This window comes from Kitasatospora xanthocidica (genome assembly GCF_014656195.1).
GTDB classification, from domain to species: Bacteria; Actinomycetota; Actinomycetes; order Streptomycetales; family Streptomycetaceae; genus Kitasatospora; species Kitasatospora xanthocidica.
This window is the reverse complement of sequence record NZ_BNBY01000009.1, coordinates 1-57671: the sequence shown is the minus strand read 5'-3', so window position 1 is coordinate 57671 and position 57671 is coordinate 1. Positions and strand designations below refer to the sequence as shown.

At 74.3% G+C, this 57671-nt stretch carries 48 protein-coding genes, 1 pseudogene and 3 riboswitches (1 of these 52 running past the window's edge); of the genes and pseudogenes, 25 read left to right on the top strand and 24 right to left on the bottom strand.

Annotated elements, in window-relative coordinates; genetic code table 11:
• Both IE332_RS18195 and IE332_RS18190 read left to right on the top strand, forming a co-directional pair.
• Positions 1-245 (top strand): annotated as a pseudogene (locus IE332_RS18195) (DMT family transporter) (its annotated part extends 595 nt beyond the left edge of the window); the annotation flags it as partial.
• A 199-nt stretch (positions 246-444) separates the two neighbouring features.
• Positions 445-1107, top strand: coding sequence for a DUF6629 family protein (locus IE332_RS18190; protein WP_189917427.1), 663 nt, complete (start codon positions 445-447; stop codon positions 1105-1107).
• 19 nt (positions 1108-1126) lie between these two features.
• On the opposite strand, the gene IE332_RS18185 is transcribed toward IE332_RS18190, so the two are convergent.
• On the bottom strand, positions 1127-2500 hold the full coding sequence (locus IE332_RS18185) for an MFS transporter (protein ID WP_189917425.1): 1374 nt from the start codon (positions 2498-2500) through the stop codon (positions 1127-1129).
• Positions 2497-3198, bottom strand: coding sequence for an ArsR/SmtB family transcription factor (locus tag IE332_RS18180; protein WP_189917423.1), 702 nt, complete (start codon positions 3196-3198; stop codon positions 2497-2499). Before IE332_RS18180 ends, IE332_RS18185 begins: the two co-directional genes overlap by 4 nt.
• A 273-nt stretch (positions 3199-3471) precedes the next feature.
• Between IE332_RS18180 and IE332_RS18175 the strand changes: the two genes are divergently transcribed.
• Both IE332_RS18175 and polX read left to right on the top strand, forming a co-directional pair.
• Positions 3472-4233: a histidine kinase gene (locus tag IE332_RS18175; RefSeq protein ID WP_189917421.1), complete on the top strand. Its 762-nt coding sequence runs from the start codon at positions 3472-3474 to the stop codon at positions 4231-4233.
• 113 nt (positions 4234-4346) lie between these two features.
• Positions 4347-6074 carry a DNA polymerase/3'-5' exonuclease PolX gene (gene polX, locus IE332_RS18170; protein WP_189917419.1) on the top strand — a complete coding sequence of 576 codons (1728 nt, stop codon included), beginning with the start codon at positions 4347-4349 and terminating at the stop codon, positions 6072-6074.
• 28 nt (positions 6075-6102) lie between these two features.
• On the opposite strand, the gene IE332_RS18165 is transcribed toward polX, so the two are convergent.
• Both IE332_RS18165 and IE332_RS18160 read right to left on the bottom strand, forming a co-directional pair.
• On the bottom strand, positions 6103-7050 hold the full coding sequence (locus IE332_RS18165) for a carbohydrate kinase family protein (protein WP_189917417.1): 948 nt from the start codon (positions 7048-7050) through the stop codon (positions 6103-6105).
• A 3-nt stretch (positions 7051-7053) separates the two neighbouring features.
• Positions 7054-8097 carry a pseudouridine-5'-phosphate glycosidase gene (locus IE332_RS18160; protein ID WP_189917415.1) on the bottom strand — a complete coding sequence of 348 codons (1044 nt, stop codon included), beginning with the start codon at positions 8095-8097 and terminating at the stop codon, positions 7054-7056.
• A gap of 159 nt (positions 8098-8256) precedes the next feature.
• Between IE332_RS18160 and IE332_RS18155 the strand changes: the two genes are divergently transcribed.
• Positions 8257-9159, top strand: a complete 903-nt coding sequence (locus tag IE332_RS18155; RefSeq protein ID WP_189917412.1) for a LysR family transcriptional regulator — start codon at positions 8257-8259, stop codon at positions 9157-9159.
• A gap of 191 nt (positions 9160-9350) precedes the next feature.
• The gene (locus tag IE332_RS18150) at positions 9351-11015 is read left to right on the top strand and encodes a peptide-N4-asparagine amidase (RefSeq protein WP_189917410.1); all 1665 of its coding nucleotides are present in this window, start codon (positions 9351-9353) and stop codon (positions 11013-11015) included.
• A gap of 333 nt (positions 11016-11348) precedes the next feature.
• Here IE332_RS18150 and IE332_RS18145 read toward each other — a convergent pair whose 3' ends face one another.
• On the bottom strand, positions 11349-12038 hold the full coding sequence (locus IE332_RS18145) for a response regulator (protein ID WP_308437577.1): 690 nt from the start codon (positions 12036-12038) through the stop codon (positions 11349-11351).
• Between the two features lie 157 nt (positions 12039-12195).
• Between IE332_RS18145 and IE332_RS18140 the strand changes: the two genes are divergently transcribed.
• On the top strand, positions 12196-13800 hold the full coding sequence (locus IE332_RS18140) for a purple acid phosphatase family protein (RefSeq protein WP_189917408.1): 1605 nt from the start codon (positions 12196-12198) through the stop codon (positions 13798-13800).
• A gap of 90 nt (positions 13801-13890) precedes the next feature.
• Here IE332_RS18140 and IE332_RS18135 read toward each other — a convergent pair whose 3' ends face one another.
• Positions 13891-15174 carry a histidine kinase gene (locus IE332_RS18135; RefSeq protein WP_229928700.1) on the bottom strand — a complete coding sequence of 428 codons (1284 nt, stop codon included), beginning with the start codon at positions 15172-15174 and terminating at the stop codon, positions 13891-13893.
• Positions 15175-15362: 188 nt separating this feature from the next.
• On the opposite strand from IE332_RS18135, the gene IE332_RS18130 reads away from it, so the two are divergent.
• Positions 15363-15926 carry a hypothetical protein gene (locus tag IE332_RS18130; protein WP_189917406.1) on the top strand — a complete coding sequence of 188 codons (564 nt, stop codon included), beginning with the start codon at positions 15363-15365 and terminating at the stop codon, positions 15924-15926.
• Between the two features lie 176 nt (positions 15927-16102).
• Positions 16103-16879 (top strand): (2Fe-2S)-binding protein, encoded by a 777-nt coding sequence (locus IE332_RS18125; protein WP_189917404.1) that lies wholly within the window; start codon positions 16103-16105, stop codon positions 16877-16879.
• Positions 16880-16973: 94 nt separating this feature from the next.
• On the opposite strand, the gene IE332_RS18120 is transcribed toward IE332_RS18125, so the two are convergent.
• The 6 genes from IE332_RS18120 to IE332_RS18095 all read right to left on the bottom strand — a co-directional run bounded on the left by IE332_RS18120 (position 16974) and on the right by IE332_RS18095 (position 24692).
• A complete protein-coding gene (locus IE332_RS18120) occupies positions 16974-17729 on the bottom strand; it encodes a FadR/GntR family transcriptional regulator (RefSeq protein ID WP_229928699.1) in 756 nt (251 codons plus the stop codon).
• A 315-nt stretch (positions 17730-18044) separates the two neighbouring features.
• Positions 18045-19115, bottom strand: a complete 1071-nt coding sequence (locus IE332_RS18115; protein WP_189917403.1) for a hypothetical protein — start codon at positions 19113-19115, stop codon at positions 18045-18047.
• Between the two features lie 159 nt (positions 19116-19274).
• Positions 19275-20885 carry an alpha-amylase family glycosyl hydrolase gene (locus IE332_RS18110; protein ID WP_189917401.1) on the bottom strand — a complete coding sequence of 537 codons (1611 nt, stop codon included), beginning with the start codon at positions 20883-20885 and terminating at the stop codon, positions 19275-19277.
• A gap of 164 nt (positions 20886-21049) precedes the next feature.
• Entirely contained in the window at positions 21050-21676 is a 627-nt protein-coding gene (locus IE332_RS18105; protein WP_189917399.1) for a bifunctional 4-hydroxy-2-oxoglutarate aldolase/2-dehydro-3-deoxy-phosphogluconate aldolase, read from the bottom strand.
• Positions 21673-23361, bottom strand: a complete 1689-nt coding sequence (locus IE332_RS18100; protein ID WP_189917397.1) for an N-acyl-D-amino-acid deacylase family protein — start codon at positions 23359-23361, stop codon at positions 21673-21675. Before IE332_RS18100 ends, IE332_RS18105 begins: the two co-directional genes overlap by 4 nt.
• On the bottom strand, positions 23361-24692 hold the full coding sequence (locus IE332_RS18095) for an alanine racemase (RefSeq protein ID WP_229928698.1): 1332 nt from the start codon (positions 24690-24692) through the stop codon (positions 23361-23363). The genes IE332_RS18100 and IE332_RS18095 overlap by 1 nt, the downstream gene beginning before the upstream one ends.
• A gap of 271 nt (positions 24693-24963) precedes the next feature.
• Here IE332_RS18095 and IE332_RS18090 point away from each other — a divergent pair, with 271 nt between their 5' ends.
• From IE332_RS18090 to IE332_RS42235, 4 genes are all read left to right on the top strand, one after another.
• Positions 24964-26139 carry a sugar kinase gene (locus IE332_RS18090; RefSeq protein WP_189917393.1) on the top strand — a complete coding sequence of 392 codons (1176 nt, stop codon included), beginning with the start codon at positions 24964-24966 and terminating at the stop codon, positions 26137-26139.
• Positions 26136-26885, top strand: a complete 750-nt coding sequence (locus IE332_RS18085; protein ID WP_189917390.1) for an IclR family transcriptional regulator — start codon at positions 26136-26138, stop codon at positions 26883-26885. Before IE332_RS18090 ends, IE332_RS18085 begins: the two co-directional genes overlap by 4 nt.
• 29 nt (positions 26886-26914) lie before the next feature.
• Positions 26915-27343, top strand: a complete 429-nt coding sequence (locus tag IE332_RS18080) for a RidA family protein (RefSeq protein WP_189917388.1) — start codon at positions 26915-26917, stop codon at positions 27341-27343.
• 158 nt (positions 27344-27501) lie between these two features.
• The gene (locus IE332_RS42235) at positions 27502-28221 is read left to right on the top strand and encodes a DUF2470 domain-containing protein (protein ID WP_189917386.1); all 720 of its coding nucleotides are present in this window, start codon (positions 27502-27504) and stop codon (positions 28219-28221) included.
• A 261-nt stretch (positions 28222-28482) separates the two neighbouring features.
• Here IE332_RS42235 and IE332_RS18070 read toward each other — a convergent pair whose 3' ends face one another.
• On the bottom strand, positions 28483-29451 hold the full coding sequence (locus tag IE332_RS18070) for a M23 family metallopeptidase (RefSeq protein ID WP_189917384.1): 969 nt from the start codon (positions 29449-29451) through the stop codon (positions 28483-28485).
• Between the two features lie 2 nt (positions 29452-29453).
• Positions 29454-29634, bottom strand: a riboswitch (cyclic di-AMP (ydaO/yuaA leader).
• A gap of 311 nt (positions 29635-29945) precedes the next feature.
• Here IE332_RS18070 and IE332_RS18065 point away from each other — a divergent pair.
• The gene (locus IE332_RS18065; protein WP_229928697.1) at positions 29946-31478 is read left to right on the top strand and encodes an MFS transporter; all 1533 of its coding nucleotides are present in this window, start codon (positions 29946-29948) and stop codon (positions 31476-31478) included.
• Between the two features lie 25 nt (positions 31479-31503).
• Here the strand turns inward: IE332_RS18065 and purB are convergent, their stop codons facing one another.
• The 4 genes from purB to IE332_RS18045 form a co-directional block, all read right to left on the bottom strand.
• Positions 31504-32943 carry an adenylosuccinate lyase gene (purB, locus tag IE332_RS18060; RefSeq protein WP_229928696.1) on the bottom strand — a complete coding sequence of 480 codons (1440 nt, stop codon included), beginning with the start codon at positions 32941-32943 and terminating at the stop codon, positions 31504-31506.
• Positions 32944-33006: 63 nt separating this feature from the next.
• Complete coding sequence (locus tag IE332_RS18055; protein ID WP_189917380.1) at positions 33007-33462, bottom strand: MarR family winged helix-turn-helix transcriptional regulator; 456 nt, start codon at positions 33460-33462, stop codon at positions 33007-33009.
• Positions 33463-33566: 104 nt separating this feature from the next.
• Positions 33567-33980, bottom strand: coding sequence for a DUF3037 domain-containing protein (locus IE332_RS18050; RefSeq protein ID WP_189917379.1), 414 nt, complete (start codon positions 33978-33980; stop codon positions 33567-33569).
• The gene (locus IE332_RS18045) at positions 33977-34732 is read right to left on the bottom strand and encodes a HipA family kinase (RefSeq protein ID WP_189917377.1); all 756 of its coding nucleotides are present in this window, start codon (positions 34730-34732) and stop codon (positions 33977-33979) included. Before IE332_RS18045 ends, IE332_RS18050 begins: the two co-directional genes overlap by 4 nt.
• Before the next feature lie 153 nt (positions 34733-34885).
• Here IE332_RS18045 and IE332_RS18040 point away from each other — a divergent pair, with 153 nt between their 5' ends.
• A complete protein-coding gene (locus IE332_RS18040; RefSeq protein WP_189917375.1) occupies positions 34886-36244 on the top strand; it encodes an NAD(P)/FAD-dependent oxidoreductase in 1359 nt (452 codons plus the stop codon).
• Between the two features lie 65 nt (positions 36245-36309).
• Here the strand turns inward: IE332_RS18040 and IE332_RS18035 are convergent, their stop codons facing one another.
• Positions 36310-37512: a GDSL-type esterase/lipase family protein gene (locus IE332_RS18035; RefSeq protein ID WP_229928695.1), complete on the bottom strand. Its 1203-nt coding sequence runs from the start codon at positions 37510-37512 to the stop codon at positions 36310-36312.
• A 235-nt stretch (positions 37513-37747) separates the two neighbouring features.
• Complete coding sequence (locus tag IE332_RS18030) at positions 37748-39085, bottom strand: aminotransferase class I/II-fold pyridoxal phosphate-dependent enzyme (protein ID WP_189917373.1); 1338 nt, start codon at positions 39083-39085, stop codon at positions 37748-37750.
• A gap of 34 nt (positions 39086-39119) precedes the next feature.
• Between IE332_RS18030 and IE332_RS18025 the strand changes: the two genes are divergently transcribed.
• The 6 genes from IE332_RS18025 (at position 39120) to IE332_RS18000 (ending at position 44814) form a co-directional block, all read left to right on the top strand.
• Positions 39120-39791 (top strand): pyridoxamine 5'-phosphate oxidase family protein, encoded by a 672-nt coding sequence (locus tag IE332_RS18025; protein WP_189917371.1) that lies wholly within the window; start codon positions 39120-39122, stop codon positions 39789-39791.
• A gap of 15 nt (positions 39792-39806) precedes the next feature.
• Positions 39807-40511, top strand: a complete 705-nt coding sequence (locus IE332_RS18020; protein ID WP_189917369.1) for an FMN-binding negative transcriptional regulator — start codon at positions 39807-39809, stop codon at positions 40509-40511.
• A gap of 117 nt (positions 40512-40628) precedes the next feature.
• Positions 40629-42041 carry a sugar porter family MFS transporter gene (locus IE332_RS18015; protein ID WP_229928694.1) on the top strand — a complete coding sequence of 471 codons (1413 nt, stop codon included), beginning with the start codon at positions 40629-40631 and terminating at the stop codon, positions 42039-42041.
• Between the two features lie 87 nt (positions 42042-42128).
• Entirely contained in the window at positions 42129-42830 is a 702-nt protein-coding gene (locus IE332_RS18010) for a dienelactone hydrolase family protein (RefSeq protein ID WP_189917367.1), read from the top strand.
• Between the two features lie 64 nt (positions 42831-42894).
• Positions 42895-44178: an MFS transporter gene (locus IE332_RS18005; protein ID WP_229928693.1), complete on the top strand. Its 1284-nt coding sequence runs from the start codon at positions 42895-42897 to the stop codon at positions 44176-44178.
• A gap of 99 nt (positions 44179-44277) precedes the next feature.
• Entirely contained in the window at positions 44278-44814 is a 537-nt protein-coding gene (locus tag IE332_RS18000) for an HAD domain-containing protein (protein WP_189917365.1), read from the top strand.
• On the opposite strand, the gene IE332_RS17995 is transcribed toward IE332_RS18000, so the two are convergent.
• The gene (locus tag IE332_RS17995; protein WP_229928692.1) at positions 44792-45580 is read right to left on the bottom strand and encodes a CPBP family intramembrane glutamic endopeptidase; all 789 of its coding nucleotides are present in this window, start codon (positions 45578-45580) and stop codon (positions 44792-44794) included. The two genes, IE332_RS18000 and IE332_RS17995, sit on opposite strands and share 23 nt — an antisense overlap.
• Positions 45581-45685: 105 nt before the next feature.
• Positions 45686-47191: a glutamate-cysteine ligase family protein gene (locus IE332_RS17990; protein ID WP_189917361.1), complete on the bottom strand. Its 1506-nt coding sequence runs from the start codon at positions 47189-47191 to the stop codon at positions 45686-45688.
• Positions 47192-47573: 382 nt separating this feature from the next.
• On the opposite strand from IE332_RS17990, the gene IE332_RS17985 reads away from it, so the two are divergent.
• Together IE332_RS17985 and IE332_RS17980 are read left to right on the top strand one after the other, a co-directional pair.
• Positions 47574-48149 (top strand): hypothetical protein, encoded by a 576-nt coding sequence (locus tag IE332_RS17985; protein ID WP_189917359.1) that lies wholly within the window; start codon positions 47574-47576, stop codon positions 48147-48149.
• A 475-nt stretch (positions 48150-48624) separates the two neighbouring features.
• Complete coding sequence (locus IE332_RS17980) at positions 48625-48816, top strand: DUF5999 family protein (protein WP_030256473.1); 192 nt, start codon at positions 48625-48627, stop codon at positions 48814-48816.
• A 178-nt stretch (positions 48817-48994) separates the two neighbouring features.
• Here IE332_RS17980 and gcvP read toward each other — a convergent pair whose 3' ends face one another.
• Entirely contained in the window at positions 48995-51895 is a 2901-nt protein-coding gene (gcvP, locus tag IE332_RS17975) for an aminomethyl-transferring glycine dehydrogenase (RefSeq protein WP_189917357.1), read from the bottom strand.
• Positions 51896-51999: 104 nt separating this feature from the next.
• Positions 52000-52132: riboswitch (glycine riboswitch) on the bottom strand.
• 1 nt (position 52133) lies between these two features.
• Positions 52134-52237: riboswitch (glycine riboswitch) on the bottom strand.
• 223 nt (positions 52238-52460) lie between these two features.
• Between gcvP and IE332_RS17970 the strand changes: the two genes are divergently transcribed.
• On the top strand, positions 52461-53555 hold the full coding sequence (locus IE332_RS17970) for a PRC and DUF2382 domain-containing protein (RefSeq protein ID WP_189917344.1): 1095 nt from the start codon (positions 52461-52463) through the stop codon (positions 53553-53555).
• Between the two features lie 204 nt (positions 53556-53759).
• Entirely contained in the window at positions 53760-55256 is a 1497-nt protein-coding gene (locus IE332_RS17965) for an MFS transporter (RefSeq protein WP_189917342.1), read from the top strand.
• A 147-nt stretch (positions 55257-55403) separates the two neighbouring features.
• Here the strand turns inward: IE332_RS17965 and IE332_RS17960 are convergent, their stop codons facing one another.
• Both IE332_RS17960 and IE332_RS17955 read right to left on the bottom strand, forming a co-directional pair.
• A complete protein-coding gene (locus tag IE332_RS17960) occupies positions 55404-56813 on the bottom strand; it encodes a DNA polymerase IV (protein ID WP_189917340.1) in 1410 nt (469 codons plus the stop codon).
• Positions 56814-56889: 76 nt separating this feature from the next.
• Positions 56890-57561, bottom strand: a complete 672-nt coding sequence (locus IE332_RS17955) for a SanA/YdcF family protein (protein ID WP_189917890.1) — start codon at positions 57559-57561, stop codon at positions 56890-56892.
• Positions 57562-57671: the final 110 nt, after the last annotated feature.

Below are 57671 nucleotides of genomic sequence, written 5' to 3'. Positions count from 1 at the left end.
CGTACGCGGTGATCGTGGCGGGGGTGGTCGGACTGCTGCTGGTGCAGAGCGCCTTCGAGGCCGCGCCGCTGCGGATGTCGCTGCCGGCGCTGACCGCCGCCCAGCCGCTGGCCGGGATCGCCTGCGCGGTCGGCTTCCTCGGCGACCGGCTGCGGGTGACCCCGGGCGCGCTGGCCTGGCAGTCGGCCGGGCTGCTGGCCATCGTGATCGGGGTGATCGTGATCGGCCGCCACCCCGCCATGCCCGGCACCGTCCGCGACACCCTGGAGAGCATCGGGGCAGCGCCGGAGGACGGGTCCGGGGAAGGGGTCGGGGTCGGGGCTGGGGAAGGGGTCGGGGACGGGTCCGGCACCGAGAACGAGGACGGCCCTGAGGACGGCCCTGAGGACGGCCCGCCCGACGGCGACCCCGACGGCGGCCGGCAGCGGCCCGGCTAGCGCCCCGATGTGCTGGAGCGCACAGGCGGACGCCGTGGCCGGCGGGGTGGTCGCGGCCGTCGGTGTGGCCTGCCTGGTCCGCGCCCACCGGGCTGGCCGGCCGGAGCGCTTGCCGCTGGCCGCGCTCCCCCTGGTCCTGGGGCTGCACCAGCTGATCGAGGCGCTGGTCTGGCTCGGTACGGACGGTGGGCTGCCCGACGCCCTCGCCGACGCGGCCCGCACCGCCTGGGCGGTGATCGCCCTTCCGCTGCTGCCCGTGCTCGTCCCGGCCTCGGTGTGGTGCGCGACCGCCGGGCCGCGTCGGCGTGTGCTCGCCGGGCTCGCCCTGCTCGGCGCGGCCGTCGCCGTCCCGCTGGCCGTGGCCGTCGCCGCGCGTCCGGTGACGGCCACTGAGCGGGGCCACACCCTGGGCTACGCCATCGGCGTCCCGCACCCGGCCCTTCTCCTGAGCGGCTACCTCCTGGCCACCATCGGCTCCCTCCTCGTGAGCGGCGACCGTCTGCTCCGGCACCTGGGGCTCGTCACCGCCGTGGGCGCCCTCGTCTGCGCCCTGGTCTGGCGCCTCGCCTTCGTCTCCACCTGGTGCGCCCTCGCCGCCGTGGCCAGTCTCCTGCTGCTCCGGTGGGCGGGCCGCCCAGCCGTCTCCGGGGCCGCCGAACCGCTGAGATGAACGGCCCGGCCGACGGTTGCTACCCGCGCGCCGCAGCCGGCTCCCGCTCGGTCTCCGCGGTCGGCGGACCATCGGCGGCCGCGCCGCCCGCGCGGCCCCGGAGGCGGTCCATCTCTCGCCACTCGGACCGGAGGCCGGCCAGCGAGGTGGTCGCGAAGTAGACGCCACCGGCCGCCAGCAGGCTGGGTATCAGCCCGAACAGGGCGACCGACGCGCCCGCGACCAAGCCTCCGAGCGGGATCCCGGCCCAGGCCAGGGAGTCGCCGAGGGCGTGGACGCGGCCGAGCAGCCGGCGGGGCACCCGCTCGAACAGCACCGCGCCGAGGATCGGGTTGAGGAAGCCGGAGCCGAAGCCGCCGATCGCGAAGACCGTGAGCACCACCCACATCGGCGCCCCGAGCGCGAGCACCAGGAAGCGGGGCGCACCGCACAGCAGGAAGCCGACGAAGAAGACCGTCCGGCGGGGCAGTCGGGACGCGACGGCCGCCGCGATCAGGCTGCCGACCACCGCCGTGGCGCCCATGACACCGGCGGTCAGGCCGATGGCGGCCGGGCCGTTGCCGGACTCCCGGGCCCAGACCGGGACCAGGACGGTGGAGAAGCCGGCGTCGAGCAGGTTGGTGACGCCCACCATCACGATCACCGCGAGCAGCAGCGGCTCGGACCGCAGGAAGGTGAAGCCCTCACGGAACATCCGCCAGTAACCGCCGTCCTGCCCCTCCCCCGTGGGCGACGGCACGGCCGACCCGTCGGCCGCCCCATCGACCGGCCCGCCGGCCACCACCGGGCGCCCCATGCCGCGCGGCAGCGCGACCGCGATGATCAGCGAACCGAGGGCGAAGGTGGCCGCGTTGACCGCCAGCCCGGCCAGTGGGCCCAGCAGCGCGACCAGCCCTCCGCCGGCGGCCGGGCCGATGGTGGAGGCCAGCCGCTCGGTGACCCCCGACAGCCCGGTGGCGCGCTCCAGCGGCACCCGGGCGTGGTCCGCGGCCTCCGGGACCATGACCGACTTGGCCAGGTCCCCCGGGCCGCGCATCGCGCCGATCACCGCGACCATCACCAGCAGCACCCAGAACGGGAGCAGCCCCCGCGCGTGCAGCAGCGGCACCAGCCCGGCCGCGGCGGCGCTGACCGCGTCCGTCGTCCAGGACACCGCCCGCGGCCCGAGCCGGTCGACCACCGGCCCGGTCAGGGCCTTGACCAGCACGTACGGCGCCATCTCGGCGAAGGCGACCAGGCCGGTCATGGTGGCGCTGCCGGTGGTGGCCAGGACGAACCAGGGCAGGGCGATGGCCGAGACACGCGTCCCGGTGATGGAGACGGCCGTGGCGGTCAGCACCCCGGCCAGCGGCCGGAAGCTGCGCACGGGCGGCTCGACGGCGGCGGCGGTCATCCGGTCTCCCCCTCGGTGTGTGCCGTCTCCCCCTCGGCGCACGCGCTTTCCCCCTCCGCGTGTGCGCTCTCCCCCTCCGTGCATGCGGTCTCCCCCTCGGTGATGGTGGTGCTCGGGTCCGGCAGGACGTGGACGATCACGGAGACCTGCTCGGTGCCCTCCGGAGCCGGCCGGTCGACGTCGATCCGGCGGTAGCGGCCGAGGACCTCGGACAGCTCGCCGGACAGCTGCTCGGCCTCGGCGGGCGTGAGCTGCAGGATCAGGTGGCTCAGGTCCGTCACCCGGCGCCACTCCCGCGGCATGGTCTCGAAAGCGTCCAGCGTGCGCCGGCTGGTCAGGGTGTGTGCGGCCAGGACGGACCGCAGGAAGCCGACGGCCGTGTCCGTGTCCTCGTCCGCCATGTCGTCCACCGTCCAGACGGTGAGCCGCTGGGCCGAACGCCACCAGCGCTCACGGGCGTTGCCGCGCTCCGGGTCCTCCTCGACGAAGCCCGCGGCGGCGAGCTGGCGCAGGTGGTAGCTGGTGGCTCCGGAGTTGAGCCCGAGCCGCGCGGCGAGCTTCGTCGCCGTGGACGGGCCGTGCTTGCGCAGCAGCCCGACCAGCTGCATGCGCACGGGGTGCGCCATCGCCCGCATCCCCCGGGCGGTGATGGCGGTGTCCGGGTCGTCACTGTGCTTCCAGCCGCGGTTCTCGGTCATGGCAGGAGCGTAGAACCGCAAAGAGTCCTTTGCAAAGGATTTTTCGCGAAGACTTCTCTGCGGTCCGTCCGCCCCTGGTCACGGGCGCCGCCCCGCCGGTCGGCGGGTGCGCGACCGGCCGCTCGGCGGGGGCCGGGGCCGGCTTCGCGACCGGGAGCGGGATTGTCACCCGGCCGGGTGAGGCGCACGCTGGCAGGAGGGCCAGGGAAGCGGCCCGCCCCGGTCGGCCGCGGAACCGATGACGGCCGCCGGTGGGGCACGAGGGGCAGGGCGATGACACGCAGTCTCTGGGGCTACGTCACGTCGGGGGCCCGAGCGATCGCGGCCTTCGGCGGCACGGGGGGCACCGGGCGCAGGACCGGCACCGGACGGGCGGGCGGGCCGGCCACCGCCGAGGGCGAGGAGGGCCTCGCGCCGTTCCAGTCCGGCACCATGGCCGCGCCCAGGGCGCTCTCCCGGACGGAGCTGGAGCGGCTGCGGTGGACCGGACGGGAGGCCGGCTGCGAGCCGACGGCCCGGCACGTCCAGGTGGCCGACGTGGTCCGCCGGGTGGTGCGCGGCGGCGGCCGGTCGGCGGCCGTCACCGTCCGGATGGCGCCCGGGCTGCCCGTGGTGGCCGGGGACGCCCGACGGCTGGAGGCCGCCCTCGCCGGGCTGGTCGACCACGCGATCCGCCGCAACCCGCCCGGTGGCCGGGTCCTGGTCCGCGCCGACGTGGCGGCCGGCCCGTCCGTCTGGCGCTCGCCGGGCCGGGCGTCCGCGGCCCGGGGCCCGGGCGTCGGCCGGGGCCCCGCGCGCGAGGACGGCCGGTACGGCGGGCGGGGCCGCGGCCGGGTGGAGATCCGGATCTCCGACCGGGGCGCCCACGTGCTGCCCGAGGCCCGCGAGTGGCTGCTCGCCGGCATCCGCTCCGACAGCCCGGCGGGCCCGGCCCTGCACAGCCTGGTCCTGACGGCCGGCGGCCGGCTCGCGGTCGAGTCCACCCCCGGCGGCGGCCTGACCGTGGTGCTGCTGCTGACCGTCGCCCACGAATGACCGGGCCCCCGCGGCAGGCTCCACGACAGCCCCGCCGCGGGCCCCACATCAAAGACCCCGCGCCGGACGCCGCACACCCGGCGGACCCGCCCCGCCGAACCTAGACTTGCCCCATGCCCCGGCTCAACGACCAGGTCAGGGAGCTGCTCCAGGAGTACGCCGACCTGATCAACATCACCGGCGGGGACGCCTTCCGGGCCCGCGCCTACGAGAAGGCCGCCCGCGCGGTGGGCGGCCACCCCGAGGACCTGGCCGGCCTGGACGTCAAGGGCCTGCAGAAGATCCCCGGCGTCGGGAAGTCCACCGCCGAGAAGATCGCCGAGTACCTCTCCGCCGGGAGGATCACCGCCCTGGAGGCCCTGCGCGCCGAGATCCCGGCCGGCGTGCGGGAGATGACGGCCGTCCCCGGCGTCGGCCCGAAGCGCGCCCTGGCCCTCTACCGCGACCTCGGCATCACCTCGGTGGACGAACTCGCCGAGGCGGTCCGCGCCGACCGGCTGTCCGGCCTGGCCGGCTTCGGCGAGCGCAGCGGCGAGAAGATCCTGCACGGCATCGAGCTGGTGCGGCAGTCCGGCGGCCGGACCCTGCTGGACGCCGCCACCGAGCTGGCCGAGCAGCTGGTCGCCGCGCTCTCCGCCGTCCCCGGCTGCACCCGCTGCGCGTACGCCGGTTCGCTGCGCCGGATGCGCGAGACGGTGGGCGACATCGACGTGCTCGCGACCGCCGAGGACTCCGCCCCGCTGATGGCCGCGCTCACCGGACTCCCGTACGTGGCCGAGGTGATCGGCAGCGGGACGACCAAGACCTCGGTGCGCACCGACCGGGGCGTCCAGGTGGACCTGCGGGTCGTCCCGGAGGAGGACTGGGGCGCGGCGCTGGTCTACTTCACCGGCTCGAAGGCGCACAACATCAAGCTGCGCACGATGGCCGTACGGGCCGGGCTGAAGCTCTCCGAGTACGGGCTGTTCGAGGTGGACGGCGGCGCCAAGGTGGTCTCCCGAACCGAGGACGAGGTGTACGCGGCACTCGGCCTGCCGTGGATCGCACCGCCGCTGCGCGAGGACCGGGGCGAGATCGAGGCCGCCCTGAACGGCGAACTCCCGGACCTCGTCCAGGAGTCCGACCTGCGCGGCGACCTGCACACGCACACCGACCTGACCGACGGGCTGGCCACCCTGGAGGAGATGATCGACACTGCGGCCGCCCGGGGCTACTCCTACTTCGCCGTCACCGACCACGCGCCGGACCTGGTGATGCAGCGGATGACCGACGAGAAGATCCTGGCCCAGCGCGAGCGGCTGCGCGGACTCGCCGACCGGCACAAGAGGATGCGGCTGCTGCACGGCACCGAGCTGAACATCGGCCCGGACGGCGGCGTGGACTGGCCGCCCGGGTTCCTGGCCGGCTTCGACGTCTGCGTGGCCTCGGTGCACTCGCACTTCACCCTCGACCGCGCCGCCCAGACCCGCCGGCTGATCCGCGCCTGCGAGAACCCGTACGTGCACGTCATCGGCCACCTGACCACCCGGCGGATCGGCAGCCGCGGTCCGATCGACGTCGACCTCGACGCGGTGTTCGAGGCCGCCGCGCGCACCGGCACCGCGATCGAGGTCAACAGCTCCCCGCAACGGCTCGACCTGCGCGACGAGGACATCCTGCGGGCCAGGCGGCACGGCGTGCGGTTCAGCGTCGACAGCGACGCCCACGCCACGCCGCAGCTCGCCTACCCGCGCTTCGGCATCGGCACGGCGCAGCGCGGGTGGCTCACTGCCGAGGACGTGATCAACACCTGGCCGTGGCAGAAGCTGAAGCGCTTCCTGCGCAAGGACGCCCTGCGCTGAGCGCACCGGGCGTCCCTCGGCGCCCTCGTCACACAGTGGCCTCCCCGCAGGAGGCCCCCGGCGAGGCCAGCACCCGGGCCGCGCTGCGGTGGCCGAGCGCGGCCGCCAGCCGCAGCAGGTCCCCGCCGTCCGCGCCCCCGCCGTCCAGGCTTCCGCCATTCGCGCCCCCGCCGGCCGGGCCACCGCCGTCCAGGAACGCGGCCAGGAACCCCGCCGCGAAGGCGTCCCCGGCCCCGGTGAGGTCGCGCACCTCCGCCACCGGCGGCACCGGCACCGTGAACAGCCCCTCGCCGGGCACGTCCACGGTGGTCGCCTCGGCGCCGGCCTTGGTGACCACCGTGGTGGCCGCCAGCCGGGCGCGTTCCGGCCCGGGCAGGCCGTCCGCCAGCAGTCCGAGGAAGGCGGACTCGGAGCGGTTGGCGAACAGGAAGGTGGGCGCCAACTCGGCCAGCAGGGCGAGGAAGCGCTCCCGTCCGAACTGCTCCAGCATGCCGGTCGAGGAGGCGTCCACCGAGGTGGTCCCGCCCGTCCGCCGGACCCGGGCGAGCGCGTCCACCGCCGTGGCGCCGACCGGCTCGCCGTCGAAGGAGTAGGCGGGAACGTGCAGGTGGGTCAGTCCGGCCAGCCAGGAGTCCGGGACGCGCTCCAGCAGCGTGGCGGCGCCCCGGTCGGGCAGCATGGTCCGCTCGCCCTCCCGGTCGATCAGCACCACCACGCTGCCGGTCCGTCCGCGCCGGGAGACCCGTACGTCGACGCCGTGGCCGCCCAGTTCGGCGACCAGGCCGTCCCCGACCGCGTCCTCGCCGACGCAGCCGAGGAAGCGGACCGGGTACCGGTCGGCCGCGAAGCAGGCGACGTTGGCCGCGCTGCCGCCGCGCCGCCGGAAGACCCGGGCGCCGGAGTCGGTGCCGTGCCGCAACGGGCCGTCGACCCAGACCACGATGTCCTCGACGAGGTCGCCGAGCACCCCCAGCACGGCTCAGGCCCCGGTCTGCGCGGCGGAGTTACGGCCGGCCGGCCCACCGGCGGAAGCAGCGGCAGCGGCGGCGGCCAGCGCGATGGCGATCTCGCCCCCGAGCCGGACGTTGCCGCGGTAGACCTCGACGTTGACCTCCAGGCTGCGGCCGCCGGTGTCCCGCTGGATGTGGTCGAGCAGGAAGGGGGTGGCGGCGTTGCCGGTGATGCCCTGGCGCTCGGCCTCGGCCCAGGCGCGGGCCAGGATGCCGTCCAGCTCCTCCGGCGGCAGCTGCTTGGCCGGGTCGACCGGGTTGGCGATCAGGACGGCCTGCGGCAGGCCGAGCCGGTCGCGGGCGTCGATGACCTTCGCGGCCTCCTCGGGCGACTCGACGCTGAAGTTGATCTCGTGGCCGGAGTCGGTGACGTAGAAGCCGGGGTACTTGCGGGTGCGGTAGCCGATGACCGGGATGTTGAAGGTCTCGAAGCGCTCCAGGGTGGCCCGGATGTCGAGGATCGACTTCACGCCGGCGCTGATCACGGTGACCGGGGTGGCGGCCAGGGTGGTCGTGTCGGCCGACTCGTCGAAGCTCTCGGAGGCGCCGAAGTGGACGCCGCCGAGGCCGCCGGTGGAGAAGACCCGGATGCCCGCGCGGTGGGCCAGGAAGGCGGTGGCCGCGACGGTGGTGCCGCCGTGCCGGCCGAGCGCGGCGACCACCGGCAGGTCGCGCAGGCTGACCTTGTCCAGGCCGTCGATGGCGGAGAGTTCGGTGATCTGCTCGGTGGTGAGGCCGACCGTCGGGACCCCGGCGTGCACGCCGATGGTCGCCGGGACGACGCCCGCCTCCCGCAGCTGCCGCTCCGCTTCCAGCGCGACCGCCAGGTTGCGCGGGCGCGGCAGGCCGTGGGTGAAGATGGTCGACTCCAGGGCGACCACGGGCCGGCCGTCGGCGAGGGCCCGCAGGACCTCCTCGGCGACGTGGACGGCGGGAGCGGCCGGACCGGCGGAGGAGCCGGGGGCGGAGGCGGCGGAGAAGGCGGCGGGGGTGCTGGGCGGCAGTCCGGTCATGTCGCGAACTCTCTGTGAGATGCCACTGCGGCGGGGCAACGTGCTGATCAGCGTATGGAGGGTTCGCATCGGGATCCAGAATGCGTCCTGGGGTTTGTGATAGGCCGACACCTATTGGTTCGTCCACCATTCGTCCCTGCTTCGTCTACCCTGACGGCCATGGGTTTCACCTTGCGTCAGCTGGAGGTCTTCCTCACCGTCGCCGAGACGCTGCACTTCGGCCGGGCCGCCGAACGGCTGCACATCTCGCAGCCGACGGTCAGTCAGGAGGTCGCCCGGCTGGAGCGGACCGTCGGCGTCGAGCTGTTCGACCGCAGCCGCCGCTCCGTCGCGCTCACCGAGGCGGGCGAGGTGATGGCCACCGAGAGCGCCCGGCTGCTCGGCCAGGCCGAGACCCTGCTCGTCCGCGTCCGGCTGCACGAGGAGTCCCGGCTCGGCACCGCCCGGATCGTCGCCTCGCCGAGCGTGGTGAACCGGCTGCTGCCCGCCGTGGTCAGCCGGGCCGAGCAGGAGCTGCCCGCGCTCGACACCGCCGAACTCGCCGTCGACACCGGCCAGGTCTCCACCACCCTGGCCGGCGAACTCGCCGACATCGGGCTCGGCCGCTTCCTGGACGAGGTGAACGGCTACCGGCTGGAGCGGATCGCCGACGAGCCGGTGCTCGTCGCCCTCGGCCGCGACCACCCGCTGGCCGGCCGGACCAGCCTGCGACTGGCCGAACTGCGCGACCTGCCACTGCTGTTGTGGCCGCGCGAGCAGCACCCCCGCTACTACGACCACGTGCTCGGGCTGTGCGGGGACCACGGCGTCGACCCGCCGGTGCTGGTCAGCCCGCCGCGGATCGTCGGCTCCCGGCTCTACCTGCTCGCCCGCAACCGCGCCTTCTCGCTGGTACCCGGCTCGATGACCGGCCACCTCACCGAGGACGTGGCCACCGTACGGCTGGAGGGGCGGGCCACCCTGCCGCTGGAGATGCAGTGGCGGCTGGACGACCGCCGGCCCCGGCTGGCCGGCCTGCGCGACCTCATCCGGCAGGAGGCGGCCGCGCTGGAGGAGGCGTAGCGGAAGGCACCCCTCGCCCCGGGCCGCCGCACCCCTCGCCCCGCACCGAAGGCCCACCACACCCCGAGGCCCACCGCACCCGCCCCACCCCGACGACCACCCTTGACGCTGGCATGCCACCGCCGGAAGGATGCCGGATCATCCCTCCGGCCCGCGGCAGCGCCACGGGCCGCCCGACCCCGGGACCCGCCTTGGCCCTGCGCCCGCTGCTCCGCCGCGCCGCCGGATTACTCGGTGCCGCCGTCCTCACCCTGGCCGGCACCATCACCGCCGCCGGCCCCGCCCACGCCGACTTCGGCACCGACTACCACGACCCGGTCACCGCCACCAAGCCCCTGACCCGCCCGGACACCCGCTCCTGCACCGTCGAGGCGATGCACCGACGCGAGTTCCGCGACGGCTACGGCAACCCGCCCGACACCCCGTACACCGCCACCCTCACCCCGCCCGCCGACTGCGCCGGCCCCTGGTCCGCGGTGGTGCTGGACCTCCACGGGCAGGTCGCCGGGCGGCAGTTCGACCGGATCTTCAGCGTCCGCGTCGGCGGCGTCCAGGTGCTGCTCTCCTCCACTCCGGAGCCGTCCAAGGACGGCATCGAGTGGAACGTCGAGCACGACGTCACCCGCTACGCCCCGCTCCTCGCGGCCGGTCCGCAGGAGTTCTCCTTCGACCTCGCCAACGTCACCGATGCCACCTACACCGGTGTCTTCACCATCACCGCCAGCCTGACCTTCTACACCGCGGACGCCCGCTGGCCGGCCGCCCGCGGCGCCGACCGGCTGCTCACCACCGGGCCGTTCGCGCTCACCGGAGCCGCCCCCTCCGCCGGGCGCGACCTCACCTTCCCGCAGAACCTCGAACGCCTCACCGCCGAGGTCTACACCCGGGGCGGCGGCGCCTGCGAGGAGTTCGCGTACGCCTCCGCGCCGGACGCCTTCGTCGCCGCCAACCCGGGCCTCGGCCTCTGCGGCAAGGGCCCGTTCCGCGAGCTGCGGCTCACCGTCGACGGCACGGTGGCCGGCGCGGTCTGGCCGTACCCGGTGATCTACACCGGCGGCTGGGACCCGCTGCTGTGGCGGCCCGTCCCCGGCGTCTTCGCCTTCGACCTGCCCGCCTACCGGCTCGACCTCACCCCGTACGTCGGCCTGCTGCTCGACGGCCGCCCGCACACCGTCGGCGTCACGGTGAACGCGGCCGAGGCGCAGAGCAACGACGTGTGGACCGGCCAGGTCAACCTCTTCGCCGAGGTCGACCACGGCGCCGCCCGCACCACCGGACAGCTCACCGACCGCCGGGTCGCCCCCGAGGCCGCCGTCGGCACCGCGCTCGCCGACCACGGCGGCGGCAGCGGGGACTGGACCGTCACCGCCGCCCGGCACGACCTCGCCCGGGGCTGGGTGCAGACCTCGCACGGCCGGATCACCACCGAGGTCCGCGACGACCTCTCGTTCCGCTCCGGGCAGCAACTGCGCGACAGCGGCAACGACGTGGCACTGCACAACGCCACCGACCTCACCCGCACCACCTCGACCTGGGGCGGCGGGCCGCACCGCACCACCACCGTCCACGAGGGCGAACCCCTGGACGTCACCTACAAGGTGAGCCACGACGCGGCCGGAAACACCGACCAGACCACCGCCATGGACCTCGGCTACCACCGCGAGACCACCGCGGCGACCGGCGGCCACGTCACCGAGCGCTCCACCGTCGACCACACCCTGCGCCCGACCGCCCGGCGCCACGACGGCGACCGCACCGTGCGCACCGGCAGCAGCACGGAGGACTACCGCAGCACCGGTCCGCAGGGGCCGTACCACCGGACGCTGAGCTTCGTGGACGGATGGCCCTCGCCCTGAGCCGACCGGTTGCCACGGATTTGCGAAAATTGCCCGAATTCATGCTGTTCGCCCCTGGTGCACGCGGCGTGGGAGGCGCATGATGGGAGGTGGACCTGCGAGGTAGCTGAAGGAGTTCGACCGCAGGAGGCAGTGGCGACAGATCGAGACGGATCAGGGTCTGCCGCTGGCATTTCTACCTCGGTCGACGATCGAACTTTCGGCCGGAGGACGTGACGTCCGGAGGCCACCCCCGCCTCGCAGGTTCCGCCGCGCGTCCACGGAGCATCCCCTCGTCTCCGTGGGCGCGCTCTCCACGTCCGCGGCCGCGCGACCGGCCCCTACGGAGCAGCGCTAGACCGACCCGGCGTAGCCCATCTCCCAGGCGTGCACGGCGATCCCGACCCGGTTCGCCACCCCGAGCTTGCGCTGGATGCTGGCGACGTGGGTCTTCACCGTCCCCGGCGAGATGAACAGCTCGGCGGCGATGTCCGCGTTGGTACGGCCCTCCGCGACATGGCCGGCGATCTCCACCTCCCGCTCGGTCAGCGGCACCGCCGCCACGGGCCCCCGACGCTCCGGCCGACGCGGCGCCGTCACGTGCCGCAGCAGCCGGACGGTGACCGACGGGCTGATCAGGCTCTCCCCGTCCGCCGCCGCCCGCACCGCCTCGGCCAGCAGGGACGGGCCGGAACGCTTCAGCAGGAACCCCGAAGCCCCGTGCCGCAGCGCCGGGTAGACGTACTCGTCCAGGTCGAAGGTGGTCAGCACCACCACCCGTACCGGCTCGGCCACGCCCGGCCCGGCCAGCCGCCGGGTCACCTCCAGCCCGTCCACCCTCGGCATCCGGATGTCCACCAGCGCGACGTCCGGCCGCAGTCGGCCCGCCAGCTCCAGCGCGGCCGCCCCGTCCGCGGCCTCCCCCACCACCTCGATGTCCGGCTGCGCCTCCAGGATCCGCCGCACGCCGCGCCGCACGGCCTCCTGGTCGTCCGCGATCAGGGTGCGGATCACCCGCGGGGACCCACCGTTCGCACTCGTCACGTCCAGCAGTCTGCCACGCACCGGCCGACGGGACGCTCCCGCGGTGACGGACGGAACGTTCCCGCGGCGACCGGCGGGAAGGCTCACCCCGCGACCGGCCGGAAAGTTCACGCGACGGCCCCGGCGCGGTTCACCTCCGTACGGTGAGCTGACGGCCATGAACGCTTCCAGTGGACGTCCCCCCGTCAGCCGGCGCGGGCTCCTGGCCGGCGCCTCCGGCCTCGGCCTCGGTGGCGCCGTGTCCCTCTCCGGCCTCGCCGCCACCCCCGCCGCCGCGGCTCCCCCGGCCCCGGCGGCCTCCCCGTTGCTGTGGCAGCGGCCCGGGCGCTCCGGTGCCCCACGGGTGGCCGGGCTGCACCTCCAGTTCGGCTCGGACGCCTCCCGCGAGGTGGTGGTCTCCTGGCACACCACCCGGTCCGTGGCCAACCCCCGGGTGATGTACGGGACTTCGAACGGAGGCTTCGGCCGGACCACGCAGGCCGCGACCCGCACCTACCGGGATGCCGCCTCCGGCACCGAGGTCCAGGTGCACCACGCCCGGCTGACCGGCCTGCACCCGGACACGGACTACGTCTACGCCGCCGTCCACGACGGCACCACCCCCGAACTGGGCACCGTCCGCACCGCCCCGCGCGGCCGCTCCGCGTTCACCTTCACCAGCTTCGGCGACCAGGGCACCCCGACCCTCGGCAAGAAGACCGCCAACGGCTACGCCAACGACAACCTCGGCAGCCCCGCCGCCGGCGACACCACCGCCGGGGTCGAGCGGATCGCCCCGCTCTTCCACCTGCTCAACGGCGACCTCTGCTACGCCAACATCGCCACCGACCGGGTCCGCACCTGGTCCGACTGGTTCGAGAACAACACCCGCTCCGCCCGGCACCGCCCCTGGATGCCCGCGGCCGGCAACCACGAGAACGAGAAGGGCAACGGCCCGATCGGCTACGGCGCCTACCAGGCCTACTTCGAGCTGCCGAACGCCGGCGCGGACGACGAACTGCACGGCCTCTGGTACGCGTTCACCGCCGGCTCGGTGCGCGTCATCAGCCTCAACAACGACGACGTCGCCCTCCAGGACGCCGGCAACTCCTACGTCCACGGCTACTCCGGCGGCGCCCAGCAGCGCTGGCTGGAGCGGGAGTTGGCGGCCGCCGACGCGGACCCGGGGATCGACTGGATCGTGGTCTGCATGCACCAGGTGGTGATCTCCACCGCCGACAAGTTCAACGGCGCCGACCTCGGCGTGCGCGAGGCCTGGGTGCCGCTGTTCGACAAGTACGGCGTGGACCTGGTCGTCTGCGGCCACGAGCACCACTACGAGCGCTCGCACCCGATCCGCGGCCAGCAGCCCACCGACACCCGCACCCCGATCCCGGTCGCCACCGGCACCCAGACCATCGACACCACCAAGGGCACCGTCCACATGGTGATCGGCGGCGGCGGGACTTCGGTCCCGTCCAACCAGCTCTTCTTCAACCCCCCGAAGGCCCGGGTCATCACCGGCGTCGGCGCCGTCGACCCGGCCACCGGCAAGCGCCCGCCGGTGTACGTGATCGAGGACGCTCCCTGGTCCGCCTTCCGCGACGCCGACAACCCGTACGGCTTCGCGTCCTTCGACGTCGACCCCGGCCAGCGCGGCGGGCAGACCACCATCGCCGTCACCTACTACGCCGTCAACGGCCCGTACGGCGACCTCGTCCCGGTCGACCGCTTCACCCTGACCCGCCCGCGCGGCACCCGCGGCGGCGGCCGGGGCCGCTGACCGCTCCGCCCTCGCGGCTCGGCCGACCCGCCGCGGTGGCGCCGGCCCCCTGCCGGCGCCGCCTGCGGGCGCCACCGCGGGCGTTCGCGATCACGCGCCCGGCAGCGTGCAGCCGACCCGCCAGCCCGCGGGCTCGACCGGGCCCGCCGTCAGCGAGCCCCCGTGGGCCGCGGTGCGGGCGGTGAGGCCGGCCAGTCCGGTCCCGCCGGAGCCGGGACGGCGGCCCAGCAGCGGCGTGCGGGCGGGGCCGCCGTTGTCGGTGACGGTGACCCGGACCCCGCCGTCACCGTCCGGGGCGGCCCGGACGGTGACCTCGGTGGCCTGCGGGGCGTGCCGGCGGATGTTGGTGAGGGCCTCCAGGACGACGGCGTAGACGGTCGCCTGGGCCTCGGCGGGGAGCAGGTCGGCGACGCCGGGGGCCAGCTCGACGGTGGCGCGCAGACCGCCGCCGCCCGTCGCGCCGAAGCGGCCGACCAACTCGGGGAGGTCGGCCAGGCCCAACCGGCGGGTGGTCGCCCCGACGTCGTGCCCGGCCGACTCTTCCCGACCGCCGTGCCCTTCCCGCCGGCCGGGCCCGTCCGGCCCGCCGCGCCCGTCCGGGCCGCCGCCCCGCGGCTCGCGCAGCGCCCCGACCATCTCGTCCATCGAGTCCAGCGCCCGCAGCCCGGCCTCCTCCAGCCGGCGCAGCAGCGCGGCGGTCTCCGCCGGCTCCTGGCCCGGGAGTTGACCCGCCTGCGCCTCCAGCACGATGCCGGTGACCTCGTGGGCGACGGAGTCGTGCAGCCCCCGGGCCACGTCGAGCCGCTGCTCCCGGCGGGCCCGTTCGACCGCCCGCTCCCGGCGGGCGTCCAGCACCCGCAGGTAGAGCGCCGCCCCGGTCACCCCGAGCACCGGCAGCAGGGAGAGCAGCACACCGATCACCGGGCCGGCCGCACCGCCCTGCGGCGTCCGGAGGGCGAACCGCAGCGGCACCACCACGGCCGCAGAGCCGACCAGTCCGCCGACCGCCCCCGCCCACCGGTCGGGCAGCCGCCGGACCACCCGGAACAGCACCCCGAGCAGCGCCAGCCACTCGAAGGGCAGCCAGAACGCGGGCAGCCGGTACGGCCCCCGGTAGAGCAGGTCGAGCAGCAGCGAGGCGCCCGCCACCAGCCCGGCGGCCGCGCCCGGCGCGACCCGCCCGCTCGGCCACGGCAGCAGCGCCACCACCGCGGCCAGCGCCGCCGTCAGGGCGAGCAGCAGCGCCGGGCCGTGCTCGCCCGGGTGGGCGAACGCGACGGGCGCCGCCAGGACCAGGGCGGCCAGGACGGCGAACGGCCGCCGAAGCCGTACGGAACGCTGCCGTACGGGGTGGGAGGGGGATTCGGTGCGCACCCGGCCGAGCCTACGGGGCAGATCATCCACGTCAGATCACCCGGGGCAGCTCTCCCGGGGGAGGCCTGACTCCTCCCCGGGTGGGAGGAGCGCTCCGCCAACTCCCCTCCGCAGCGGGAGGATCGCCCGGCCGGTCCGCAGCAGACTCGTACTCGTCGAAGCAACCGTCCAAAGGAGAACGAACCGCCATGAACCGTCGCCTCGCCACCGCCGCAGCCTCGCTCCTCCTGCTGGCCGCGACGGTCGCCACCGCCGCCCCGGCCTCCGCCGCGCCCGTGTCCGGCGGGGAAATCGCAGTCGCCGCGCAGGACTTCGGCGCGGTGAGCGTGCGCGGCACCGGCGACACCGTCCTCACCGCGGCGTTCAACGACTTCGCCGGCGACCCGGTCCGGATCTCGGTCGACGCCCGCGCCGCCACCAACACCGACCCGCGCGGCACCCGCGGCCACTTCCACGTCCGCCACGTGCACCACGACGGCCGGCTGGTCGCCGACTTCGAGGGGGACATCACCTGCCTCGGCGTCGGCGGCCGGCAGGCGATCGCCACCGGGGTGATCACCAAGGGCGAGGCGCCCTGGTTCCCAGGCCTGGAGGTGGTCGGCCAGAAGGTCTCGCTCTCGGTCGAGGACAACGGCCGGCACGGGGACCGGCTCGGCTGGATCTGGGGCGCGCTGGGCCAGCCGGTGTCCGACTGCCAGGGCACGGTACCGTTCATCCGCACGACCGGTGGCGACCTCACCGTGCGCGGCTGACCTCTCCCGACCAGGGCCCTCCGGGGCCTCCCGGTCCGTCCGCGGGGAGCACGCCGCCGCCCGGCCGCCGCCCCCGTCCCGGACCCCCAGGAGGCCCCGATGTCGCCCGACCGCCCGACCGCACCCGGGCCGTCCCGAGCCGGCGCGGGGTTCAACGGCCTCACAGGGGAGGGCCGTTGAACCCCGCGCCCGACCCGTCGGCCCCCTCATCCGACCCTTCGGCCCCGGCGCCCGGGCCACGCCCGCCCGACTACGCCCGGCTCGCCGCCGTCGGCCCGTACTTCGCGCTGGACACCTCCCCCGACGGCACCCCGCCCGAGGGGTTCCGCCCGCTGGCCGAGTTGTTCGGCACCGGCCCGGACGCGCCGCTGGCCGCCCGGATCCGGGTGGTGGCGCAGCGGCTCGGCACCGCCGAACCCCGGGTCGCCGCCTCGATCCTGCACCTGGGGCTGGCCGCCCGCTTCTGGTCGGTGGGCCTCGGCTCGGCCGTCCTGCTGGGCACGGTCCCGACGCTGGAGCGCGCCTGGGTACGGATCCCGGACCAGGGCCCGCTCGATCTCTGGACACCGTCGGAGCCGGCCCGTCCCTCCCCCGGCACCCTGGCCGACCAGCTCCACGCGGCCGTCCTGGTCGGCCGGCTGGAGCCGCTGGCGGCAGCCGTCCGGGCCGCCGCGCCACTCTCCCCGCGCCTGCTGCTGGGCAACTCCGCCTCCGCACTGGCCGGCACGCTGCGGGTGCTGGACCCCCACGCGCCGGGCGCCGCACGGGCGTTGGTCGCGGAGCTGCTGGACCGCCCGCCACTGGCGGGGACCGGCACCCTGCGCACCGGCCCGCGCGGCACCGCGTTCCGCCGGACCAGCTGCTGCCTCTACTACCGGGTCGGACCGGGCGCCGGGCTCTGCGGGGACTGCTGCTTCACCGAGCCACCCGCCCGGGGGAAGCGGACCGGCTGAAACCTCCAACACTGAATGTCATGGGCCGCACCCGCACCGCATCCGCACCGCGCCCTGCGGGCCACCACACCGGCACCGACCGCCCGACCCGCGGTCAGCCGACCTCCGCCAACTCCAGGTGCCCCCGGACCAGCTGGTGCACACCGGCGACGGCGTGCGTCTCCGCCGCGACCCGGGCACCCGCCGCATCGCCCGCCAGGACGGCGACCAGGATCTCCTGGTGCTGCTCGGCGAACCGCTCCTGGTCGGGCCCGTACGGGGCGGGCAGCCAGAGCAGCGGGCCGAGCTCGGCCTGCAGCCGGACGGCGAGCCGGGTGAGGCGCACCGACTGGGCGGCGACGGCGAGTTCGATGTGGAAGCGGGCGTCGGCGCGGCACCGCTCGGCGGGCCCGGTGGCCTCGCGCAGCTCGTGCACCAGGCGGGTGAGCCGGGGGCCGAGGTCGGCGGAGGCGGCGCGTTCGGCGGCCAGTCGGGCGGCGGTGCCGAAGACGGCCAGTTCCTCGTCGCCGAGGTCGCGCAGGTCGGCCGTGGCGAGGTCGCGCAGCCGGGCCAGCCGGAGGTGCGCGGTGTCTTCGACGGGGGTGCGGACGAAGCTGCCGCCGTTGCGGCCGCGCCGGGTCTCGATCAGGCCGGCCTCGCGGAGCAGCGCGAGCGCCTCCCGGACGGTGCCGTTGGCGACGCCGAGCTGGTCGGCGAGGTCGTTCTCGCTGGGCAGTTGGTCCCCGGCGGCGACCAGGCCGAGGGCGATCGCCTCGGTGATCCGGCGGGCCACCGCGTCGGCCCGTCCGAGGTCGGTGAGCGGCGCGAGGGCGGCGTCGAGCAGCGGGGTCGATCCGCCGATGGTCGTCACCCCACACCCCTCCTCGATCGCCACCGGCGGGCCACCGCCGGGTCGGACGTCTCCGGCAGGGTACCTCTCGTTCGGGCGCGCACCCTTGCCGCCGGAAACCCGGTTTCGTAGGTTTTCCGGCGGCCTCGACCCACCCTCGGCCCGGGCCGCGCGTACCGGACCGCGTACCGGACCGCGCCCTGGGCCCCGTGCCGGCGTTGACCCCGTCGGCCGATGCGTGCGGCCCGCGTCCGGCTTGTCCAGGGCCGGGCGCGGGCCGCGAATCCCCACCCGGTGCCGATGCCCTGACACGGGTGAAGCCTTGCGGGGGTGCGGTCAGACCGCGACCGCCTCCTCCATCTCCTCCTCGGCCTCCGCCGCCGTCTCCGCCGTCTCCGCCGGACGGGCTCCGCGGCGTCCTCGGCCCTCGTACAGCGCCGCGGCCGCCACGGCCGCCCCGCCCAGCAGCAGCCAGAGCAGCAGGGTCACCACGTGCCCGCCGAGGCCCGCGCCGCCGTCGAAGTACAGGATGCTGCGCGCGCCCTCCAGGTAGCCGGCGCCGGTCCAGAAGCCGTGCAGGGCGCCGAAGAAGCCGTTCTGCAGCTCGGGCCGGTAGATGCCGCCCGAGGAGGTGAAGTTGAGCATCACGAACAGCACCATCATGGTGAGCGTGGTCCACTTCCGCAGGAAGCTGTGCAGGCCGACGCCGATCAGCACGATGCCCGCCGAGTAGAGCCAGCCCAGTGCCCAGACCGCGGCCAGGTCGTGGTCGACGACGTGGAACACCGGCCCGGCGGTGACGATCCCGATCAGGCTCACCACGAGGGAGACCGCCGCCCCGGCCAGCACCCGGACCCGCATGCTCAGTGCGGCTCCGGCGGCGCCGATCACCGCCACGCTCGCGTACGAGCCGATGCTCAGCGCGACCAGCAGGAAGAAGAGGCCCTGGCCGGTCGGGTCGCCCTCGGCGGGGGTGGTCAGGTCGGTGAGGTGGAGCGGGACGCCCTGCTTGTCGGTGACGTTGGTGAACACGGCCGTGGCGGCCACCACGGAGGTGTCCGAGTTGCCCTTGGCGACGATCAGCTCGGGGCTCCTGGCGTCCGGCACGAAGGCGCCGACGAGGTCGCGGTCGCGCAGCTGCCGCTCGGCGGTGGCGCGGTCGTCGACGGTGCGGACGTCGAGCGCGTCCCCGGCCTTCTCCCGGATGGCCTGTGCCAGCCCGTGCGCCTGCGGCGTGGTGCCGACCACGGCGACCTCGAGGTGGTGCGGCTCGGGCTGGTGGAAGGCGCCCTGGTAGGCGAGTGCCATGCCGAGGCACATCAGCAGCGGGGTGATCAGGTGGACGGCGAGGTGTTTGAGCGAGTGCCCCGGTGCGGGCGCCGCGGCGGGGTTCTGGGGTGTGCTCATGGCGTTCGTACCGTCCTCCGGTGAGTGTTCCGCATGTCGCATAAAGGGTGGTAAATGCAACCAATTAAGATGGCAAATGCAACCGACTACGGATGTAGCTTACAACCATCTGACGGTGGGCGGAAGCCGGCCCCGCCGGCCGGCTCCCCTCTCCCGCGCTCAGCGCAGCTCGAACACCCCGTACGAGAACCCGTCCGCCCGCAGTTCCCCGTCCGCCACCCGCACGCCCTGCGCGTCCAGTGGCCGCACTCCCTGCGGCACTCCCAGCGACTCCCCCGGACGCAGGTCCGCCAGCCGTACGGCCCCCGGCTCCCGCCGCGGGTTGACCGCCACCAGGTACCGCCCGGCCCGGGTGTACACCAGCGGGTAGCCGGAGTGCCGGACCTCCACCCCGCCCGCCGTGCCCAGCCCCGGGTGCGACCGCCGCAGGGCGATCAGCCGCCGGACGGTGTGCAGCAGCGAGGTGGGGTCGGCGCGCTGGGAGAGCACGTCCGGGCGGCGCGGGTCCGGGTCCACCGGCAGGTAGAGCCGATCGGCCGGGGCCGTCGAGAAGCCGGCCGACGGACCGGGCGTCCACTGCATCGGGGTGCGCGAACCGGCCCGGTTGAACCGCGGGCCGAGCACGCTGCCCTCGGTGTCCGGCAGGCCGGGCAGGTAGCGCATGCCGATCTCGTCGCCGTAGTAGACCGCCGGGAGGGTGGGCCAGGTGAGCAGGAAGGCGAAGGCCGGGGCGAGTTGCTCCTGGGTGCGCGGTCCTGCGGCCAGCCGGGAGAAGTCGTGGTTGGCGGTGGGCAGCACGATGTGCCCGCTGCCTTCGGTGAGTTCGGCCGCGGAGCGCCAGGCGTCCAGGAAGGGCTGCGCGCTGCCCCGGCCCTCGGCCTCGAAGTAGCAGGCCTCCTGGTGCCAGAACTCCTCGACCGTCCCCCCGTTGTTGTTCCAGAGTGAGCGCAGCGGGAGGCCGTGGTCCTCGCCGCCGAAGTGCAGGAAGAAGTCGGCGTGGAAGCCGGCGGCGACGGCGGCGGCCGGCTCGCCCCACTCGGCGAACAGCGCGGCGTCGGGGTGGGCGCGGTCCAGCCAGTCCCGCAGCTCGGTCCAGAGCTTGCCGGTCTCGGCCCTGCCCGGGTCGTCCTTGACCAGCGAGTACGCCATGTCCACCCGGAAGCCGGCCACCCCGAGGCCGAGCCAGTGCGCCATGATGTCGCGCAGCGCGGCCCGGTTGGCCCGCGGGCCTTCGGCGTCCACCGGCTGACGCCAGGGTTCCTCCGGACTGCTGCGCGCGTAGCCGAAGTTGAGGGCCGGCTGGCAGTCGAAGAAGTTCGGCCGGTACCAGCCGGGGCGGCTGCCGGGCGAGGCGACGAAGCCGTCCACCCGCCGGTCGGACCAGATGTAGCGGTGGTCGGACGGGTCCTGCGCGGCGGCCAGGAACCAGGGGTGGCGGTCGGAGGTGTGCCCGGCGACCAGGTCCAGCAGGATCCGGATGCCCCGCCGGCGCGCGGCCTCGACCAGGGCGACCAGCCCTTCGGTGCTGCCGTAGCGCGGGGCGGCGGTGAAGTAGTCGGTGATGTCGTACCCGGCGTCGCGGAACGGCGAGGCGAAGCAGGGGTTGAGCCAGACGGTGTCGACGCCGAGCCAGGCGAGGTGGTCGAGGTGCTCGGCGATGCCGGCGAAGTCCCCGATGCCGTCACCGTCGGAGTCGGCGAAGGTCTGCGGATAGATCTGGTAGAGGACGGCGTCGGCGAGCCAGTCGGGGCCGGGGCGGGTCGAGGTCATGGGCGGGGTCCTCCTGCCGGGTCCTGGCCCGGGGTGCACCCGGGCGGGGCTGAGCCGGGCCCGACTCGGCTGGCGGCCGACCCGGGGTGCCACCGATTCTCGTCCGATCCCGGCCGTCCCGACAGCCCGCCTCGCCCCTTTCACCGGGTCTCCCCCACGCCCGCCTAAGCCTGCGCCGCCCCGCAGGCCGCCGTGAACGCCCGGGCCCGCCGGGTGATCTCGGCCCAGTCCCCCGCCGCGACCGCCTCCGGCGGCACCACGTCCGTCCCCGCGCAGACCGCGAGCGCGCCCTGCCCCAGGAACTCGGCGGCGTTGCCCGCGTTCACCCCGCCGGAAGCCACCAGCGGGACGTCCGGGTACGGGCCGCGCAGGTCCTTGAAGTAGCCGGGGCCGAACGCCCTGGCCGGGAAGATCTTGACGGCGGCGGCGCCGAGGTCCACCGCCCGGGCCACCTCGGTCGGGGTGAGCGCCCCGAGGACCACCGGCACCCCGGCGGCCCCGGCGGCCTCCGCGACCTCGGGCCGGCAGCCGGGCGTGACCAGGAAGGACGCTCCGGCCGCGACCCCCCGTTCGGCCTGCTCCGCGGTCAGCACGGTGCCGACGGCGACCCGGTGCCCGGCCCGCGCGGCGCGCCGCAGGTGCGTGGTCACCTCCGGTGTGGTGCAGGTGAATTCGGTCCAGGTGATGCCGCCGGCGGCGAGCGCGGCGCAGAGCGCGGCGGCGTCCGGGATGCTCGGCGCGCGGACCACCGCGATCACCCGGTCGTCCCGCAGGGCGGAGAGGGTCTTCATGCGGCTCGGGTCCCTCGATCGGTGCGGCGCAGGGCACGCCCGGGGCGGGCTCCGGTGGTGCGACCCTGCCGGACGACGGCGGTGCCGTTGACGTACACGTACTCGATGCCCTCGGCGGGCCGCCGGGGGTGTTCGAAGGTGGCGGCGTCCCGGACCCGCTCGGGGTCGAGGAGCACCAGGTCGGCGTGGTGGCCGGGGGCGATCACGCCGCGCCGGTGCAGGCCCAGCCGGGCGGCGGGCCGGCCGGTCATCCGGGCGACCGTCTCCTCCAGCGTCAGCACGCCCAACTCCCGGCTGTAGCGGCCGAGGTAGCGCGGGAAGGTGCCCCAGGCCCGGGGGTGCGGACGGGCGCCGACCAGCAGCCCGTCGCTGCCGACGGTGTGCGCCCGGTGGCGCATGATCGCCCGGACGTTCTCCTCGTGCCCGACGTGCTGGAGGATCGTGGTGGCCAGCTCGTCGCGGCGCAGCAGGTCCAGGAAGACCTCCGTGCCGGTCCGCGCCTCCTGGACGGCGAGTTCGGCGACGGTCCGGCCGACGGCCGGGGCGAGTTCCGCCGACCGGACGCCGGAGATCTGGATCGTCGCCCAGTCGGTGACCACGCCGTGGCAGCCGTCGCTGCCCTTCTCCTCCACCTCGTACCGGATCCGGGCGCACTGCGCCGGGTCGGTGAGCCTGGTCAGGGTCGCCGCCGGTCCGCCCGCGGTGGCCCAACTCGGCAGCAGGGCGGCCAGGGTGGTGGAGCCGGGCAGGTAGGGGTAGCTGTCCAGGGTGAGGTCGACGCCGTCGGCCAGCGCCCGGTCGACCAGCTCCAGCAACTCGCCGGCCCGGCCCCGGTTGACCCCGAAGTTCATCGTGGCGTGGGTCAGGTGCAGCCCGCAGCCGCTCCGCCGGGAGATCTCCACCATCTCCTCGTACCCCTCCAACGCTCCGTCCCCGTAGGATCGTTGGTGCGGTGCGTGGAAACCCCCGTAGGCCGCGACGATCACGCAGAGCTCGACCAGTTCGGCGGTGTCCGCGTACGTCCCGGGGGTGTAGCTGAGGCCGCTGGACATGCCGACCGCGCCGTCCAGCAGGCTCCTCGCCAACACCTGCCGCATCCGGTCGAGTTCGGCCGGGGTGGGCGGGCGGTCGGCCCAGCCCATGACGAGGGTGCGCAGCGTGCCGTGCGGGACGAGGTAGCAGGTGTTGACCGCGACGCCGGTGCGGTCGAGCCGGTCCAGGTAGCCGGCGACGTCGCGCCAGTCCCAGTCGAGCTCGGCCGGATCGCCGTTCCAGCCCGCGAGTTGGCAGCGCAGGCCGGGCAGGGTGGTGTCGTCCACCGGGGCGTAGGAGAGGCCGTCCTGGCCGAGGACCTCGCAGGTGACGCCCTGGGTGACCTTGGCCGGATGCTCGGGTTCGAGCAGCAGGGCGAGGTCGGAGTGGGCGTGCATGTCGATGAAGCCGGGGGTCAGCACCAGGCCGTCGGCGTCCACCACCCGGGGTGCGTCCAGCCGGTCGCCGATCGCGGTGATCAGGCCGTCGGCGATCCGTACGTCCGCCCGGTAGCGGTCCGCGCCGGTGCCGTCCACGACGGTGGCGCCCCGGAAGACCGTCGCGGCCTCCGGACCGCCGCCGCCCCGGAGGGCCGTCGGGGCCGGAGCCGTCCGGGCCGGTGTCCGCCGCGGGTCCGTTCTCTCGCCCGCCATCAGAAGAACGTCCTGACCAGCCCGGTGACCTTCGGCTCCGCCGCGTCCGCGGAGTCCAGCACCGGGATCGCCGTCCACTTGTCGAAGGCCGTGCACGGATGCGAGACGCCCAGCCGCAGCACCGCGCCGATCGGGGCGAGGTCGCCCGCGTCGCGCAGGAAGGCGTGCTGGTCGTTGAGTGCGGTGATCCGGGCCGCCGTTCCGGTCAACTCGGCGCCGCCGCGCACCCGTTGCGGTTCGGGCAGGCCCTCGTCGAAGGGCAGGTCGCGCTTGCCGGCGTCCAGCAGGGCGAGTTGCGGTTCGGGGCGGGAGATCACCCGGGCCCAGCCGTGCAGCGCACCGCGGAACGGCGCCTCGCCGTCGGCCCGGGCGAGCGGTGAGATGCCCCGGTAGAAGCCGTCGTCGTGGGCGACGTACGCGCCGGAGCGGAGCACCACGAGGGCGTCCGGGAGTGCCGCCAACTCCTCGACCACCAGGTCGAAGTAGGCGCTGCCGCCGGCCGTGACCACCGGTGGCGCGTCGTCCGGGCAGGCGCCGGCGAGCCGGCCGTGCAGCCGGGCCAGCGTGCGGAGGTAGTCCCGGACGGTGGCCAGTCCGTCGGCCGTGGCGTCGTGGGCGAGCGCGCCCTCGTATCCGCCGACGCCCGCGAGGCGCAGGGTGGGGACGCGCAGCACGGCGGCGGCGACCTCGACGGCGGCGTCCACGCCGCGGGCACCGGTCCGCCCGCCGGGGCCGCCGAGTTCGACCAGCACCTCGACCGGCCGCTCGGCCCCGGCGGCGCGCAGCGCCTCGTCCATCAGCCGCACGCTCTCGGCGGAGTCGACCCAGGAGAGGAAGGCGAAGGCCGGGTCGGCGGCCAGTTCGTCGGCGAGCCAGGCCAGCCCGGCCGGGTCGAGCAGGGTGTTGGCGAGCAGGATCCGCCGCACCCCGAAGGCCCGGGCGACCCGCACCTGGGGCAGGTTGGCGAGGGTGATGCCGTGGGCTCCGGCGTCGAGCTGCGCCTGCCAGAGGGCGGGCGCCATGGTGGTCTTGCCGTGCGGGGCGAGCGTGACGCCGGCCTTGGCGCACCAGTCGGCCATGGTGCGGACGTTGTGGTCGAGCGCGGCGCCGTCCAGGGTGAGCAGCGGGGTGCCGAGCGAGGAGAGGGTCGGGCCGTCGGCCAGCCACTCCCGTACGGTGCGTCCCCTGGGGGCACCTCCCGGCCGCCAGGCCGGGGGAGACTCGGGTGGAGCGGCCTTGAACCGCCAGTCCAGCGGTTCGTCGGCCAGGGCCGCCACCGCTCCGCCGGCGATGCCCGGTCCGGTGCCGGCGCTCGCGAAGGTCTGCTCCACCGTCTTCCTCCATCCGCCATGTTGCAACATGTGCAACGCGGGTTGCACATGTTGGCAGCACGGTTCTAGCATCGGCGCCGGATCACGGTCAACGGAACTGACCCACGCTCACCGGACCCGCCCACGGCCCCCACCACCGGACCCGGCCGGTGGACCAGTGGACCAGGCGACGGACCGGGCCCACGGAGTCGGTCCCGGAGTCGACCCACGGCCCCGGTCGACGGAGCCGGCCCGCTCTCGACGGAACGGCTGCAGACGAGGAGCCCCGCACATGCCGCGACAGGACACCCCGGGCCCGGCCCCGACGGCCGTGTGCCTGGGCGAGTCGATGGCCGTGCTGCTCCCGGACCGCCCCGGGCCGCTGGAGTCGGTGGAGAACTTCCGGCTCGCCGTCGGCGGCGCCGAGTCCAACGTGGCCGGGGCGCTGGCCGCCCTCGGCGTGCCGACGGCCTGGATCAGCCGGGTCGGCGACGACGGCTTCGGCCGCCGGCTGGTCGCCGAGGTCGCCGCGCGCGGTGTGGACGTCTCGGCCGTCGCGGTCGACCCGCACCGCCCGACCGGCCTCTACCTCAAGGAGGTGGGTGGCACCACCGGCCACGACCGGGACCTCGGCCCCGGCCGCAGCCGGCTGCACTACCACCGGCGCGGCTCCGCGGCCGCCGCGCTCTCTCCCGCCCTGCTCGCCGACCCCGCCGCCGCCGCGCTGCTGGCCGGTGCCCGCCTGCTGCACCTGTCCGGCATCACGGCCGCGCTCTCCGACGACTGCCTGGCCCTGCTGCACGCCCTGCTCGCCGACCGCCGGCCGGCCCGGACGGTCAGCTTCGACCTCAACTGGCGCCCCGCGCTCTGGCAGGACCGCGATCCTGCGGTGCTGCCGCCACTGCTGGACGCCGCCGACCTGCTGCTGCTCGGTTCCGACGAGGCCCAGGCCGCCTTCGGCACCGGGGACCCGGCCGCGCTGCGCCGCCGCTTCCCCACCCCCGCCACGCTCGTGGTCAAGGACGCCGACCGGCAGGTCACCGCCCTGGACCGGGACGGCACCGCGGTCACCGAACCGGCCCTCGCCGTCGAGGTGGTCGAGGCCACCGGCGCGGGCGACGCCTTCGCGGCCGGCTACCTGGCCGGCACCCTCCGGGGCCTGGACCAGCGCCGCCGGCTGCGGCTCGGCCACCTGAGCGCGGCCTGCGCGCTGACCGCCCACGGCGACCAGGCCGAACTGCCGCCCGCCGCCGTGGTGGCCGCCCTGCTCGACGCCTCCCCCGCGCACTGGGCCGCCACCCGGGTCACCGCGGACGGCATCACCGGCCCGGCCCTGCCCCCGGACGGCATCACCGGCCCGCCCCCGCCTGCCGGCGGCACCCGGCGCACCACCCGGGCCCCGCACACCGGCCGACCGGGCCCCGGCACAATGAGCGGGACCCCCAGCCCTCGAAGCGGAGCACGATGAGCCAGACCGTCAGCCGCGCCCTGCGCATCCTCGCCGAGCTCGGCGAGGGCGAACGTTCCCTCGACCAGCTCGCCGAGGTGCTCGGCGTCCACAAGACGACCGTGCTCCGGCTGCTCCAGAGCCTCGAAGAGGAACGATTCGTCTACCGCGACCCGGCCTACCGCTACCACCTCGGTGCCGGCCTGTTCGCCCTCTCCGGCCTGGCCCTGGAGCAGCGCGGCGTCCGCCGGATCGCCGCCCCGCACCTGGCCGAGCTGAACGCCGCCACCGGCCAGACCGTGCACCTGGCCGCGTACGAGGGCGGCGAGGTGGTCTACATCGACAAGTTCGACTCCCGCCACCCGGTCAGGATGTACTCCCGGATCGGCCTGCGCGCCGCCCTGCACAGCGCCGCCGTCTCCAAGGTGCTGCTGGCCGACCTGCCGCTGCCCGAGCGCCGCCGGGTGGTGGCCGGGATCGACTTCACCCCGCACACCGAGCGGACCCTCGCCTCGCCCGAGGCGCTGCTCGCCGAGCTGGAGCGGGTCGCCCTCCAGGGCTGGGCGCAGGACCGCGCCGAGTACGAGGCCTTCATCAACTGCGTGGCCGCGCCGATCCGGGACGCCAGCGGACGGGTCGTCGCCGCCGCCTCCATCTCCGTCCCGGACGTCGTGCTCCCGTACGAGAAGGTGCTGGACCTCCTCCCGCAGCTGCTCGCCACCGCCCGCGCCGTCTCGGCCGACTGCGGCCGCCCCGACCACCACTGACGAACCGTCGAGAACCTCCGAGGAGTCCCATGTCCGCCGAGCACCCCCAGACCGACCGGAAGGTCGAGATCCGCACCGACGGCGCCCCCGCCCCCGCCTGGACGTTCTCCCAGGGCGTGCGCAAGGGCCCGATCCTTCAGGTCTCCGGCCAGGGCCCGCAGGATCCGGGGACCGGCGAGTACCTCCACCGCGGCGACGTGAAGGCGCAGACCCGGCGCACCCTGGAGAACGTCAAGGCGATCGTCGAGGCCGGCGGCGCCACGATCGAGGACGTGGTGATGTTCCGCGTCTACCTCACCAAGCGCGCCGACTTCCCGCTGATGAACGAGGTCTACGCCGAGTTCATCGAGGAGAACATCAAGCCCGGCGGCGTGAAGCCCTGCCGCACCACCGTCTTCGTCGAGCTCCCGCAGGAGCCGATGCTGGTCGAGATCGACGCCCAGGCCGTCATCGGCTGACACTCCCGCCACCCCGTGGGCCCAGACGCCGCGTCCGGGCCCTCGGCATGTCCGGGCCCACGGCATGCCCCCCCCCCACGGCGAGTTCCGGTGTCCCGCTTGCCACACCCCGACGGCGACATTAGGTTAGGCTCACCTAACTACCTGGAGGTCCGCCCATGAGCCTGCCCACCGGCGACGCCGAGGTCCCCGAGCCCACCACCGCCGAGCGGATCCACAGCCTGCTCAGCACGGCCTCCTCGCTCACGGTGCGCGCCCTGGGCGAGCACCACGACCTGGACACCCCGGTCTCCGCCCACGGCTCCCACCTTCGGCTGCGCGCCCCGCTGGACGCCCCGCTCACCCTGGCCGCCGCCCAGGCGACCGACGGCCTCGCCGTCGTCCTCGACGTGACCGACGTCTCCCCCGTCGCCGTCCGCGACCGCGTCCGCGCCCGCCTCACCCTGGCCGGCCGGCTCCACCTCGCCCACCTCGCCGACGACGGCCTCAGCGTCCACCTGCACGTGGACGTCGCCCACGCCGTCCTCGCCACCCCGTACCGCACCGGCGCGGTCACCGGCGCCGACCTCGCCCTCGCCGCCGCCGACCCGATGGCCCGCCACGAGGCCGCGATGCTCACCCACTTCGCCGACGAGCACGCCGAGGCGCTCGACGTCCTCACCCGGCTGCTCGACCCGGTACTGCTCGTCCGCAACCCGGACGTCCGCCCGCTCGCCCTCGACCGCCACGGCCTGGTGCTGCGCCTGGACCACCCGGACGGCCACCGCGACGTCCGCCTGGTCTTCCCCGAACCGGCCCGCGACACCGAGGACTTCGGCCACCGGATGCACGACCTGCTGGCCGCCGCCCGGTACGGCCAGCCGGCCCACCGGAGCTGAACCGGGCCCACCACCGTTCCCCCGCACGGGAGTTGACCGGGCCGGCAACCCCTCGCGCGCACAGCAGCGGCCGCACCCGGAAACGACAACGGCCGGCCCGGCTCGCGAGGGAGGATTGTCCCGCGAGCCGGGCCGGCCTGGGCGTGTCCCGCGCCCATGACCACTGTGCGGCGATCACCCGGTCGAGCGGTCACCCGACATGACCATCCCGGGGGATCGATTCGCTCCGCAGCAGCGGTGGTTACTGAAACCCCGGAGGGGTCAGAGCGCGACGCCGTGGGCGCGCAGGTAGGCGACCGGGTCGATGTCCGAGCCGTACTCCGAGCCGGTGCGGATCTCGAAGTGCAGGTGCGGGCCGGTCACGTTGCCGGTGGCGCCCGAGAGGCCGATCTGCTGGCCGACGGTGACGGTCTGACCGATCGTCACGCCGATCACGGAGAGGTGCGCGTACTCGGCGTAGTGGCCGTCGGCGAGCTTGATCTCGACCTCGTTGCCGTAGGCGCCGCCGTTGCCGGCCTTGACCACGACACCGTTGGCGACGGCGCGCAGCGGGGTGCCGGTGGAGGCGATGAAGTCCTGGCCGGTGTGGTGGCCGGAGGCCCACATCGAGCCGGCCACGCCGTAGGCGGTGCCGAGCTGCGGGTTGGCCAGCGGCGCGACGAAGCCGGAGGTCGCGGCGACCGGAGCGGCGGTCACGGCCTGGGCCGGGGCGGCGGTCTGAACCTGGGTCTGCACCGGGGCGGCCGGCTTGGCGGCCTCGGTCTTGACCTGGACCTGGGACTGCGGCTTGGCGGTCTGGGCGGCGGGAGCGGCCGGCTTCGCCGGGGTGGCCGGGGCGGCGTCCGCGGACGGGGCCGCGGCGTGGCCGGCGAGCGCGAGCTGCTGGCCCGGGTAGATCAGGTTGGGGTTGGCACCGACGACCGAGCGGTTCTGCTCGTACAGCGCCTGCCAGCCGCCGTCGACGTGCTTGGCGTCGGCGATCTTGGACAGGGTGTCGCCGCTGATGACGCGGTAGCTCTCGTGCGCGGCGGCCGGGGCGGCCTGGCCGGCCGGCTTGGCGTCGGCGACGGTGGCGGCGGCAGCCGGGGCGGAGGGGGCGGCCGGAGCGGTGTGGGCCTGGGCGCTCACCGCGGTGACCAGCGGGAGGACGAAGGAGACACCGGTGACGGCGGTGGCGATGCCGATGCGGGCGGCGCGGGGCAGGGCGATACGACGAGCCTGAGCAGGCATGGAAGTTTCCTCTCCGACGCCTGCGAGGTGAGCTGTCGGGTTCGGGCTGGAGTTGCCCGGCCGCATGCGCGGCTTCACCCCAAGCCGGCCCTGGACGCCCGCGCCCTGAGGCGCGAACTCCGGTCCGGCGACTTACCTGTGGGTCCCCCGCTCCTGCCGTACAGAGTTCAGATCGAACCACCGGGCAGCGGCAGGATTCGGCGTTCCGCCCGGAGGATCCGTCCGGACTGGCCGGGCGGTCGCTGAACTAAAACCCATCCGTTCGGGTGAAGCAATGTCGATCTCTTGAACGGGCAACCATCCCCCCTGCGCCGGTCACCCTCCGAATGATCCGCTGTACGGTGCGTACACAATCCATTCACGCCGCGCCACTGATCCACGACCCTGCGCCGAAGTCGTCGGCACTGCGCTGCCGTCCGCTCACGCACCGCCACCCCCGACACACCCACCGGTGACCCTTGTCACGTACGCCCCGCGGGGCGGAGGATCGAGCCGTGGCCACCTCCGAGGCCGGCACCCTGCGCCTGGGCACCGCGCAGGGTCGCTGGGTACTACTGGCGACGGTGCTCGGCTCCAGCATGGCGATGCTCGACGGCACCGTGGTGAACGTCGCCCTGCCCCGGATCGGCGCCGACCTCGGCGCCTCCCTGGCGTCGCTGCAATGGACCCTGAACGCCTATCTGCTCACCCTGGCGGGCCTGATCCTGCTCGGCGGCGCGCTCGGCGACCGGTACGGGCGGCGCCGGGTCTTCCTGATCGGCGTGGTCTGGTTCGCCGTCGCGTCCGCGGCCTGCGCCGCCGCGCCGGACATCCACGTGCTGGTCGCCGCCCGGGCCGTCCAGGGCATCGGCGGGGCGCTGCTCACCCCCGGTTCCCTCGCCATGCTCCAGGCGGTCTTCCACCCTGACGACCGCTCGGCGGCCGTCGGCCTCTGGTCCGGCCTCGGCGGGGTGTCGGCGGCGGTCGGCCCCTTCCTCGGCGGCTGGCTGGTGGACGGCCCCGGCTGGCGCTGGATCTTCCTGCTGAACCTGCCGCTCGCCGCCGCCGTGATCGCCGTCGCCACCCGGTACGTCCCGGAGAGCCGGGACGAGGGCGCCTCCGGCCGCTTCGACGTGCTCGGCGCGGTGCTCGCCGCGCTCGCGCTCGGCGCGATCACCTACGCCCTGACCGCCGCCGGTGAGGGCGTGTCCGCCACGGTCTGGGTCAGCGGCGTGCTCGGACTGGCCATCGGTGCCGCCTTCATCGTCGTCGAGCGCCGGGCCCCCGAGCCGATGCTGCCGCTCGGCCTGTTCTCCTCCCGGCTGTTCACCGCCGTGAACCTGGTCACCCTCTGCGTCTACGCGGCGTTCAGCGGCGTGTTCTTCCTGCTGGTCGTGCAGCTGCAGATCGTCGCCGGCTTCTCCCCGCTGGTGTCCGGCCTCGCCCTGGTGCCGATCACCGTGCTGATGCTCGCGCTGTCCTCGCGCGCCGCGCGCCTCGGCAAGCGGATCGGCCCGCGGATCCCGCTGACGATCGGCCCGCTGCTCTGCGCCGCCGGGGTGCTGCTCATGCTGCGCGCCGGTGCGGGCTCCTCCTACTGGGCGGACGTGCTGCCCGCCGTCACCGTCATGGGCTGCGGCATGACCCTCCTGGTGGCGCCGCTGACCGCGACCGTGCTGGCGGCCGTCGAGGTCCGGCACGCGGGCATCGCCAGCGGGGTCAACAACGCCGCCGCCCGCGCGGCCGGTCTGCTGGCCGTCGCCGCCCTCCCGGCGCTGGCGGGCCTGAGCGGCGACGCCTACCGGGTGCCCTCCGCCGTGGACCACGCCTTCCACATCGCGATGCTGATCTGCGCCGGGCTGCTGACGGCAGGCGGGCTCATCGCCTTCGCCGCCGTCCGGGGCAACGTCCTCACCCCCGAGGACCACCCGGTGGCCGAGCCGGACACCGAGTGGTGCTGCGGCACCACCCCGCCGCTCGACCCGGGCCACGTCCACCCGCACGAGGACCCCGCCACCGGAACGGCGGCGGGGCCCTCGAAGAGCTGACTGTCCGTCAGCGGGCGGCGTCTTCCTAGAGGATGTCGCCCGGCGCGTACTTGGCGGCCTCCGGGTAGGCGGCCGCGACGGCCTCCACCAGGCGGACCACCTCGGCGACCTGGGCGCCGGCCGCGCCGGTGAAGGAGAGCCTGTCGGCCAGCAGCGCGTCCAGCGCGGCCCGGTCCAGCGGGATCCGCTCGTCGGCGGCCAGCCGGTCCAGCAGCTCGTTCTCCCGGGCGCCGGCGCGCATCGCCAGCGCGGAGGCGACGGCGTGCTCCTTGATGACCTCGTGCCCGGTCTCCCGGCCGACGCCCGCGCGCACCGCGCCCATCAGCACCTTGGTGGTGGCGAGGAACGGCAGGTAGCGGTCCAGCTCGGCCTCGATCACGGCGGGGAAGGCGCCGAACTCGTCGAGGACGGTCAGGAAGGTCTCCAGCAGGCCGTCGAAGGCGAAGAAGGCGTCCGGCAGCGCGACCCGGCGCACGACCGAGCAGGAGACGTCGCCCTCGTTCCACTGGTCGCCGGCCAGCTCGCCGGTCATCGAGGCGTAGCCCCGCAGGATGACGGCCAGGCCGTTGACGCGCTCGCAGGAGCGGGTGTTCATCTTGTGCGGCATCGCGGAGGAGCCGACCTGGCCCTCCTTGAAGCCCTCCGTGACCAGCTCGTGGCCGGCCATCAGGCGGATGGTCTTGGCGAGGCTGGACGGCGCGGCGGCCAGCTGGACGAGGGCGGTGAGCACCTCGAAGTCCAGCGAGCGCGGGTAGACCTGGCCGACGCTGGTCAGCACGTTGTCGAAGCCGAGGTGCGAGGCCACCCGGCGCTCCAGCTCGGCCAGCTTGTCGGTGTCGCCACCGAGCAGGTCCAGCATGTCCTGGGCCGTGCCGACCGGGCCCTTGATCCCGCGCAGCGGGTAGCGGGCGATCAGCTCCTCCAGGCGGCGGAAGGCGACCAGCAGCTCGTCGGTGATCGACGCGAAGCGCTTGCCCAGGGTGGTGGCCTGCGCGGCCACGTTGTGCGAGCGGCCGGCCATGACCAGCTCGGAGTGCTGGGCGGACAGCTTCGCCAGGCGGACCAGCACGGCCACCGTACGGTCGCGCACGTGCTCCAGCGACTGGCGGATCTGCAGCTGCTCGACGTTCTCGGTCAGATCCCGGGAGGTCATCCCCTTGTGGATCTGCTCGTGGCCGGCGAGGTCGCTGAACTCCTCGATCCGGGCCTTCACGTCGTGGCGGGTGACCCGCTCACGGGCGGCGATCGAGCCGAGGTCGACCTGGTCGATCACCCGCTCGTAGTCGGCGACGGCGGTCGCCGGAACCTCGACGCCGAGGTCCTGCTGGGCCTTCAGGACGGCGAGCCACAGGTGGCGCTCGAGGACCACCTTGTGCTCGGGGGACCAGAGCTGGGCCAGGGTCGCCGAGGCGTACCGGGAGGCCAGGACATTGGGGATCTGGGGCTTCGCGCTCACGCTTCGCAAGCCTAACAGCCGAGGTCACGGCCCTCGCAGCCACCGACGCGCTACGCCCGTAGAGCCATGGCGCTACTGCGCGCCGCCCGTCCGGCCGGCCAGCACCGGCAGGACCTGCGCGCAGATCGAGTGCAGGGCGATCCGCTGCTCGTCGGTCATCGCCTCGAAGGCCTGGTGGGTGCGGGCCATCTCGCCGCGGATGCGGTTGAGGATCTCCCGGCCCTCGGCCGTGATCACCACGATCTTCACCCGGCGGTCACCGGCCGCCGCCGCCCGGTTGGCCAGGCCCAGCGACTCCAGCCGGTCCACGATCCCGGTGACGTTCGACGCGTCGCAGCCCAGCCGCCCGGCGAGCGCGCGCATCGGCACCGGCTCCTGCACCGCGCCCAGCGCCTTGGCCTGGGAGGAGGAGAGGCCGTGCCGGGCCGCGGCTGCCGCGAAGTCCTGGAAGTACGCGGCGCCCACGGCGGCCAACACCTCCATCAACTCGGCGTTGGTCGGGACGGTCGTCGTCGCTGTCGAACCCATGGGGCCAGGGTACGACCAGGTGCTTCAGTAACTCAAGATTTGACCACGGCAACCGTCGGCGGACCACGCCCGGCAGTCGACTCAGAGCACCGGCTGCAGTCGGCTCAGAGCACCAGCTGGTCGAACAGCCGCCGCAGCTCCGCGTCCGGGTCCGCGGTCAGCCCGGTGTGCACCGGCCCCGGCTGGACGATCGCACTGCGCGGCGCGGTCAGCCAGCGGAACCGCTGCCCGGGGCTGTCCCCCGCCGCCGGACCGGCCTGCGGGCCGCCCAGGCAGACCGCCTCGATCCCGTGCAGCGCCCGCCGCACCCCCTGCACGTCCACCACCGGGTCCAGCGCCAGCAACCGGGCCTGGTCCAGGTGGGTGCGCGCCGCCAGGTGCGAACTCTGCCGGCAGTACAGCAGCACCCCGACGTTGACGCACTCACCGCGCTCGACCCTCGGCACGGCGCGGATCACGGCGTACTCGTAGTCGTGCAGCTCGACGACCGCCGGCAGCACGGACGACGACTCACTCATGCGGGCACCTCCGGCAGCCAGTCACGCGGACCGGCCAGTCGCTCGGTCAACTGGGCACGGTACGCGGCGCGCACCTCGTCGGGCGAGTCGAAGCCGAACTCGTCCACCAGCCAGACCTCGGGAATCTGCGCCACGGCCGCCTCGATCACCGACTCCGCGAGCGGCGCCAGCTCCTTGTCGGCGGCCGCCACGTCCGGCCGGGCCCGCAGCAGCGCATGGTCGGAGGCGTCGTACGGGCGGCGCGCCCAGGCGGCGGCGCCCGGCCAGTTGTGGTGGAAGATCAGGCTCGCGCCGTGGTCGATCAGCCGCAGCCCGCCGGTCGCCACCAGCAGGTTGGGGTTGCGCCAGGACCGGTCCACGTTGCCGATCAGCGCGTCGAACCAGAGCACCCGGCCCGCGAGCTCCGGGTCCACCTCGAAGCAGAGCGGGTCGAAGTTGAGCGCGCCGCTGACGAAGGCCATGCCGAGGTTGGTCCCGCCGCTGGCCCGCATCTGGTCCTGGACCTGGTGGTCCGGCTCGCTGCGCGCGAGCACCGGGTCCAGGTCGACGGTCACCAGCTCCGGCACCGGCAGCTCGAGCCGCCGCCCCAGCTCCCCCGCCAGCACCTCCGCGACCAGGGCCTTGCGCCCCTGCGCCGCACCGACCCATTTCAGCGCGTACAGCCGCCGGTCATCGGCCTCGACCAGGCCCGGCATCGAGCCGCCTTCTCGCAGTGGCGTCACGTAGCGGATCGCCGTCACCTCGGGTAGCACGCCCCCAGCCTATCGGTGTCTCCCCTCTCCTCCCCCCACCACTCGACCGCCCCTCCCCACCTCCCTCGTCCGCCCCACCCCGGTGGCAGCACCCGCTGCTCCGTGCGAATGTGGCGGACAGTAATGGGGACCTTCACGGCAAAGGGATGAGCGATGGAACGATCTCGGATCCTGATCGTGGGCGGTGGCTTCGCCGGACTGGAGTGCGCCCGCCGCCTCGAACGCAAGCTGTCACCCTCGGAGGCCGAGATCTCCCTGGTCACGCCGTTCAGCTACCAGCTCTACCTCCCCCTCCTCCCCCACGTCGCCGCAGGCGTCCTCACCCCGCAGTCCGTGGCGGTCTCCCTGCGCCGCTCGCTGCGCCGCACCCACATCGTCCCCGGCGGTGCCATCGGCGTGGACCCGTCCTCCAAGGTGTGCGTGGTCCGCAAGATCACCGACGAGGTGGTCGCGCAGAAGTACGACATCCTCGTCCTCGCCCCGGGCAGCGTGACCCGCACCTTCGACATCCCGGGCCTCACCGACTACGCCCGTGGCATGAAGACGCTCGCCGAGGCGGCCTACGTCCGTGACCACGTGATCGCCCAACTCGACCTCGCCTCGGCCACCCTGGACCAGCGGGAGCGCGAGTCCCGGCTCCAGTTCGTGGTGGTCGGCGGCGGCTACGCGGGCACCGAGACAGCCGCCTGCCTGCAGCGCCTGACGACGGCCGCCGCGCTCCGTTACCCGCGGCTGGACGCCAAGCAGATCAAGTGGCACCTGATCGACATCGCCCCGAAGCTGATGCCGGAGCTCGGCGATCCGCTGGGCGAGGCGGCCCTGGAGGTGCTGCGGGCGCGCGGCATCGAGGTGTCGCTGGGTGTCTCGGTGGCCGAAGTCGGTGCCGAGTCGGTGAAGTTCACCGACGGCCGGGTGATCCCCTGCCGCACGCTGATCTGGACCGCCGGGGTGGCCGCGAGTCCGCTGATCGGCACCCTGGACGCCGAGACGGTCCGCGGCCGGCTGGCCGTGACGGCGGAGATGCGGGTGCCGCAGTTCGAGGGCGTGTTCGCGCTCGGCGACGCCGCCGCCGTGCCCGACCTCGCGAAGGGCGACGGCGCGGTCTGCCCGCCGACCGCCCAGCACTCCGCCCGGCAGGGCCGCGTGGTGGCGGACAACGTGATCGCCTCGCTCCGCAACCAGCCGCTGGAGCCGTACTACCACAAGGACTTGGGCCTGGTGGTCGACCTCGGCGGCAAGGACGCGGTGTCCAAGCCGCTCGGGGTGGAGCTGCGCGGGGTGCCCGCCCAGCTGGTGGCGCGCGGCTACCACCTGATGGCGATGCGCACCAATGTGGCGAAGTTCCGGGTGGGTACCAACTGGCTGCTGAACGCGACCGCCGGGGACGACTTCGTCCGCACCGGCTTCCTCGCCCGTCAGCCCGCCCGGCTGCGCGACTTCGAGTACACCGACGCCTATCTGACGAAGGATCAGGTGAAGGCGCACGCCCAGTCCCTGCTCGCCAAGGGCTGAGCCGAGCACTGAACGTCCCCGGCGCCCCCCGCTGACACTGTCGCGGGGGGCGCCGAGGCGTGCGGTCAGCGCGCGGTGAGGTACATCCCGCTCGCGTCCTGCCCGGCCGTGTTGCGGCAGCTGTAGTCACCGCCGGGGCGGGCCCACAGCAGCGTCAGGCAGCGCCCGACCGCCTGCTGGCCGTAGTAGTTGGGGTGCATCGACTCCTGCAGCGCGCCCTGGGTGGAGTTGAGCCCGCCGTCCAGGAAGCGCGCCCACTCGCTGGTGGTCGCGGACGGTCCGGTGGTCGTGGTCGGCTGCTTGGTGGCCGTGGAGCAGACCTCGCGGCCCTGCAGCATGTCCGACAGGTCGAGGAACTGCGCGCCCTTGGCGGAGGCGACGCCCGCGAGCGCCTGGGAGATCTGCGGCACCATCGTGTCGCGGGCCCAGTCGGCGTCGCCGTCCCAGAACGGGCAGCCGCCGGTGTTGGAGCGGGTCCAGCCGCTCTCCGGGTAGCGCATCTCGGCGCTGCGCGGGATCGGCGACGGGTAGGACTGCAGGACCAGGCGGTAGTCCGACTGCGCGTAGCCGGCGTCGGCCATCACCGCGCGGACCTCGTCGATGGCCTTGCCGACGCCGGCCATCGCGGTGGGCAGCTTGTCGTCGATCTGGGACTGCGCGGAGTTGTGGCAGTAGGAGTACCAGATCAGGTAGTCCTGCACGCAGGTGGAGATGACGTCCGAGAAGCCGAGGTCGTTGCCGCCGATCGACAGGGTGATCAGCTTGACGTTGTTCTGCCGTGCCACGGTGGCGAGTTGGTCGGCCTGCGGGGCTTCGCCCTTGTACGACTGGCCGCCGTTGGAGGCGCGGAAGACGTTCGCGGTGACGGCGCCGGAGCAGGCCAGGTTGATCTCGTTCTGGGCCCCGGTCGAGGCGCTGAGCACCTCGGCGACGTCCGAGCGGTCGCAGCCGCTCGCCGCGGTGGCGCCGTAGACCCGCGAGGGGTCGTACGAACTGCCGGTCCAGGCGCGGTCGGAGCCGTTGCGGTTGCCGCTGGTGCCGGCGGAGTTGCCCTTCCAGCGGCCCGCCTCGCCGGAGATGTAGCTGTCGCCGAGCGTGACGCTGGCGGTGGGACCGGTGGGCGCGGCGGTCGGTGCGACCGGTGCGGCGTAGGCCGGCGCGGCGACGGCCAGGCCGGCGACGGTGAGCGGGAGGGCGAGGGCTGCGGTGAGCAGCCGTCGGCCGAGTCGAGGCGTGCTGCGGGTGATGCTCGAACGATTTTCGGGCACTGCGGAACTCCTGCGGCTCGGTCTCCCCGTGGGATGGGGAACGGGAAGACGCTCAGGTGAGGGTGGGCCGCCGGCCGGTGGCGCGATGAAGATGACATGCCCTCGTTGGTTACCGCTAGGTATCTGCAGCAGGTTTCCGCTTTTGTTACCGCCGGGTTCAGACCAGACCGGCAACCGACGACCGGATGCCGCCCCTGGTTCACACCCGCCTCATCCACCCCACCGGCCGCTCCGCTCACACCAGCCGGGAGCCGTCCCCGCCCGCTCCCAGCACCGCCGCCAGGTCCTCCGCCAACTCCCTGGCCTGCGCCGACTCCAGCCGGGCCACGGTGAACCGCAGTCCGGGCGGCGACTGGATCCGGTACCGGGCACCGGGTGCCGCGACCCAGCCGCGCTGCACCAGCGCGGCCAGCGCCGAGGTCTCGTCCGGCACCGGCACCCAGACGTTGAGCCCGCTCTCCCCGTGCGCCTCGATGCCGCGCGCCGCCAGCTCGCCGAGCAGCGCGTCCCGCCGGGCCCGGTAGGCGGCGGCCACCCGCTCGGCGGGCGCCGCGTCGGCGCGCCACAGCTCGGCGACGGTGCGCTGCAGCAGGTGGCTGACCCAGCCGGCGCCCAGCCGCAGCCGTCCGGTCACCCGCCCGATCGTCTCCGCGTCGCCGACGGCCACCGAGACCCGCAGGTCCGGCCCGTACGCCTTGGCGGGCGAGCGGACCACCGCCCAGTGCCGGGAGCCGGCGCCGACCAGCGGGTGGTACGGCTGGTCGACCATGCCGCGCCCGTGGTCGTCCTCGATCAGCAGCACCCCGGGGTGCTCGGCCAGGACGGCCCTGAGCCGCTCGGCCCGGCCCGCGGTGAGCGCCGCCCCGGTCGGGTTCTGCGCCCGGCTGGTGATCACCACGGCCCGGGCGCCCTCGCCCAGCGCCGCCGCGAGGGAGTCCGGCAGCGGGCCCTCGTCATCCAGCCGGAAGGGCAGGCACTTGAGACCCATCGCCGGCAGCAGGTCGAACAGGCTGCCCCAGCCCGGGTCCTCGACGGCCACCGCGTCGCCGGGGCGCAGCCGGGCGCCGAGGAGGCGTTCGATGGTGTCGAGCGCGCCGGAGGCGACGGCGATCGGGCCGCCGGGCAGGCCGTCGGCCTCGAAGGCGGCGCGGGCGAGCCCGAGCAGGACGGGGTCGCCGACCGGGTGCCCGTACAGCACCGGCTCGGCGCGGGCGGCTTCGGCGGCCGCCGCGAGGGCCGGGCCGAGGTCGGGCAGCAGCGCCGGGTCGGGGTTCCCGGCGGAGAGGTCCCGGGCGTACGGGGGGACGGGGACGCGGATCTGGTCGCGCGGGGTGAGCGCGGGTCTGGGCAGGATCCGGCTGCCCTTGCGGCCGGCCGTCTCGATCACGCCGCGGTCGCGCAGCAGCCGGTAGGCGGCGGCGACGGTGTTGGGGTTGACGCCGAGTTCGGCGGCGAGGTCGCGCAGCGGGGGCAGCGCGGTTCCGGGGGCGAGCAGTCCGCTGCTCACGCCCTGTTCGATGTGCGCCGCGATTTCGCTGGCGCGTCGCCCTTTCAGCGGATAGTCTCCTAGCACAAAGCAAATTATGCACTAGTACATAGAGGATGTCATGTCAGACACCACGGAAGGTTCGCCGAGCTACTCCCGCACCCCCAGGACCACGCCCACCCGGTACAAGGACCGGGCCACCTGGGAGCGGGAGGCAATCCACGCCATCCTCGACAGCGCCTACATCTGCCACCTCGGCTTCGTCGCCGACGGCGCCCCCGTGGTCCTGCCGACGATCTACGCCCGGGTCGGCAGCCGGCTCTACGTCCACGGTTCCACCGGCAGCCGTCCGATGCGCGGCGCCTCCGGCGAGCAGGGGATGCCGGTCTGCGTCACCGTCACCCAGGTCGACGCGCTGGTGCTGACCAAGTCCGCGTTCAACCACTCGGTGAACTTCCGCTCGGTCGTCGCCCACGGCACCGCGTACCAGGTCACCGACCCCGAGGAGCTGGACGTCGCACTGGCGGCCCTGGTCGACCACGCGGTCCCCGGCCGCTCCGCCGAGGTCCGTCCGGCCAACCCCAAGGAGCTCGCCGCCACCGCCGTCCTGCGGCTGGAGCTCGACGAGGTCTCGGCCAAGACCCGCGAGGACGGCGCCGACGACGACCCCGAGGACGTCGACCTCCCGCACTGGTCCGGCCTGATCCCGGTCACCACCGTGCACGGCACCCCCGAGCCGCACCCCGGCACCACCGTCCCGCTCCCCGCGCACCTGCGCCGCTACCCCCGCTGACGGGAGGACACACCGATGCTGATCAGGTCCTGGGACCGCGGGGACGAGGACGAGTGGCGCGCCTGGCTGGCCGAGGGCCGCGACTTCGGCCTGCTCGCCGCCAACGGAGGCCCGGGCGAGGGCCCGGTGCTCGTCCCGACGCACTTCCTGCTGGACGCCGATCGCGGCGAGATCCTGCTCCACCTCGCCGCGCCCAACCCGCTGCTGGCCGCCGTCCGGGCCGACCCGAAGGTCACCCTCGCGGTCACCGACGGCTACGCCTTCGCCCCGGGCCACTGGCGCGGCGCACCGGGCACGCCGACCAGCTACTACGCCTCGGTCCACTTCCACTGCACCGCCGAGGTGGTGGAGTCCGCCGCCGCCAAGGCGGAGATCCTCAACCGCCAGCTGGCGCACTTCCAGCCGGAGACGCCGGAGGTCCGCGTGGTGCCCGGCGAGGGCGAGTTCGCCCGGCTGCTGCCCGGACTGCGCGGGCTGCGGCTGACGGTGGACGAGGTGCGGGCGAAGTTCAAGTACGACGACAAGAAGCCCGCCGAGTCGCAGGCCGCGCTGGCCGATCGCCTCGCCGAGCGCGCGGACGACGGCGGCCGCGGCCGCGACCAGTACGGCGCCGCCCGTACCCAGTTGCTCCGACGGCACCAGCGGCGCGGCACCACACCGCGCACGACCGGACCGCGCACCACCGAACAGCGCACCACCGCACCGCGCGCCGCCGACTGACCCGGCCGCACCCGGTCGGCCCACAACACGCGCGGGTCGGCCCCGGCGCTGATCGAATGTGAGACGAGCCCTGCCCACTCTCCGTCAGAGCGGGCCCGTCCACCCCGGGGAGCGCGCGTGTCCACACTCAACAGCCAACGGGCGTCCGGAGAGGCCCACCTCGGCCACGTGGTGTTCATCTCGGCGGCCGCCGCCATGGGCGGCTTCCTGTTCGGCTACGACAGCGCGGTGATCAACGGTGCGGTGACGGGCATCCAGAAGCACTTCGCGGTGGGCCACGGCACCACCGCCTTCGTGGTGGCGATCGCCCTGCTGGGCTCGGCGGCCGGCGCGGTGGCCGCCGGCCGGCTCGCCGACCACCTCGGCCGGGTGCGCACGATGCTGCTGGCCGCCGCGCTGTTCGCGGCCAGCGGCATCGGCTCGATGTTCCCGCCGAACATCGAGACCCTCGCCGCCTGGCGCGTGGTCGGCGGCGTCGCGATCGGCATCGCCTCGGTGATCGCGCCCACCTACATCGCCGAGGTCGCGCCGACCGCCTACCGCGGCCGGCTCGCCTCCTTCCAGCAGATGGCGATCGTGCTCGGCATCACCGTCTCCCAGCTCGCCAACTGGGCGCTCAACCAGGCCGCGGGCGGCGAGTCCACCGGTCACCTCGGCGGTGTCCAGGCCTGGCAGTGGATGCTCGGCGTCGAGACCGTCCCGGCCCTGGTGTACGGGCTGATGGCGCTCGCCATCCCGGAGTCGCCGCGCTTCCTGATCGCCGACCACCGGGAGGCGCAGGCCCGCAAGGTGCTGGTGGAGGTCGAGGGCGAGGACGTGGACCTCGACGCCCGGGTCGCCGAGATCCGCTCGGTGCTGCAGTCCGCCCGCAAGCCCCGGCTGAAGGACCTGCTCGGCGGCCGCTTCGGCCTGCTGCCGATCGTCTGGGTGGGCATCGGCGCCTCGGCGTTCCAGCAGTTCGTCGGCATCAACGTGATCTTCTACTACTCGTCCTTCCTCTGGCAGTCGGTCGGCATCAACGAGTCCAACTCCCTGCTGATCAGCCTCTCCACCTCGATCATCAACGTGATCGGCACGGTGATCGCGATGGCCCTGGTGGACCGGATCGGCCGCAAGCCGCTCGCCCTGGCCGGCTCGATCGGCATGGCGGTCGCGCTGTCCACCGCCGCCTGGGCGTTCTCGTACCGGCACGGCACCGGTGACAGCGCGACCCTGGACAACACCCACGCCACCGTCGCCCTGGTCGCCGCACACGTCTTCGTGCTCTGCTTCGCGTTCTCCTGGGGCGTCGTGGTCTGGGTGCTGCTCGGCGAGATGTTCCCCAACCGGATCCGCGCGCTCGCCCTCTCCGTCGCCGCCTCCGCCCAGTGGATCGCCAACTGGGCGATCACCGTCAGCTTCCCGGACCTCGCCGACTGGAACCTCTCGGCGACGTACGTCATCTACGCGGCCTTCGCGCTGCTCTCCATCCCGTTCGTGGCCTTCTGCATCAAGGAGACCAAGGGCCGCGCCCTGGAGGAGATGGGCTGACCCGGCCCGACCGACCGGACCTCCGCCGCGCGCGGCCCGCCCCACCGAACCCCCGCCGCACGCGGCCCGACCCATCGAGAGGAAGCCATGCCTGACCAGCGCGGCTCCCGGCAGAACGTCACCTTCCCGAGCAACGGCCGTACCGCGCACGGGTACCTGGCCCGCCCGCCGCAGGGCGCCGGTCCCGGCCTGGTGGTGGTGCAGGAGTGGTGGGGGCTCACCTCGCACGTCGCCGCGACGGCCGACGCCCTCGCCGCCGAGGGCTTCACGGTCCTCGCCCCCGACCTGTTCGGCGGCGCGACCACCCACGACCGCGTCGAGGCGGCCCGGCTCAAACGCGAACTCCCGGTCGAGCGAGCGGTCGAGGACCTCTCCGGAGCCGTCGACCACCTGCTCGCGCTGGACGGCGTGGTGGGCGACGCGGTCGGGGTGGTCGGATTCTGCATGGGCGGCGGCTTCGCCCTGCTGCTGGCCGCCCGGGCCAGCGACAAGGTGGCCGCCGCGGTGCCCTTCTACGGCCTCCCGCCCGACCCGGACTTCGACTACCGCGGCCTGACCGCGCACGTCCTCGGCCACTTCGGCGAACTGGACGGCTCGATCCCGATGGAGGCCGTGGACGAGGCCGCGATCCGGATCGGCGAGGCCACCGACGTCCGGCCCGAGTTCCACTTCTACCCGGCCGGACACGCCTTCATGAACGACGAGAACCTGCTCGGCACCTACGACCCCCTGCAGGCCCGGATCGCCTGGCGCCGCACCCTCACCTTCCTCTGGGGCCACCTCGGCTGACCGCCCGCCCGACAGGCGCGAAAACGCGGTGGACACCTGTCCGGGCTCCGGTCATAGTCGCCGGGTGCCGACCATTCCCCCGCATCCCGGTCCCCCGTACCCCCGCCGCTTCGCCTGGGCGAGCCGCAACTTCCGCATCCAGACCGCCGCCACCGTGATCAGCGGCCTGGGCAACGCCGGCGCCCCCATCGCCACCGCCTTCGCCGTCCTCGATGACGGCGGCAGCACCACCGAGGTCGGCTACGTCACCGCCGCGCGCCTGCTGCCCACCGTGCTGCTCCTGGTGCTCGGCGGCGCCCTGGCCGACCGCATGCCGCGGCACCGGATCATGGTCGCCGCCAACCTGTTCAGCGGTGCCTCCCAGGCCGTCCTGGCCGCCCTGGTGCTGGCCGGGCACGCGCAGCTCTGGCACCTGCTGCTGCTCTCGGCCGCGGGCGGCGCCGGCTACGCGCTCTACTCCCCGGCCTCCGGCGGCATGATCATGCAGGCCGTCCCCGAGGAGCACGCCGCCCGCGCCTTCTCGGTCTTCCGGATGGGCCAGAACGCCTCCCAGATCGGCGGCGCCGCCCTCGGCGGAGCGCTCACCGCCGCCTTCGGCCCGGGCTGGGTGCTCGCCCTGGACGCCCTCTGCTTCCTGATCGCCGCCGGGCTGCGCTTCTTCCTGGAGCCGGAGACGGCCCCCGCCCCCTCGGGCGGCGGCATGCTGCGCGACCTGCGCGAGGGCTGGCGGGAGTTCGCCGCCCGCCGCTGGCTCTGGGTGGTCGTCCTGCAGTTCTCCGTCCTGGTCGCCTGCATCGGCGCGGTCGAGTCGGTGTACGGGCCCGCCGTCGCCAAGGAGCGGCTCGGCGGCGCGGGCGCCTGGGGCGTGGCGATGGCCGCCTACGGCGTCGGCCTGGTGGTCACCGGCCTGCTGATGGCGCGCTGGCGTCCGCGCCGGCTCCTGCTGGTCGGCAACTGGGGCGTGTTCCTCTTCGGCGTGCCCGCGCTCGCCCTCGCCGCCGCCGTACCGCTGCCGCTGCTGATCGCCGCGATGTTCCTCTCCGGCGCCGGCGTCACCGTCTTCGGCGTCAACTGGATGGTCGCGCTGCGCCAGGAGATCCCGGCGGAGATGTTCTCCCGGGTCGCGGCGTACGACGAACTGGGCTCCTACTCGCTCGCCCCGATCGGCACCGCGCTGGCCGGCCCGGCCGCCGTGGCGCTCGGGCTGAGCGGCGCGCTCTGGACCTGTGCCGTCGCCTGCCTGGTGCTCAGCGCCGCCGTCCTGCTGGATCCGCAGGTGCGCCGGCTGAGCCGCCGTAGCACCACCGACGCACCGGAGCCCGCCGCCGAGCCCGTACCCACGTCGTGAGCGCCCTGTGCGCCCCGCGTGCGCCCGTCCGTGAGCAACCACCGGTACGGGTGGTTCGTCCGGACAGGTAGGAAACACGACCGCTCTGGGGGGCCACCGGTGCCGAAGCCACTGCTGTTCCTGGACGTCGACGGCGTCCTGAACCCGGTCTGCCCGCATCCGGACACCGGGTTCGACACCCACACGCTGCTGGGCTACGCCGTCCTGCTCTCCGCCCGGCACGGCGCGTGGCTGCGCGAGCTCGCCGGGACGTACGAACTGGTCTGGGCCACCACCTGGGAGGAGCAGGCGAACACCCACATCGCCCCGGCGATCGGCCTGGACCCGCTCCCGGTGGTCCGCTTCAGCGGCTACGTCCCGCAGCCCGGCGACCCGCGCGTCCCGCTGATGGAGCTGTTCTCCGCCCAGAAGTGGGCACCGCTGCTGCGCTACGCCGACGGCCGTCCGTTCGCCTGGGTGGACGACGTCATCCCCGCCCGGCTGGTCCGCAAGTCGCTCTGGCGCCGGGACCGCCTGCTGCTGCCGATCGACCCCGGCCAGGGCCTGGAGCGCCGGCACGTCGACCGCCTGCTGGCCCGCCCGCCGCGCGGCCAGGCCCTCCGCGGCGGGGCGCTCAGGGGGTCGGCAGCCAGCTGACGTGCCCGGCCAGCAGCGCGTACCCGACGAAGGCCACCGTGTCGATCAGCGCGTGTGCGACCACCAGCGGCATCACCCGCCCCCAGCGCCGGTACAGCAGGCAGAACACCGCCCCCATCACCATGTTGCCGACCAGCCCGCCGACCCCCTGGTACAGGTGGTACGAGCCGCGCAGCACCGAACTGGCCACCACCGCGGCCGGCCAGGACCACCCCAACTGCCCCACCCGGCGCAGCAGGTAGCCGAGGACGACGACCTCCTCCAGGATCGCGTTCTGCCAGGCCGACAACAGCAGCACCGGCACCCGCCACCAGACGTCCGGCAGCCCCGAGGGCGCCACCGTCAGGTTGTAACCGGCCGCCTGCGAGGCCAGGTACAGCGCCAGCCCCGACCCGCCGATCGCGGCCGCCACGGCGGCGCCCCGGCCCAGGTCGCGCAGCTTCTGCCCGAGGTCGAAGCCCAGCACCCGCAGCGCGACGCCCTCGCGCACCAGCAGGTAGCCGACCAGCACCACCGGCATCAGGCCGCGCCCGATGTAGTACAGCTGCCACACCAGGTCCAGCCAGGGCCGCCCGGGCGCCCGCGAGCCGTTCAGCGTGGCGACCTGCTGACCGAGCCGGACCGGCTCGGTGAGCGAGCCCGCGAAGCTGATCAGCGCACTGATCCCGCTGGCGCCGAGCGAGAGGCCGAGGACGATCAGCAGCTCCGCCCCGAGCCGCCCGCGGGTGGGCTGCGCGGTCTCCGGCGCGGTCGGGACGGTGGTCACAAGGGGGCTCCAGCGGACGGGCGGTCGCTCCGGCCGTCGGCCGACCGCCGGAGCGATCATCCTGACACAGCGGATGCCCCGGCCCGTCGGCCGGGAGCGCGGCCGCTACCCCACCGGCCAGGTGTGCACCGGCTCCCCGCCGCGCATGTGCTCGGCGTAGCGCCGGGTCATCGCCGCGAGCGCCGCCGGCCGGTCCATCCCGTACTGCTCGCGCAGCCGGTGGAAGGTCGCGCTCTGCCAGGTCGCGCCGTTGGTGCGGCGCAGGCAGCGCTGCTCGATGATGCCCAGGTAGCGGTCCCGGTCGGCCGGTTCCACGCCCCACTCGTCGAGGCCCTGGTAGGCCATCGGCAGCAGCTCGCCGAGCACCAGGTCGACGGCGGACACCGTCTGCAGCCCGCCGCCGCGCCCGGCCCGGCCGGGGCGCGGCCACTGGAACACCGCGTCGATGCCGTACCGGGCGCCCTGCCGGAAGTTCTCGTCGGCCCGCTCGAACGGCAGCCTGCTCCAGATCGGCCGGGGCTGCTCGGCGAGCACCCGCACCAGCCCGTAGTAGAAGGCGGCGTTGGCGAGCGTGTCGGCCACCGTCGGCCCGGCCGGCAGCGCCCGGTTCTCCACCCGCAGGTGCGCCACCCCGCCGGAGACGTCGTAGATCGGCCGGTTCCAGCGGTAGATGGTGCCGTTGTGCAGCCGCATCTCGGCGAGCTTGGGTGCGCCGCCGGAGGCCAGCACCTTCAGCGGGTCCTCGTCGTCGCAGATCGGCAGCAGCGCGGGGAAGTACCGCAGGTTCTCCTCGAACAGGTCGTACGCCGAGTCCACCCAGCGCTCGCCGAACCAGGTGATGGGGCGCACGCCCTGCGCCTTGAGCTCCGCCGAACGGGTGTCACAGGCCTGCTGGAAGAGCACCGGCCGGGTCTCCCGCCACAGCTCCCGCCCGAACAGGAACGGGGAGTTCGCGCCCAGCGCGAGCTGCGGTCCGCACAGCGCCTGGGCGGCGTTCCACACCGAGGAGAAGCGCTCCGGGGTCACCTGGAGGTGCAGCTGCAGCGAGGTCGCGGCGGCCTCGGCGACCATGGTGATGGACTCCAGCTGGAGGTGCTCGACGCCCTCGATGTCGAGCGCGATCTCCTCCCCCCGGGCGGCCAGGATCTGGTCGCTGAGCAGGGAGTACCGCTGGTTGTGGCTCATCGCGTCCAGTCCGGTGTGGGCGTGCTCCAGCGTCGGCAGGATGCCTACCATGACGATCCTGGCCCCGGCCTCGGCGGCCCGCCGGTCGGCGTAGCGCAGCCCGGTGTCGATCTCCTCGCGCAGGTCCTCGAAGACGTGCCCGCAGAGCCGGTGCGGCGTGATGTTGACCTCGATGTTGAACTTGCCCAGCTCGGTCTGGAAGTCGCTGGAGCCGATCTCGCTCAGCACCTGGGCGTTGTTCATGGCCGGCAGGCCCTGCTCGTCGGCCAGGTTGAGCTCGATCTCCAGCCCCATCACCGCCCGTGGCCGGTCGAAGCGGTCCTCCCGCAGCATCCGTCCCAGCGCCTCCTGACAGGCCTGGAGCTTACGCCGGTACAGCTGTCGGTCCGCAAGATCAGCCCGAGTCGCCACGACCTTCTCGCCCACGGTCCCCTCCTCATGAGACACCCCGTTGAGCCACCCGGCCGACCGACCGTGCAAGCATCATGCCCACCTCGAAGATCGATACCCGAATGCGTGTACTGGCTTGCAAAGCAAGGAATCTGACGATGATTCAGGCCAACTGCAGACTTGCTCGGCGCCACCGCCTGTGATAAACAGATCACCCTGCGCATCCGTTCGATGGAATTCGCACAGCGCTCCGGCCGGCCCGCCCCCGCCTCGAAAGCCCTCGTCGACGGCGACGGCCGCGCCGGCACCGCGATCCTGCACAACCGGACACGGCCGGGGCCCGTCAGCGAAGACACGCCACGCCACGCCGGTATGCCGCACTCGCACGCCGATCTCGCTTGGAGAGGCGGACCCCGCCATGACTCTGCAGACCCCCCAGCCCCCACCGAGTGCCCTACGCGCGGTCCTGGGCGCACTCGACTCGGAGACCGCGCTGCGCCAGCCCGCCGCCGCAGCACTGCGTCACCCGGCCGGCCCACTGGTCCCCGCACATCCGCTCGCGGTGCACGTCCTGGACGGCCCGCGCCGCCCCGAGCTGTCCGCCGCCCGCCGTACCGGCTGGCGCTTCCTGATCAAGGACGGCGCCGAGGTCGCCGCCGCCGCCGAGGTGGTGCAGAGCGTGGAGGGGCACACCTTCTCGCACTTCACCGCCGGCCCCTACCTCGACTCGACGGTCCGGGCGCTGCGCGAGGCCTGGCAGCTCGCCCAGAGCTCCCGGTTCCGCCGGCAGCCGCGCCTGCTGACCTTCCCCGGCCAGTACGCGACGGCCCTCTGGCTGCACGGCCCGGACGCCGGGCCGGACGCCGACCTGCTGATCCCGCTCGCCCCGGCCCCGCTCGGCGTCACCGCCCACCGCGCCTACCCGGCCGCCGAACTGCTGCCGCTGCTCGCGCGGGCCCCGCTCACCGGGCCGCTGCTCCTCGGCTCCCCCTGAAGCGCCCCCGCCGGAACCACCCGCACCCCGACCCCCCGCACCCCCGACCCCCCGCACCCCCGCCCCACCCGCATCCCACGGGCCGCCGGACCACCCGCCCGGCGGCCCTCAGCCGTGCCCGAGCCCGGGGCCCCACGGCGTCACCCGAACGGCAACCCCCCGAACGAGGCACCCGCCATGGCCCGATCGGGCCATCCCCCGCCTGACCCACCGGTGCGTGTTTTCCTCCCGGCTCCACCTGAACGGGTGATCTCTGCCCGGGAGTTGTGGCGCATGTCACGAAATCCCTGCGGGCGCGTCCGCAGATGCCGACACTGGGAACCAGCGTGGAAGGACCACCTGTCCTACCCACTTGAGCGCTGGTCAACACCTGGCCCGCGTGCGGACAGGATCCGACTACCGCGGCGGCCCCCGGACGGCACGACCTCCGGTGACCGCACCACGGGGAGGATCGCAGAGCGAAGCGAGGGTACGTATGTGCCAGCACCGTCCTGAGTGCCCGTCGGCCGAATCCGAGGACAGAGAGGCGGCCGTGTCGGTGGCCTGCCACCCGGAGCAGGGCTGGAGCCTGCTCTGCAACGGCGTCGTCCTGTTCGAGGACACCGGAGAGCTGCTGCCCGACGGCCGGGTGATCGCCCCGCGCCGCCCCGTCGCCCACGCGGCCTGACCGTACGGCCTCACCGCCCGGCCTGACCGTACGGCCTCACCGCCCGGTCCGGCCGTACGGCGGGAGGCGGGAGCGGCCGCCGATCGAGCGAGTAAGGGCGGGGCCCCGACGGAAGACTCCGCCGGGGCCCCGCCTCGGTCCGAACCGTTCAGCCGTACCGGTTCGTCCCTGCCGTTCCTCAGACGCCGTACTCGTCCAGCGGCGGGCAGGAGCAGACCAGGTTGCGGTCGCCGTAGGCGCCGTCGATCCGGCTCACCGGCGGCCAGTACTTGTCCGCCGGGTTCACGCCCGCCGGGAAGACGGCGTCCTGCCGCGAGTAGCCGTGCGCCCAGTCGCCGGCCAGCGCGGCGGCGGTGTGCGGGGCGTTGCGCAGCGGGTTGTCGTCGGCCGCCCACTCGCCCGAGCCGACCTTGTCGATCTCGGCCCGGATCTCGATCATCGCGTCGCAGAACCGGTCGATCTCGTGCAGGTCCTCGGACTCGGTCGGCTCGATCATCAGCGTGCCGGCCACCGGGAAGGACATCGTCGGCGCGTGGAAGCCGTAGTCGATCAGGCGCTTGGCGATGTCGTCCACCGTCACGCCCGTCTCCTTGGTCAGCGGGCGCAGGTCGATGATGCACTCGTGCGCGACCAGCCCGCCCGGGCCGGTGTAGAGCACCGGGAAGTGCGGCGCCAGGCGCTTGGCGATGTAGTTGGCGTTCAGCACCGCGACCTGGGTCGCGCGCTTGAGGCCCTCGCCGCCCATCAGCCGGACGTACGCCCAGGAGATCGGCAGGATCGCCGCCGAGCCCCACGGCGCGGCCGAGATCGGGCCGACGCCGGTGGCCGGGCCGGCCTCCTCCTGCAGCGGGTGGTTCGGCAGGTACGGCGCCAGGTGGGCGCGCACCGCGACCGGGCCGACGCCCGGGCCGCCGCCGCCGTGCGGGATGCAGAAGGTCTTGTGCAGGTTCAGGTGCGAGACGTCCGCGCCGAACTTGCCCGGCTTGGCGAGGCCGACCAGGGCGTTCAGGTTGGCGCCGTCCACGTAGACCTGGCCGCCGACCTCGTGCACCAGGGCGCAGATGTCGGTGATCTGGGTCTCGTACACGCCGTGGGTCGACGGGTAGGTGACCATCAGCACCGACAGGTTGTCACGGTGCTGCTCGATCTTGGCCTTCAGGTCCTCGACGTCCACGTCGCCGTCGACCAGGGTCTTCACCACGACCACCCGCATGCCGGCCATCACGGCAGAGGCCGCGTTGGTGCCGTGCGCGGAGGACGGGATCAGGCAGATGTCGCGCTGGGTGTCGCCGTTGGCGTGGTGGTAGGCGCGGACGGCCAGCAGGCCGGCCAGCTCGCCCTGCGAGCCGGCGTTCGGCTGGATCGACACGGCGTCGTAGCCGGTGACCTCGACCAGCTGCTGCTCCAGCTGGCGGATCAGGGTGAGGTAGCCCTGGGCCTGCTCGATCGGCGCGAAGGGGTGCAGCTGACCGAACTCCGGCCAGGTCACCGCCTCCATCTCGGTGGTCGCGTTGAGCTTCATGGTGCAGGAGCCCAGCGGGATCATGCCGCGGTCCAGCGCGTAGTCCCGGTCCGACAGGCGGCGCAGGTAGCGCAGCATGGCGGTCTCGGAGCGGTGGCTGTGGAAGACCGGGTGGGTCAGGTACTCGTCCTCGCGCAGCAGCGCGGCGGGCAGCGCGGCGGCGGTCTCGGGGACCTCGACCGGCTCGACGCCGAACGCGGCCCAGACGGCGGCCAGGTGCTCGCGGGTGGTGGTCTCGTCGGCGGAGACGGAGATCCGGTCCGCGCCGTCCTGGTACAGGTTGACGCCGTTGGCGCGGGCGGCGGCGGCGATCTCGGCGGCGCGGCCCGGGACGACGGCGGTGACGGTGTCGAAGAACTCGCCGTGCAGCAGCTCGACGCCGCCGGCCCGCAGGCCCTCGGCGAGGGCGGCGGCGTAGCGGTGGGTGCGGCGGGCGATGTCGGCCAGGCCGTCGGGGCCGTGGTAGACGGCGTACATCGAGGCCATGACGGCGAGCAGCACCTGGGCGGTGCAGATGTTGCTGGTGGCCTTCTCGCGGCGGATGTGCTGCTCGCGGGTCTGCAGCGCCAGGCGGTAGGCGCGGTTGCCGTCGGAGTCGACGGAGACGCCGACCAGGCGGCCGGGCAGCGAGCGGGCGTACTCGGCGCGCACCGACAGGTAGCCGGCGTGCGGGCCGCCGAAGCCCATCGGCACGCCGAAGCGCTGCGAGGTGCCGCAGGCGATGTCGGCGCCCAGCGAGCCCGGGGACTTGAGCAGGGTCAGCGCCAGCAGGTCGGCGGCGACGGCGACGATCGCGCCCAGGCCGTGCGCCTGCTCGATCACCGGGGTGAGGTCGCGGACCACACCGGTGGCGCCCGGGTACTGCAGCAGCACGCCGAAGACGCCGCGCTCGGCGATCTCGGCCGGGATGCCCTCGGACAGGTCGGCGACGACGACCTCGACACCGGTCGGCACGGCCCGGGTGTTGATCACCGCGACGGTCTGCGGCAGGGTCTCGGCGTCGACCAGGAAGACGCCGCCCTTGACCTTGGTGACGCGGCGGGCCAGCGCCATCGCCTCGGCGGCCGCGGTGCCCTCGTCGAGCAGCGAGGAGCCGGAGGTCGGCAGGCCGGTCAGGTCGGAGACCAGGGTCTGGAAGTTGAGCAGCGCCTCCAGGCGGCCCTGCGAGATCTCCGGCTGGTACGGCGTGTACGCGGTGTACCAGGCCGGGTTCTCCATGACGTTGCGGAGGATCACCGGCGGGGTGAAGGTGCCGTAGTAGCCCAGGCCGATCATCGGCTGGAGCACCTGGTTGCGGCCGGCCAGCTCGCGCAGCTCGGCGAGGACCTGGGCCTCGGTCCGGCCGGCGGGCAGGTCCAGGCCGGTGATGGAGCGGATCGCCTCGGGGACGGCCGTGGTGGCGAGCTCGTCCAGCGAGCCGTAGCCGATGGACGCCAGCATCTTGTCCTGCGCGGCGGCGTCGGGGCCGATGTGGCGGTTCTCGAACGGGCTGGCCAGCTCAAGTTCGGTGAGGGTCGAGGCGCCGGTGGGGCGTCCCGCGTTCGGCTGGGCGTTCATGGTGGTCGAGGCCTCCTGGTCACGGACCGGCGGGGGTACGCACGCCGGCCGGCCTTGCCCGCTGCGGACAGCGGCTCAGCCGAGGCGGGCGGACCCGTCAGGCCTCCCCCTCTGTCATCGGGACCTGAGAGCTTCGCCCGCACGGCGCGCTGTGGGCGCGCCGTCGGCTTGCACCGTCGGTGAGGGTGGTGATCGCCGGCTCCCGCGCCGACACTCCTGCCCTGCTTTCCAGAGTGACCTACCCCACACGGTACGGATGCCTGAGAGATTCCGGGGAGGAGTTGCTCCTTCGGCGCTCCGACCAGCGCATTTCGCGGTCGGAGACTCTCCCGAGCGGGCTCTGCGGTCGCCGCCCAGGGTACCAGCGGGAGGCCTTCCGATCACGGGTGCTTCCGGTCACCCCGGGTCTACGCGCGTCCCCCGGACGGCCCAGCGCGCAGCCCGTCCGGCGCACCCCGGTCGCGCCCGTCCGATTCATGGCCTTTGGTGTGAAGTGGCGGACGGGACGGGTGATCAGGCCGCCGTCCTGCGGGAGTTCCGCAGGCTCAGCGCACTGGAGGAAAGAGTGCAGACCGACATCGACCCCCGGGACCTCATCGGCCACAAGGCGGTCGACCGCAACGGAGACAAGATCGGCACGGTCGACGAGGTGTACCTCGACGACGCCACCGGCCGGCCCGAGTGGGCCGCCGTCCGCACCGGCATCTTCGGCCGGGACGCCTTCGTCCCGCTCACCACGAGCGAGTTCTCCGGCGAGGAGCTCCGGGTGCCGTACGACAAGTCACTGGTCAAGGAGTCCCCGGACTTCGGCGTGGGCCAGCACCTGTCCCCCGCCCAGGAGCTCCAGCTCTACCGCTACTACGGCCTCGACACCCCGGCGGACGGCCACCCGTCGGGCGAGCACGGCGAGGGCCGCGACCGGGCCGCCGGGCCCGACCTCGACTTCGGCACCGCCCCGGCCGCCGCCGTCGCGCCCGCCGCGGCCACCACCATCGCCAAGCCGCACGCCTTCCGCTCCCCCGAACCCGCCCCGACCGACACCAGCACCGCCCCGGAGGCCCACGTGCGGACCCTCAGCACCCCCGCTCCCGCTCCCGCCGTCACACCCGCCGTCGAGCCGAAGCCGCACCCGGCCCCGCACGCCGCCCCGCATCCGACACCCGCCGCGACGGGCACCGCGCCCACCACCGGCACCGCCCCGGCCGCCCCCGCCGGCCCGGTCGAGATCACCTGCCGCGAGGAGCGGCTGGACGTCACCACCGAGTGGCACACCGTCGGTACCGCGAAGCTGCGCAAGTACGTGACGACCGAGCAGATCGAGCGCCGGGTCCCGGTGGTGCGCGAGCGCGTCCGGGTCGAGCGGATGCCGGTCAGCGAGGCCGAGCGCGCCTCCCTCACCGAGAAGGACATCGCCGAGGCCGTCGAGGAGGTCACCCTCCGTGAGGAACGCCCGGTGGTCCGCAAGTACCTCGCGCCCATCGAGCGGGTCCGCCTGGTCGTCGAGCGCTACACCGCCGAGGAGGTGATCCGGGACGAGCTCCGCCGGGAGCACGTCGAGGTGCACGACGACACCACGCCCCCGGACGCCGCCCCGGCCCCGTCGACGACCACGTCGGCCGCGGACACCCCCCGCCCGTCCGCGCTGCGCCCGCTCGTCTGACCGCCCCACCCGAAGGGCCCCGACCACCCGCGGTCGGGGCCCTTCGCCGTGCCCGGCCACGCCGCCCACGCCCACCCGGGCCACCCCCCGGGGGGCCTGCCTTTCCCCCCTTTGCCAAAGCTTAACCACTCGATATTTGACACTCTGAAGTATCTCTGGGCATGGTTACTTCAGTTCATTCACTATGTACGGGAGGAAGCAACCGTGAGTGAGGCACCACAGCCCACCACCGCGGCCGAGAAGCAGAGCAACGCCCGGGTCCTGCCGGCCCTCATCCTGGCGATGCTGTCGTTCAGCGTGGTGCAGACCGCGGTCGTCCCGATCCTGCCCTCGCTGGCCAAGGAACTGAACGTCTCGGCCTCCAGCGTCACCTGGCTGATGACCGCCAACCTGCTCTCCGCCGCCGTGCTGACTCCCCTCCTGGGCCGCTTCGGCGACCTCCGGGGCCGCAAGCCGATGCTGCTGATCTCGCTGGCGGGCCTCGTCGCCGGTTCGGCGCTGGCGGTCAGCACCCACTCCTTCACCTGGCTGGTCGTCGCCCGCGTCCTGCAGGGCGCCGGCGGTGGCGTCATGCCGCTGGCCATCAGCATCGTCCGCGACGAGCTGCCCAAGCAGAAGGTGACCGGCGGCGTCGCCGCCATCAGCGCCTCGATGGGCGTCGGCTCCGGCCTCGGCCTGGTCGCCACCGGTCTCCTGCTGGAGCACTGGAACTACAAGTCGATCTTCTGGATGGGCCTGCTCTTCGGCCTGATCGCGATCGCCCTGGTCGCCTTCCGCGTCCCGACCGACCCGGTCACCGACAAGGAGGGCGGCGCCGACCCGCTCGGCGCGATCACCCTGGCCGGCTGGCTCTCCGCGCTGCTGGTCGCGGTCAGCCAGGGCAACCACTGGGGCTGGACCTCCACCAAGACCCTCGGCCTGTTCGCCGTCGCCGCCGTCGTGGCCCTGGTCTGGGGCATCATCGAGACCAAGGTCGCGCACCCCCTGGTGGACATGAAGATGATGTCCCGCCCGGCCGTGGCCTTCACCAACCTGGCGGGCCTGCTCATCGGCTTCGGCATGTACGGCTCCTTCATGGTCATCAGCAACTTCGCCCAGACCCCGGAGAAGCTGACCCACTACGGCTTCACCGCCACCGTCCTGCACGCCGGCGTCATGCTGCTGCCGTCCGCGATCGGCTCGATGGTCGCCGCCCCGGTCGGCGCCCTGCTGATCGCCCGCCGCGGCCCGCGCCTGCCGCTGGTCCTCGGTGGCGTCCTCGGCGCCGTGGCGATGGCCTACCTGGCCCTGCGGCACGGCAAGGAGGGCGACCTCTACACCGCCTCGGCGATCTTCGGCCTCGGTGTCGGCCTCGCGTTCGCCGCGATGCCGGCCTACATCAACGGCGCCGTCCCGGTCGAGCAGAGCGGCATCGCCAACGGCATGAACTCGGTGCTGCGCACCGTCGGTGGCGCCATCGGCACCGCCGTCATGGCCGCCATCCTGACCGGCGACCTCATGAAGCTGCCGCCGCAGATCCCGCTGGCGCTGCCCACCCTGGACGCCTACAAGCACGCGTTCTGGACCGCCGCCGTGGTCTGCGTCGTCGCCGGTGTCGTCCCGTTCCTGATCCGCGCCGCCAAGCCGGCCGCCCCGCTGACCGTCGTCGACGGCACGGCCCCGCAGGACTCCAGCGACAAGCTGGTGAAGACCGACGCCTGACGAGGCGTCCGGCCCCCGCGCTCAGGGACAGGGCGCGGGGCCCCGGCCTCCGTACGTCGCGAGGGCATCACGACCGTACGGCGACCGGCACGGTGATACGGCCCCACCCGGTACTCCCCCACCGGGTGGGGCCGTTTTCGTGTCTTCTCAGGCCCCCTCCTCCGGCGCCGGGGCCGGGGCCGCCTCCCCCTCCGCCTCCCGGCGCAGCGGCAGCGGCCGCGTCGGCTCCAGAGCCGGGTCCTCCACCGCGAAGGTCCGCACCCGCCCCGGCCCGCTCCACGGCGTCTCGAACCGCACGGTGACCCTCCCGACGCCGCTGCCCTGTACCCACCCCGGCCCGAACTCCTCGTGCCGGACGTCCTGCCCGGGCATCCACCGCCGCACCACGACGGCCTCCGGCTCCTCCTCGGCCTCCACCGCCTCCGCCGCCACCTCCGCGTGCTCGGCCGCCTCCTCCCGCAGGGCCTGCGCGAACAGGTCCTCCTGGGTGTAGTCGGCGAGCTGCGCGACGCCCACGCCGAGCAGCCGGACCCCGCCGGTGATGTCCACCTGCTCGGCCAGCCGGCGCGCGGTCGCGGTGATCACCGCCTCGTCGTCCGTCGGCCCGCCGAGCGTCTCCGAGCGGGTCAGCGTGGAGAAGTCGAACCGGCGGACCTTGAGCACCACCGTCCGCCCCGAGCGCCCGGCCGCCCGCAGCCGCCGCACGCACCGGGCGGCCAGCGCCTCCACCTCGCGCAGCACCCGCTCCCGGTCGGCCAGGTCCACCTCGTAGGTGTCCTCCACCGAGACGGACTTGGCGTCCTGGTCGGCCACCACGGGCCGCTCGTCCAGCCCCGTCGACATCTGGTGGATCCCGGCGCCGTGCGCCCGGCCGAGCAGCTGGACCAGCTCCGCCTCGCCCGCCTCCGCGAGGTCGGCCACGGTGGTCAGCCCGGCCCGCCGCAGCACCTGCTCGGTGGCCGGCCCGATCCCGGGCAGCGCCCGGACCGGCATCGGCCCGAGTACGGCCCGCTCCTGCCCGGGTTCGATCAGCACCAGGCCGTCCGGCTTGGCCTGTTCGGAGGCGATCTTGGCCATCAGCTTGGACCCGGCCGCCCCGACCGAGCCGGTCAGCCCCGTCAGCCGCCGGATGTCCGCCCGCAGGTCCTCCGCCAGCGCGAGCACCAGCCGCTCGCCGGTCTCGTGGTCCGCCTCCAGCAGCGCCGGGCCGTACGGACCGGCCTCCAGGTCCACGAAGGCCTCGTCCAGGCTCAGCGGCTGCACCAGCGGCGACAGCTCCCGCAGCAGGCCCATCACGATCTCGCTGACCTGCCGGTACGCCTCGAAACGCCCGGACAGGAAGGCCGCGTTGGGGCAGAGCCGACGCGCCTGCGCCATCGGCATCGCCGAGTGCACCCCGAACTTCCGCGCCTCGTAGGAGGCGGTGGAGACCACCCCGCGCCCGCCGAGCCCGCCGACGACCACCGGCTTGCCGCGCAGGCTCGGCTTGGCCGCCTGCTCCACCGCCGCGAAGAAGGCGTCCATGTCGAGGTGGATGATGCTCGGCAGTGATCGCACCCGCCGATCATCGCGTACGGGTCCGACAGTGCGTACGAACCCGGGCCGGACACCGCGCGGCCCGGCCCGCCCCCGGCTACTTCCGCGCCGCGTCCGCCAGCGCCTTCGGGATGCCCTCCTCCCGGGGCCCGAGGAAGACCGGGTCCGGCCGCAGCCAGGCGTTGACCGCCGCCTTGCCCGCCCCGGCGACCTCCCGCAGCCCGCCGTACAGCCAGGTCTCGTCGTGCAGCTCGGTCACCCCGACCGCGTACGACCGGATGCCCGCCGCCTCGCAGAGCGCCAGGGCCCGCCGGACGTGGAAGTCCTGGCTGACCAGGACCGCCCGGTCCACCCCGAAGATCCGGTGGGCCCGGGTGCAGGAGTCCCAGGTGTCGAAGCCCGCGTAGTCGCGGACCACCCGCTCCGCCGGCACCCCGTGCTCGGTCAGGTACGTGAACATCGCGTCGGGCTCGTCGTACTCGACCCGCCCGTTGTCCCCGGTCACCAGGATCGCCCGCACCTTGCCCTCCCGGTACAGGTCCACCGCGGCGACCAGCCGGTGCTCCAGGTACGGCGAGGGCTTGCCCGCGTCCAGCCCGGCGCCGAAGACCACGGCGACCGGCGCGGACGGCGCGCTCTCCACCGTGCCCACCCGGTCCCCCGCCGAGAGCCACACCCAGGCGCTGGGCGCCAGCGCCAGCGAGCAGAGCAGCGTCCCGACCTGGAACACCCTGCGCTGCGTCCGCCGCTGCCGCAGCCGTGCCCGCATCCGCGCGGCCCTGCGCCCCAGCAGCCCCGTTATCCCGGTGCCGACCCCCACGTGCCCCTCCTCGTTCGCTTTCGCCAGGCAACACGACGAGGCCGTGGGCCCGGACGGTT

Excerpts from the sequence above, each read along its gene's own strand:
- IE332_RS18050 (WP_189917379.1), bottom strand. The coding sequence starts at position 33,980 with ATGAGTGAGTCGTCGTCCGTGCTGCCGGCGGTCGTCGAGCTGCACGAC.
- IE332_RS17955 (WP_189917890.1), bottom strand. The coding sequence starts at position 57,561 with ATGCGGGCACGGCTGCGGCAGCGGCGGACGCAGCGCAGGGTGTTCCAG.
- IE332_RS18185 (WP_189917425.1), bottom strand. The coding sequence starts at position 2,500 with ATGACCGCCGCCGCCGTCGAGCCGCCCGTGCGCAGCTTCCGGCCGCTG.
- IE332_RS18010 (WP_189917367.1), top strand. The coding sequence starts at position 42,129 with ATGCCTGACCAGCGCGGCTCCCGGCAGAACGTCACCTTCCCGAGCAAC.
- IE332_RS18155 (WP_189917412.1), top strand. The coding sequence starts at position 8,257 with ATGGGTTTCACCTTGCGTCAGCTGGAGGTCTTCCTCACCGTCGCCGAG.
- IE332_RS42235 (WP_189917386.1), top strand. The coding sequence starts at position 27,502 with ATGAGCCTGCCCACCGGCGACGCCGAGGTCCCCGAGCCCACCACCGCC.
- IE332_RS18090 (WP_189917393.1), top strand. The coding sequence starts at position 24,964 with ATGCCGCGACAGGACACCCCGGGCCCGGCCCCGACGGCCGTGTGCCTG.
- IE332_RS18040 (WP_189917375.1), top strand. The coding sequence starts at position 34,886 with ATGGAACGATCTCGGATCCTGATCGTGGGCGGTGGCTTCGCCGGACTG.
- IE332_RS17985 (WP_189917359.1), top strand. The coding sequence starts at position 47,574 with ATGACTCTGCAGACCCCCCAGCCCCCACCGAGTGCCCTACGCGCGGTC.
- IE332_RS18025 (WP_189917371.1), top strand. The coding sequence starts at position 39,120 with ATGTCAGACACCACGGAAGGTTCGCCGAGCTACTCCCGCACCCCCAGG.
- gcvP (WP_189917357.1), bottom strand. The coding sequence starts at position 51,895 with ATGAACGCCCAGCCGAACGCGGGACGCCCCACCGGCGCCTCGACCCTC.
- IE332_RS18180 (WP_189917423.1), bottom strand. The coding sequence starts at position 3,198 with ATGACCGAGAACCGCGGCTGGAAGCACAGTGACGACCCGGACACCGCC.
- IE332_RS18175 (WP_189917421.1), top strand. The coding sequence starts at position 3,472 with ATGACACGCAGTCTCTGGGGCTACGTCACGTCGGGGGCCCGAGCGATC.
- IE332_RS18115 (WP_189917403.1), bottom strand. The coding sequence starts at position 19,115 with ATGAGCACACCCCAGAACCCCGCCGCGGCGCCCGCACCGGGGCACTCG.
- polX (WP_189917419.1), top strand. The coding sequence starts at position 4,347 with ATGCCCCGGCTCAACGACCAGGTCAGGGAGCTGCTCCAGGAGTACGCC.
- IE332_RS18020 (WP_189917369.1), top strand. The coding sequence starts at position 39,807 with ATGCTGATCAGGTCCTGGGACCGCGGGGACGAGGACGAGTGGCGCGCC.
- IE332_RS18190 (WP_189917427.1), top strand. The coding sequence starts at position 445 with ATGTGCTGGAGCGCACAGGCGGACGCCGTGGCCGGCGGGGTGGTCGCG.
- IE332_RS18110 (WP_189917401.1), bottom strand. The coding sequence starts at position 20,885 with ATGACCTCGACCCGCCCCGGCCCCGACTGGCTCGCCGACGCCGTCCTC.
- IE332_RS18105 (WP_189917399.1), bottom strand. The coding sequence starts at position 21,676 with ATGAAGACCCTCTCCGCCCTGCGGGACGACCGGGTGATCGCGGTGGTC.
- IE332_RS18080 (WP_189917388.1), top strand. The coding sequence starts at position 26,915 with ATGTCCGCCGAGCACCCCCAGACCGACCGGAAGGTCGAGATCCGCACC.
- IE332_RS18100 (WP_189917397.1), bottom strand. The coding sequence starts at position 23,361 with ATGGCGGGCGAGAGAACGGACCCGCGGCGGACACCGGCCCGGACGGCT.
- IE332_RS18085 (WP_189917390.1), top strand. The coding sequence starts at position 26,136 with ATGAGCCAGACCGTCAGCCGCGCCCTGCGCATCCTCGCCGAGCTCGGC.
- IE332_RS18160 (WP_189917415.1), bottom strand. The coding sequence starts at position 8,097 with ATGACCGGACTGCCGCCCAGCACCCCCGCCGCCTTCTCCGCCGCCTCC.
- IE332_RS18055 (WP_189917380.1), bottom strand. The coding sequence starts at position 33,462 with ATGGGTTCGACAGCGACGACGACCGTCCCGACCAACGCCGAGTTGATG.
- IE332_RS18130 (WP_189917406.1), top strand. The coding sequence starts at position 15,363 with ATGAACCGTCGCCTCGCCACCGCCGCAGCCTCGCTCCTCCTGCTGGCC.
- IE332_RS18070 (WP_189917384.1), bottom strand. The coding sequence starts at position 29,451 with ATGCCTGCTCAGGCTCGTCGTATCGCCCTGCCCCGCGCCGCCCGCATC.
- IE332_RS18140 (WP_189917408.1), top strand. The coding sequence starts at position 12,196 with ATGAACGCTTCCAGTGGACGTCCCCCCGTCAGCCGGCGCGGGCTCCTG.
- IE332_RS17980 (WP_030256473.1), top strand. The coding sequence starts at position 48,625 with ATGTGCCAGCACCGTCCTGAGTGCCCGTCGGCCGAATCCGAGGACAGA.